The organism is Citrobacter sp. SX206 (assembly GCF_024181025.1).
In the GTDB taxonomy this organism is placed as follows: Bacteria; Pseudomonadota; Gammaproteobacteria; order Enterobacterales; family Enterobacteriaceae; genus Citrobacter; species Citrobacter youngae.
Genome location: NZ_CP049738.1, coordinates 3,394,775 through 3,451,779 on the forward strand (window position 1 = coordinate 3,394,775; position 57,005 = coordinate 3,451,779).

56 protein-coding genes, 1 other RNA gene and 1 other annotated feature (2 of these 58 running past the window's edge) are annotated in these 57,005 nt (G+C 53.5%); of the genes, 32 read left to right on the forward strand and 25 right to left on the reverse strand.

Annotated elements, in window-relative coordinates; genetic code table 11:
- Positions 1-380: the start of a putative ABC transporter permease subunit YbbP gene (gene ybbP, locus G8S19_RS16540; RefSeq protein WP_101741762.1), read on the reverse strand. It extends 2,035 nt beyond the left edge of the window; 380 of the gene's 2,415 nt are visible here — the first part of the coding sequence; its start codon is at positions 378-380; its stop codon lies beyond the left edge, outside the window.
- Positions 377-1,063, reverse strand: a complete 687-nt coding sequence (ybbA, locus tag G8S19_RS16545) for a putative ABC transporter ATP-binding protein YbbA (RefSeq protein WP_253685560.1) — start codon at positions 1,061-1,063, stop codon at positions 377-379. The genes ybbP and ybbA overlap by 4 nt, the downstream gene beginning before the upstream one ends.
- On the opposite strand from ybbA, the gene tesA reads away from it, so the two are divergent.
- From tesA to G8S19_RS16560, 3 genes are read left to right on the forward strand one after another with little or no spacing between them, the layout of a single operon-like run.
- On the forward strand, positions 1,031-1,657 hold the full coding sequence (gene tesA, locus G8S19_RS16550) for a multifunctional acyl-CoA thioesterase I/protease I/lysophospholipase L1 (RefSeq protein WP_101741825.1): 627 nt from the start codon (positions 1,031-1,033) through the stop codon (positions 1,655-1,657). The two genes, ybbA and tesA, sit on opposite strands and share 33 nt — an antisense overlap.
- Positions 1,658-1,685: 28 nt before the next feature.
- Complete coding sequence (locus tag G8S19_RS16555; protein ID WP_172743038.1) at positions 1,686-2,456, forward strand: SDR family oxidoreductase; 771 nt, start codon at positions 1,686-1,688, stop codon at positions 2,454-2,456.
- Positions 2,457-2,514: 58 nt separating this feature from the next.
- Entirely contained in the window at positions 2,515-3,369 is an 855-nt protein-coding gene (locus tag G8S19_RS16560) for a co-chaperone YbbN (protein WP_048226259.1), read from the forward strand.
- A gap of 45 nt (positions 3,370-3,414) precedes the next feature.
- Here G8S19_RS16560 and fetB read toward each other — a convergent pair whose 3' ends face one another.
- Both fetB and fetA read right to left on the reverse strand, forming a co-directional pair.
- Entirely contained in the window at positions 3,415-4,194 is a 780-nt protein-coding gene (fetB, locus tag G8S19_RS16565; RefSeq protein ID WP_200046242.1) for an iron export ABC transporter permease subunit FetB, read from the reverse strand.
- Positions 4,181-4,858 carry an iron ABC transporter ATP-binding protein FetA gene (gene fetA / locus G8S19_RS16570; protein WP_124021345.1) on the reverse strand — a complete coding sequence of 226 codons (678 nt, stop codon included), beginning with the start codon at positions 4,856-4,858 and terminating at the stop codon, positions 4,181-4,183. The genes fetB and fetA overlap by 14 nt, the downstream gene beginning before the upstream one ends.
- Positions 4,859-5,188: 330 nt before the next feature.
- Between fetA and G8S19_RS16575 the strand changes: the two genes are divergently transcribed.
- The 4 genes from G8S19_RS16575 to G8S19_RS16590 are packed head-to-tail and all read left to right on the forward strand — an operon-like array spanning position 5,189 to position 9,411.
- Positions 5,189-6,106, forward strand: coding sequence for an SPFH domain-containing protein (locus tag G8S19_RS16575; RefSeq protein WP_003021835.1), 918 nt, complete (start codon positions 5,189-5,191; stop codon positions 6,104-6,106).
- Positions 6,103-6,561 carry an NfeD family protein gene (locus tag G8S19_RS16580; RefSeq protein WP_101741765.1) on the forward strand — a complete coding sequence of 153 codons (459 nt, stop codon included), beginning with the start codon at positions 6,103-6,105 and terminating at the stop codon, positions 6,559-6,561. The genes G8S19_RS16575 and G8S19_RS16580 overlap by 4 nt, the downstream gene beginning before the upstream one ends.
- A gap of 19 nt (positions 6,562-6,580) precedes the next feature.
- Positions 6,581-8,725 (forward strand): hypothetical protein, encoded by a 2,145-nt coding sequence (locus G8S19_RS16585; RefSeq protein WP_124021346.1) that lies wholly within the window; start codon positions 6,581-6,583, stop codon positions 8,723-8,725.
- Positions 8,695-9,411, forward strand: a complete 717-nt coding sequence (locus tag G8S19_RS16590; RefSeq protein ID WP_058842539.1) for a DUF3142 domain-containing protein — start codon at positions 8,695-8,697, stop codon at positions 9,409-9,411. Before G8S19_RS16585 ends, G8S19_RS16590 begins: the two co-directional genes overlap by 31 nt.
- Here G8S19_RS16590 and cueR read toward each other — a convergent pair.
- Positions 9,408-9,818, reverse strand: a complete 411-nt coding sequence (cueR, locus tag G8S19_RS16595) for a Cu(I)-responsive transcriptional regulator (RefSeq protein ID WP_003021822.1) — start codon at positions 9,816-9,818, stop codon at positions 9,408-9,410. The genes G8S19_RS16590 and cueR overlap by 4 nt on opposite strands.
- A 290-nt stretch (positions 9,819-10,108) precedes the next feature.
- Here cueR and G8S19_RS16600 point away from each other — a divergent pair, with 290 nt between their 5' ends.
- From G8S19_RS16600 to ybaK, 10 genes are all read left to right on the forward strand, one after another.
- Complete coding sequence (locus tag G8S19_RS16600; RefSeq protein WP_124021347.1) at positions 10,109-12,253, forward strand: TonB-dependent siderophore receptor; 2,145 nt, start codon at positions 10,109-10,111, stop codon at positions 12,251-12,253.
- A gap of 2 nt (positions 12,254-12,255) precedes the next feature.
- Positions 12,256-13,080: a hemin ABC transporter substrate-binding protein gene (locus G8S19_RS16605; protein WP_124021348.1), complete on the forward strand. Its 825-nt coding sequence runs from the start codon at positions 12,256-12,258 to the stop codon at positions 13,078-13,080.
- An 18-nt stretch (positions 13,081-13,098) separates the two neighbouring features.
- Positions 13,099-14,436, forward strand: coding sequence for a heme anaerobic degradation radical SAM methyltransferase ChuW/HutW (hutW, locus tag G8S19_RS16610; RefSeq protein ID WP_124021349.1), 1,338 nt, complete (start codon positions 13,099-13,101; stop codon positions 14,434-14,436).
- A gap of 12 nt (positions 14,437-14,448) precedes the next feature.
- Positions 14,449-14,943 (forward strand): heme utilization cystosolic carrier protein HutX, encoded by a 495-nt coding sequence (gene hutX / locus G8S19_RS16615; protein ID WP_003847520.1) that lies wholly within the window; start codon positions 14,449-14,451, stop codon positions 14,941-14,943.
- Positions 14,943-15,566, forward strand: coding sequence for an anaerobilin reductase (chuY, locus tag G8S19_RS16620; protein ID WP_048212395.1), 624 nt, complete (start codon positions 14,943-14,945; stop codon positions 15,564-15,566). Before hutX ends, chuY begins: the two co-directional genes overlap by 1 nt.
- A gap of 51 nt (positions 15,567-15,617) precedes the next feature.
- Positions 15,618-16,610: an iron ABC transporter permease gene (locus G8S19_RS16625; RefSeq protein ID WP_087053066.1), complete on the forward strand. Its 993-nt coding sequence runs from the start codon at positions 15,618-15,620 to the stop codon at positions 16,608-16,610.
- A complete protein-coding gene (locus G8S19_RS16630) occupies positions 16,607-17,377 on the forward strand; it encodes a heme ABC transporter ATP-binding protein (RefSeq protein ID WP_124021351.1) in 771 nt (256 codons plus the stop codon). The genes G8S19_RS16625 and G8S19_RS16630 overlap by 4 nt, the downstream gene beginning before the upstream one ends.
- Before the next feature lie 147 nt (positions 17,378-17,524).
- Positions 17,525-20,026, forward strand: coding sequence for a copper-exporting P-type ATPase CopA (copA, locus tag G8S19_RS16635; RefSeq protein WP_124021521.1), 2,502 nt, complete (start codon positions 17,525-17,527; stop codon positions 20,024-20,026).
- A 100-nt stretch (positions 20,027-20,126) separates the two neighbouring features.
- Entirely contained in the window at positions 20,127-20,921 is a 795-nt protein-coding gene (locus tag G8S19_RS16640) for a TraB/GumN family protein (protein WP_048212399.1), read from the forward strand.
- Between the two features lie 201 nt (positions 20,922-21,122).
- Positions 21,123-21,602 (forward strand): Cys-tRNA(Pro)/Cys-tRNA(Cys) deacylase YbaK, encoded by a 480-nt coding sequence (ybaK, locus tag G8S19_RS16645; protein ID WP_003021794.1) that lies wholly within the window; start codon positions 21,123-21,125, stop codon positions 21,600-21,602.
- Between the two features lie 181 nt (positions 21,603-21,783).
- Here ybaK and ushA read toward each other — a convergent pair whose 3' ends face one another.
- On the reverse strand, positions 21,784-23,436 hold the full coding sequence (gene ushA / locus G8S19_RS16650) for a bifunctional UDP-sugar hydrolase/5'-nucleotidase UshA (RefSeq protein WP_124021520.1): 1,653 nt from the start codon (positions 23,434-23,436) through the stop codon (positions 21,784-21,786).
- A 174-nt stretch (positions 23,437-23,610) separates the two neighbouring features.
- On the opposite strand from ushA, the gene fsr reads away from it, so the two are divergent.
- Complete coding sequence (fsr, locus tag G8S19_RS16655; RefSeq protein WP_003021788.1) at positions 23,611-24,831, forward strand: fosmidomycin MFS transporter; 1,221 nt, start codon at positions 23,611-23,613, stop codon at positions 24,829-24,831.
- 226 nt (positions 24,832-25,057) lie between these two features.
- Entirely contained in the window at positions 25,058-26,737 is a 1,680-nt protein-coding gene (gene ybaL / locus G8S19_RS16660) for a YbaL family putative K(+) efflux transporter (RefSeq protein ID WP_003835904.1), read from the forward strand.
- Between the two features lie 92 nt (positions 26,738-26,829).
- On the opposite strand, the gene gsk is transcribed toward ybaL, so the two are convergent.
- On the reverse strand, positions 26,830-28,134 hold the full coding sequence (gene gsk, locus G8S19_RS16665; protein ID WP_048212401.1) for an inosine/guanosine kinase: 1,305 nt from the start codon (positions 28,132-28,134) through the stop codon (positions 26,830-26,832).
- Positions 28,135-28,286: 152 nt separating this feature from the next.
- Here gsk and aes point away from each other — a divergent pair, with 152 nt between their 5' ends.
- Positions 28,287-29,246, forward strand: a complete 960-nt coding sequence (gene aes, locus G8S19_RS16670) for an acetyl esterase (RefSeq protein WP_048212402.1) — start codon at positions 28,287-28,289, stop codon at positions 29,244-29,246.
- On the opposite strand, the gene hemH is transcribed toward aes, so the two are convergent.
- The 8 genes from hemH to G8S19_RS16710 all read right to left on the reverse strand — a co-directional run bounded on the left by hemH (position 29,243) and on the right by G8S19_RS16710 (position 37,405).
- Positions 29,243-30,205 (reverse strand): ferrochelatase, encoded by a 963-nt coding sequence (hemH, locus tag G8S19_RS16675; RefSeq protein ID WP_124021519.1) that lies wholly within the window; start codon positions 30,203-30,205, stop codon positions 29,243-29,245. The genes aes and hemH overlap by 4 nt on opposite strands.
- 180 nt (positions 30,206-30,385) lie before the next feature.
- The gene (adk, locus tag G8S19_RS16680) at positions 30,386-31,030 is read right to left on the reverse strand and encodes an adenylate kinase (RefSeq protein WP_003021773.1); all 645 of its coding nucleotides are present in this window, start codon (positions 31,028-31,030) and stop codon (positions 30,386-30,388) included.
- 231 nt (positions 31,031-31,261) lie between these two features.
- A complete protein-coding gene (gene htpG, locus G8S19_RS16685; protein ID WP_124021518.1) occupies positions 31,262-33,136 on the reverse strand; it encodes a molecular chaperone HtpG in 1,875 nt (624 codons plus the stop codon).
- A gap of 110 nt (positions 33,137-33,246) precedes the next feature.
- Positions 33,247-33,852: a recombination mediator RecR gene (gene recR, locus G8S19_RS16690; protein ID WP_003021767.1), complete on the reverse strand. Its 606-nt coding sequence runs from the start codon at positions 33,850-33,852 to the stop codon at positions 33,247-33,249.
- A complete protein-coding gene (locus tag G8S19_RS16695) occupies positions 33,852-34,181 on the reverse strand; it encodes a YbaB/EbfC family nucleoid-associated protein (protein ID WP_003021764.1) in 330 nt (109 codons plus the stop codon). Before G8S19_RS16695 ends, recR begins: the two co-directional genes overlap by 1 nt.
- 57 nt (positions 34,182-34,238) lie before the next feature.
- Positions 34,239-36,164, reverse strand: a complete 1,926-nt coding sequence (gene dnaX, locus G8S19_RS16700) for a DNA polymerase III subunit gamma/tau (RefSeq protein ID WP_253685562.1) — start codon at positions 36,162-36,164, stop codon at positions 34,239-34,241.
- Positions 34,842-34,906 (reverse strand) — a sequence feature (DnaX frameshifting element). Its footprint overlaps the gene before it by 65 nt.
- Positions 36,165-36,282: 118 nt before the next feature.
- Complete coding sequence (gene apt, locus G8S19_RS16705) at positions 36,283-36,834, reverse strand: adenine phosphoribosyltransferase (protein WP_005125198.1); 552 nt, start codon at positions 36,832-36,834, stop codon at positions 36,283-36,285.
- A 193-nt stretch (positions 36,835-37,027) separates the two neighbouring features.
- Complete coding sequence (locus G8S19_RS16710; RefSeq protein WP_253685564.1) at positions 37,028-37,405, reverse strand: DUF454 family protein; 378 nt, start codon at positions 37,403-37,405, stop codon at positions 37,028-37,030.
- A gap of 69 nt (positions 37,406-37,474) precedes the next feature.
- On the opposite strand from G8S19_RS16710, the gene priC reads away from it, so the two are divergent.
- Both priC and rsmS read left to right on the forward strand, forming a co-directional pair.
- A complete protein-coding gene (priC, locus tag G8S19_RS16715) occupies positions 37,475-38,002 on the forward strand; it encodes a primosomal replication protein N'' (protein ID WP_253685566.1) in 528 nt (175 codons plus the stop codon).
- A 14-nt stretch (positions 38,003-38,016) separates the two neighbouring features.
- Positions 38,017-38,178, forward strand: coding sequence for a pleiotropic regulatory protein RsmS (gene rsmS, locus G8S19_RS16720; protein ID WP_124021516.1), 162 nt, complete (start codon positions 38,017-38,019; stop codon positions 38,176-38,178).
- A 75-nt stretch (positions 38,179-38,253) separates the two neighbouring features.
- Here the strand turns inward: rsmS and mscK are convergent, their stop codons facing one another.
- Both mscK and acrR read right to left on the reverse strand, forming a co-directional pair.
- Positions 38,254-41,619, reverse strand: coding sequence for a mechanosensitive channel MscK (gene mscK, locus G8S19_RS16725; RefSeq protein ID WP_101741782.1), 3,366 nt, complete (start codon positions 41,617-41,619; stop codon positions 38,254-38,256).
- Between the two features lie 127 nt (positions 41,620-41,746).
- Entirely contained in the window at positions 41,747-42,397 is a 651-nt protein-coding gene (gene acrR, locus G8S19_RS16730; RefSeq protein ID WP_048212409.1) for a multidrug efflux transporter transcriptional repressor AcrR, read from the reverse strand.
- Between the two features lie 141 nt (positions 42,398-42,538).
- Between acrR and acrA the strand changes: the two genes are divergently transcribed.
- The 6 genes from acrA to G8S19_RS16760 all read left to right on the forward strand — a co-directional run bounded on the left by acrA (position 42,539) and on the right by G8S19_RS16760 (position 49,340).
- Complete coding sequence (gene acrA, locus G8S19_RS16735; RefSeq protein ID WP_048212410.1) at positions 42,539-43,732, forward strand: multidrug efflux RND transporter periplasmic adaptor subunit AcrA; 1,194 nt, start codon at positions 42,539-42,541, stop codon at positions 43,730-43,732.
- Between the two features lie 22 nt (positions 43,733-43,754).
- Positions 43,755-46,904, forward strand: a complete 3,150-nt coding sequence (acrB, locus tag G8S19_RS16740) for an efflux RND transporter permease AcrB (RefSeq protein WP_048212411.1) — start codon at positions 43,755-43,757, stop codon at positions 46,902-46,904.
- 488 nt (positions 46,905-47,392) lie between these two features.
- Complete coding sequence (gene tomB, locus G8S19_RS16745) at positions 47,393-47,767, forward strand: Hha toxicity modulator TomB (RefSeq protein ID WP_003021733.1); 375 nt, start codon at positions 47,393-47,395, stop codon at positions 47,765-47,767.
- A 27-nt stretch (positions 47,768-47,794) separates the two neighbouring features.
- On the forward strand, positions 47,795-48,013 hold the full coding sequence (locus G8S19_RS16750) for an HHA domain-containing protein (RefSeq protein ID WP_002892050.1): 219 nt from the start codon (positions 47,795-47,797) through the stop codon (positions 48,011-48,013).
- A gap of 188 nt (positions 48,014-48,201) precedes the next feature.
- Positions 48,202-48,753, forward strand: a complete 552-nt coding sequence (gene maa, locus G8S19_RS16755; RefSeq protein WP_061067437.1) for a maltose O-acetyltransferase — start codon at positions 48,202-48,204, stop codon at positions 48,751-48,753.
- A gap of 116 nt (positions 48,754-48,869) precedes the next feature.
- Entirely contained in the window at positions 48,870-49,340 is a 471-nt protein-coding gene (locus G8S19_RS16760) for a YlaC family protein (protein ID WP_040232692.1), read from the forward strand.
- A 77-nt stretch (positions 49,341-49,417) separates the two neighbouring features.
- Here the strand turns inward: G8S19_RS16760 and ykgO are convergent, their stop codons facing one another.
- Together ykgO and G8S19_RS16770 are read right to left on the reverse strand one after the other, a co-directional pair.
- Positions 49,418-49,558 carry a type B 50S ribosomal protein L36 gene (ykgO, locus tag G8S19_RS16765; protein ID WP_005125190.1) on the reverse strand — a complete coding sequence of 47 codons (141 nt, stop codon included), beginning with the start codon at positions 49,556-49,558 and terminating at the stop codon, positions 49,418-49,420.
- 1 nt (position 49,559) lies between these two features.
- Complete coding sequence (locus tag G8S19_RS16770) at positions 49,560-49,820, reverse strand: type B 50S ribosomal protein L31 (RefSeq protein ID WP_005125189.1); 261 nt, start codon at positions 49,818-49,820, stop codon at positions 49,560-49,562.
- A 188-nt stretch (positions 49,821-50,008) separates the two neighbouring features.
- Between G8S19_RS16770 and G8S19_RS16775 the strand changes: the two genes are divergently transcribed.
- Entirely contained in the window at positions 50,009-51,562 is a 1,554-nt protein-coding gene (locus G8S19_RS16775) for an EAL domain-containing protein (RefSeq protein ID WP_253685568.1), read from the forward strand.
- Positions 51,563-51,616: 54 nt separating this feature from the next.
- Here G8S19_RS16775 and G8S19_RS16780 read toward each other — a convergent pair whose 3' ends face one another.
- On the reverse strand, positions 51,617-51,970 hold the full coding sequence (locus tag G8S19_RS16780; protein WP_061067436.1) for a DUF1428 domain-containing protein: 354 nt from the start codon (positions 51,968-51,970) through the stop codon (positions 51,617-51,619).
- Positions 51,971-52,052: 82 nt separating this feature from the next.
- Positions 52,053-52,664 (reverse strand): YitT family protein, encoded by a 612-nt coding sequence (locus G8S19_RS16785; RefSeq protein ID WP_121584303.1) that lies wholly within the window; start codon positions 52,662-52,664, stop codon positions 52,053-52,055.
- 86 nt (positions 52,665-52,750) lie between these two features.
- Between G8S19_RS16785 and G8S19_RS16790 the strand changes: the two genes are divergently transcribed.
- Positions 52,751-54,178 (forward strand): PLP-dependent aminotransferase family protein, encoded by a 1,428-nt coding sequence (locus G8S19_RS16790; RefSeq protein ID WP_061067434.1) that lies wholly within the window; start codon positions 52,751-52,753, stop codon positions 54,176-54,178.
- 59 nt (positions 54,179-54,237) lie between these two features.
- Here the strand turns inward: G8S19_RS16790 and G8S19_RS16795 are convergent, their stop codons facing one another.
- From G8S19_RS16795 to ffs, 3 genes are all read right to left on the reverse strand, one after another.
- Positions 54,238-54,456: a hypothetical protein gene (locus tag G8S19_RS16795; protein ID WP_005125184.1), complete on the reverse strand. Its 219-nt coding sequence runs from the start codon at positions 54,454-54,456 to the stop codon at positions 54,238-54,240.
- Positions 54,453-54,704, reverse strand: a complete 252-nt coding sequence (locus tag G8S19_RS16800; protein WP_048212417.1) for a hypothetical protein — start codon at positions 54,702-54,704, stop codon at positions 54,453-54,455. Before G8S19_RS16800 ends, G8S19_RS16795 begins: the two co-directional genes overlap by 4 nt.
- Positions 54,705-54,902: 198 nt before the next feature.
- Positions 54,903-54,999, reverse strand: an RNA gene (ffs, locus tag G8S19_RS16805) — signal recognition particle sRNA small type.
- Positions 55,000-55,083: 84 nt separating this feature from the next.
- On the opposite strand from ffs, the gene G8S19_RS16810 reads away from it, so the two are divergent.
- A complete protein-coding gene (locus tag G8S19_RS16810; protein WP_086523608.1) occupies positions 55,084-55,473 on the forward strand; it encodes an MGMT family protein in 390 nt (129 codons plus the stop codon).
- 31 nt (positions 55,474-55,504) lie between these two features.
- Here the strand turns inward: G8S19_RS16810 and G8S19_RS16815 are convergent, their stop codons facing one another.
- Positions 55,505-56,074, reverse strand: a complete 570-nt coding sequence (locus tag G8S19_RS16815; protein ID WP_253685570.1) for a YbaY family lipoprotein — start codon at positions 56,072-56,074, stop codon at positions 55,505-55,507.
- Positions 56,075-56,286: 212 nt separating this feature from the next.
- Between G8S19_RS16815 and tesB the strand changes: the two genes are divergently transcribed.
- On the forward strand, positions 56,287-57,005 hold the 5' portion of the coding sequence (tesB, locus tag G8S19_RS16820; RefSeq protein WP_061067433.1) for an acyl-CoA thioesterase II. 142 nt of this gene lie beyond the right edge of the window; 719 of the gene's 861 nt are visible here — the first part of the coding sequence; it begins with the start codon at positions 56,287-56,289; its stop codon lies off the right edge, out of view.

Sequence of the window (57,005 nt, forward strand, 5' to 3'; positions counted from 1 at the left end):
AGCACTGAGCCCGGCTGCGGTTTCAGCCCCGGCGGATTGGTTTGCAACGTGCCGTACATCGGATACACATCATCCACCGCTTTGACGTTCGCCAGCTGCGGCGTATCCCGGGCAAAGGTCATGGTGGCAAAGGTGATCTGTTCACCCACCTGCAGACCACGCTGTCGCGCCTCGTCAATCCACGCTTTCGGCACAGCGCGCGAACTTTGCAGCGACCGGTCCCCCGCCATAAACTCACGACTTTGCTGGCTAAGTCCTTTTTCCATGCGATCGCTGATATTGCCCAGCGCCAGCACGCAGGCCACCGCCAGGCTCAGCGCCAGCCAGACTATCAGTAATGAAGGCGAGCGCCATTCGCGCCAGAACCAGCGTGCAATCATGCCTCCTCCTGCAACTGTCCGTTCACCAGGCGTAAACGCCTATCGCAACGCGCCGCCAGCTGCGGGTCATGGGTCACCAGAATCAGGGTGGTGCCATGTTCCCGGTTCAGAGAAAACAGCAGGTCGGCGATTTTGTCTCCGGTCTGCCTGTCCAGATTGCCCGTTGGTTCATCGGCAAACAGCACATCAGGGCGTCCGTTAAACGCCCGTGCCAGCGCTACGCGCTGCTGCTCCCCGCCGGAAAGCTGGGCCGGAAGATGATCAAGGCGTTTTCCCAACCCCAGTTGCTCCAGCAGCGTTTTTGCCCCATCACGACTTTTTCCGCTATTTTCGCCGCGTAGCAGCGCGGGCAGTTCGACGTTTTCCAGCGCGTTGAGGGTTGGAATTAACATGAATGACTGGAAGACAAAACCCACGTGCCGCGCCCGAAGCTGCGCCCGGGCTTCTTCATCCATGGCGTGCAGCGCCTGCCCCACCAGGCTGACTTCACCGCCGGAGCCATCGTCCAGCCCGGCGAGGATCGCCAGCAGCGTGGATTTCCCCGATCCCGACTCGCCAATCAACGCAATGGTCTCGGCGCGTTTGACAACCAGTTCAACTCCGGTAAGGATGGATAGCTCATGATCACCCTGACCGACGGATTTCTTAAGATGATGAACTTCAACAATGTTTTCCGCTGGCATTGGCCTTTCCTGTTCCTGGTTCTGTTAACTTTCCGCGCCGCCGCAGCGGACACGTTATTAATTCTGGGTGACAGCCTGAGCGCCGGATACCGTATGTCCGCCAGCGCCGCGTGGCCTGCACTGCTTAATGATAAATGGCACAGCAAAACACCGGTGGTAAATGCCAGTATTAGCGGTGATACCTCGCAGCAGGGTCTGGCCCGCCTACCCGCATTACTCAAGCAGCACCAGCCGCGCTGGGTGCTGGTCGAACTTGGCGGCAACGATGGCCTGCGCGGGTTTGCACCAGCCCAAACTGAACAAACCCTGCGTACCATTTTGCAGGACGTGAAAGCGGCGAATGCCGAACCGCTACTGATGCAAATTCATCTGCCAGCTAACTACGGTCGCCGTTATAATGAAACCTTTAGCGCGATTTATCCCAAGCTTGCCAAAGAGTTTGATATTCCTCTGCTGCCCTTTTTTATGGAAGAGGTCTATCTGAAACCCCAATGGATGCAGGATGATGGTATCCATCCTAATCGTGACGCCCAGCCGTTTATTGCCGACTGGATGGCGAAACAATTGACCCCTTTAGTAAATCACGACTCGTAATTCAACGGAGATCCTGACAGGTAAAGTTATGCAAAAATCGGTCTTAATAACAGGATGTTCCAGCGGAATCGGTCTGGAAAGTGCGCTTGAGCTTAAACGCCAGGGTTTTCGAATTCTGGCTGGCTGCCGCAAACCTGACGATGTCGCGCGCATGAACAGTATGGGATTCACCGGCGTATTGCTGGATCTGGATTCACCCGAAAGCGTGGATCGCGCCGCCAACGAGGTGATCGCCCTGACCGATAATCGTTTGTATGGGATCTTTAACAACGCCGGATACGGCGTCTATGGCCCGCTGTCCACCATTAGCCGCGAGCAAATGGAGCAGCAATTTTCCGCCAACTTCTTTGGCGCACATCAGCTTACCATGCGCCTGTTGCCCGCTATGCTCCCTCACGGCGAAGGACGTATCGTGATGACCTCATCGGTGATGGGATTGATCTCAACGCCGGGACGCGGCGCCTATGCCGCCAGCAAATATGCACTGGAAGCCTGGTCCGACGCGCTGCGTATGGAACTGCGCCACAGCGGCATTAAGGTCAGCCTGATTGAACCCGGCCCTATTCGCACCCGTTTTACCGAAAACGTCAACCAGACCCAGAGCGATGCTCCCGTGGAAAACCCCGGCATTGCCGCGCGTTTTACGCTGGGACCAGAAGCGGTCGTCGCTAAAGTGCGTCATGCGTTTGAGAGCGACAAACCGAAGCTCCGTTATCCGGTTACGCTGGTGACCTGGGCAGTGATGCTACTTAAACGCCTGTTGCCAGGCCGCATAATGGACAAAATTTTACAGGGTTGAGTTGAAGCACGCGCGTCAGCCCCCATGTAACAAGAAATCGACAAAAGAGAGTAACTCCATGTCCACACAGAATATTGTTAACATTAACGAATCTAACCTGCAGCAGACCCTTGAACAGTCGATGACCACGCCGGTCCTGTTCTATTTCTGGTCTGAGCGCAGCCAGCACTGCCTGCAATTGACGCCGGTACTGGAGAGCCTTGCCGCCCAGTACAACGGCCAGTTTATTCTCGCCAAGCTCGACTGCGACGCCGAGCAGATGATCGCTTCTCAGTTTGGCCTGCGCGCCATCCCTACGGTTTATCTGTTCCAGAACGGTCAGCCAGTGGACGGATTCCAGGGCCCGCAGCCGGAAGAGGTTATCCGCGCGCTGCTGGAGAAAGTGTTGCCGAGCGAAGAAGAGCTGAAAGCGCGTCAGGCTATCGAGTTTATTGAGGCTGGTAATCACGCGGATGCACTGCCGCTGCTGAAAGAAGCCTGGCAGATCTCCAACCAGAGCAGCGAAATTGGCCTGCTGCTGGCGGAAACGCAAATCGCCCTGAACCGCTCTGACGAAGCCGAAGCGGTGCTGAAAACCATTCCGTTGCAGGATCAGGACACCCGTTATCAGGGGCTGATCGCACAGATCGAACTGCTGAAGCAGGCGGCGGATACACCGGAAATCCAGCAACTGCAGCAGCAGGTCGCCAGCAATCCGCAGGATGCGGCGCTGGCAACTCAACTGGCCATCCAGTTACATCAGGTCGGACGTAACGAGGAATCACTGGAACTGCTGTTCAGCCACCTGAAGAAAGATCTCACTGCTGCCGACGGTCAGGCACGTAAGACCTTCCAGGAGATCCTTGCCGCACTCGGAACCGGCGATGCGCTGGCCTCAAAATACCGCCGCCAGCTGTACGCGCTGTTGTACTAATCTGCCGCATTTGCCGGATAGCGCTAGCCGCCATCCGGCATCACATCACGTCTTCTTCAAATGCGTTACGACTAATTGGTGGCGCGAATTGTAGAATTTCCGATAAGTCAGGTAGCAGGCAATAATGGTCGACAGGCTGGCGGTAGAAAGCAGCATAAACGTCACCATAATCTGATACTTAATCGCTTTTACTGGATCAATACCCGCGAAGATCAATCCGGACATCATCCCCGGTAAACTCACCAGCCCTACCGTTTTAGCAGAGTCGATCGTTGGGATCAGCGAGGCGCGAATGCTGTCGCGAATCAGCGCCGCGGAGGCCACTTTCGGCGTCGCGCCGAGGCTGAGTTTTTCCTGAATTTGCTGCTGTTCGCTGTTAAACCGCTGCCCCAGATTGTTGTAACACAGCCCCACCGCCACCATCGCATTGCCAGCAATCATGCCGGAGATCGGGATGACCTGCATCGGCGTGAACTCGATAGAACCAGACAAAACCAGCACCGCCAGCGTTAATCCCGCCCCCACCGTGATAGCGATAAACGACGAGAGGAAAGCTCTATCAATATATTTACTGCGCTTTTGTGCGTTATAAGCCGCGTTAAAGCAAATAAACAGCACCATCAGTAAGGTCAGAATGCTGTGGTTAACGCCAAAAATATATTTCAGCACATAGCCGACGATAATAAGCTGAACCACCGCCCGGCAAACGCTCCAGAGAATATCTTTCTCCAGCGCCAGTTTTTCTTTGTGGCTAATCAGGATTGCCACCACCACCAGCATCATCGCTAATGCCAGGGACTCATTGGTAATATTATGCTCGTTCATTGCGTGCTTCCTGCATTTCTCCGGCGTGCGGTTGAAGGGTTATGACATTATCCGCATGCGTAATTTCATCTTTGTCGTGCGTCACCCACAGCACCGCAATATTCTTATCACGAACATAGTGGTGAATTAATTCGTTCACATTACGTTTATTAGCCTCATCCAGCGCGCTGGTGATTTCATCAAGCAGCAGGATTTTGGGCAGAAACTGCAAATTACGAATTAGCGAGACGCGCTGCTTTTCGCCACCGGACAACTCATTGATGCTTTTTTTGAGGATCGTCTCGGGGAGATCAAAATGGGCCAGATCGCTCAGAAACGCATCCGGCTCCGGACGTTTATTACGGATTTGCCAGGGGAAAATGAGGTTGTCGTAAACGGTGTCACCAAACAAAGCGGGCGTTTGCGCGCAATAAGAGACCTGCTGGCGATACGTTTCCGGCTTGAGGGTAGTTATATCCTTGCCCTTAAACAGAATCTCACCGGCAGTCGGACTCATTAATGACGCCACAATCTTGAGTAACGTACTTTTCCCGCAGCCAGACTGGCCGGTAATCAGCTTAAATTCTCCGGCGCGGAGATCAAAACAGATGTTATTGAGAACCTGCGTCTCCCCTGCCTGCCATGCGACATTTTTTAACTGAAGCAGAATGCTGCTTTCTTCCATTACATATCCCTTTTTTACCTCTTTCATGCAGACAGTCTATACCCAAAATAATTCGAGTTGCATGAAGGCGGCAAGTGAGCGACAAATTCGTCAGGAACGAATTTGACCAGCTTAAGGCTGGCCTCCGGTGAGGGACATGGATGTCCCTCATTAATCTCCAGGAGCATAGCTAACTATGTGACTGGGGTGAGCTAACGTAGCTAACGCACATGCAACTTGAAGTATGAAGGGTATATGCCTGTAATTTATTATAAGGGCCCCCCCCTTGATTAATCGGGTATAATTTGATTAATGAGGCAGTAAAGGACAGCACAACAGGAGGTTTCATCAATGCTCATTTTTATTCCTATTCTTATTTTTGTCGCGCTGGTCATCGTCGGCGCTGGCGTCAAAATCGTCCCGCAGGGATATCAGTGGACGGTAGAGCGTTTTGGCCGTTACACCAAAACCCTGCAACCAGGTTTAAGCCTTGTTGTGCCGTTCATGGACCGCATTGGTCGTAAGATCAACATGATGGAACAGGTGCTTGATATCCCTTCTCAGGAAGTCATCTCCAAAGATAACGCCAACGTCGCCATTGATGCCGTGTGCTTTATTCAGGTGATCGACGCGCCGAAAGCGGCCTATGAAGTTAGCAACCTGGAACTGGCGATTATCAACCTGACCATGACCAACATTCGTACCGTTCTCGGTTCGATGGAACTCGATGAAATGCTCTCCCAGCGCGACAACATCAACACGCGCCTGCTGCATATTGTTGATGAAGCCACGAATCCCTGGGGCATCAAAATCACCCGTATTGAGATCCGCGACGTGCGTCCTCCGGCCGAACTTATCGACGCGATGAACGCGCAGATGAAAGCCGAACGTACCAAGCGCGCCTACATTCTTGAGGCCGAAGGGATCCGTCAGGCAGAAATCGTCAAGGCCGAAGGTGAGAAGCAGTCGAAGATCCTTAAAGCGGAAGGTGAACGCCAGTCCGCGTTTTTACAGGCTGAAGCGCGTGAACGTTCCGCAGAAGCCGAAGCTCGCGCAACGCAGATGGTTTCTGAGGCTATTGCCGCCGGGGATATTCAGGCCGTGAACTACTTCGTGGCGCAGAAATACACCGAAGCGCTGCAACACATCGGTTCGTCAAATAACAGCAAAGTGGTGATGATGCCGCTGGATGCCAGCAGCCTGATGGGCTCCATTGCCGGGATTGCCGAACTGGTTAAGGACAGCGCCAGCGAGCGGAAAAAATCATGATAGCGATGATTCTGGTGCACCCCCACATCTTCTGGCTCAGCCTCGGCGGTTTGCTACTCGCCGCCGAGATGCTGGGCGGTAACGGCTATCTGTTGTGGAGCGGCGTAGCGGCGGTAATTACCGGTCTGGTCGTCTGGCTCGTTCCGCTAGACTGGGCGTGGCAGGGGGCGATGTTCGCCGCCCTCACCCTGCTGGCGGCCTGGCTGTGGTGGAAATGGCTGGCAAGGCGCGTTCAGGAGCAAAAACCCGCCGACAGCCATCTTAACCAACGCGGGCAGCAGCTGGTTGGCCGTCGATTTATTCTGGAAACTGGCCTGGTCAATGGCCGTGGACATATGCGCGTCGGCGATAGCTCATGGCCCGTCAGCGCCCGCGACGATTTGAGCGCCGGAACGCAGGTTGAAGTCATAGCCGTTGAAGGGATAACCCTGATTATTAAAGCGGTATCACACTAAAAAGACAGGAAATAAGACTATGGTCAGGAAGACACCCCTTGCCTTTGCCCTTTGCACATTACTGACCGCCGCCCCGCAGGCATTCGCCTCTTTCGATATGGAAGACTGCAAATGGAGCGACGACAGCTGCCTGCTGAAAGGCACGCCGACCTTTAATCCGGAAAACGACAGCCGCGATAACCTGCTGCGGCTGCTGAGCCAGGAAAAATCATTTGCTCTGCCGGTGCAATCAATGCCAGCGGATATCACCCGCTCCCGGGATTTCTATTTTGCCTATCATCCGCAGTGGGATGACGTTGCCCCGCCGCCAGCCGCTACTCCAGTATCCGGCGAAAACAGCCCACTCTCCCGACAGATGGCCGAACTGAACATTAGCGCAGACGAAATAAACGTCAACGACGCTGAGCTTGAGAACCGTCATGTTTCGAATAACACCGGGAGCGTCAGCGCGTTTTTTGCCGCACTGCTGGGGGACTCGACGTTAACGGCGGAACAGCGCCAGGCCTTAGCCCAGGCGCGTACGGGGCTGCTATCCGGGGCAACCCGCGAGCAAATTGAGTCTTCACTTGCCACCCTCCCGGCTGATTCACCCGCTCAGTCCTATAAAAATTATCTGGCCGCGGCCGCCAGTTTCTATGCCGGTGATTATGCCAGCGCCGAACGGGATTTTACTCAGCTTGCCAAAAGTGAGCGTCCGTGGCTGGCAGAGACCGCGCAATACATGCTGATGCGTGCGGCGTTGAACAAGAGCAGCCAGAACAGCGTGGGCGAATACGGCGATTTTGATATTGCAAAAATTAACCGCGAGGACGCGACTCAGGCTCAGACGCAGGCGCAAGCCTATCTGCAACGTTACCCGCAAGGCCTGTATGCCGACTCCGCGCGCGGTATGCTGCGTCGCATCAACTGGTATTTACAGGCGTGGCCGCAGCTGGCCGGGTTGTATGAGCAGACGCTCCAGCAGTCGGCTGACGCTCGGCAACTGCGTGAAATTGTCATCGAATACGATAATGTCTACGGTATGGCGTTCTACGAACAGTCCGTGGTAGAAGCCTTCCCCGATGCGCCGCATGTCAGCTATATCGAACTGCTGCGCGCGCTGCGTCTGGATAACAACAGTAAACCCACGCTGACCCAGGCGCAGCTCGATGCCAGCAAACCGGTGTTTGAGCAGAGCCAAAAATTGCCGCTATGGCGAGATCTGCAACTGAATCTGTGGCTGGCGACGGAGAACTACGCGGCGATTATTCAGGCCGTTACGCCAGCGCAGAAACTTGCCGCTCACGATACCCTCGCCTTCAGTGAGCAGGTGCTGTACGGCGAAGCGCTGATGGGCCAGAAGAACTGGCGCGCGGCGCGTGATTTCTGGCAGCAGTTGCTAAAACTCAGCCAGGACAACGAACAGCAGCAGTATGTACAGGCTAAGCTCGCCGCAACGCTGGTTTATAGCGGCGACGTGGCGGCGGTTTTTGCCCCAGAAAGCGCAGTAACCAACCTGCGTTTTCGCTCGCAGATACTGAAAACACAGGCCTCGCCTGAACTTTTGCGCCAGCAGGCCGTCCATGGACCTAACAATGAAGAGCGTACCATCGCCCTGCATACGCTGCTGGTACGCGATCTTACCGAAAACCGCTTTGGCGACTGGTTGAATGACAGAAAACTGGCCAGCGCCATTACTCCACCGGTTATTAGCGACGCGTTTGATGACGTTAATCTGAGTATTTTCGACTGGAATGGCGACGCTGCCGAGCGCGGTTACACCTGTCGCAGCCTCAATGAAACGGTAACGGTATTGAGCAAAAAAGCGGATGATGCCCACGCGCTGAACTGCTTAGGCGAATTCTTCCGCACCACGCAAACCCACGTCGATTTGTGGAAAAACAGTGCTGGCAACGACGTACTTGAATCAGCAATATCGCGCAAGGAGCCGTTCGGCCAGTTCGACAGGCAAAGCTACTATCAGCAGGTGATCACTTCGCCGAAAGCTGAGGTTGAAGACAAGAGCTTCGCGCTGTATCGCGCCATCATGTGCTATGCGCCGTCAGGCTCTAACGAGTGCGGCGGTGAGGACGTGGATAAACTGCAGCGTAAAGGCTGGTTCACCCAACTGAAAACGCAATATCCGGGAAGTCCGTGGGCGCAAAAACTCAAATACTACTGGTAACCGCGCTGCTGACAGGCCAGGCACAGGCGGCGGATATCGTCGCCGCCCGTGAGCATCCGGCCTTCTGGCTGTGGTCAGGCGTGAAGGCCAGTGATGAGCTGAAAGACGCACAAACGGTCTATCTGCATCAGGGTGAGGTGCTGGTTCGTTCGGGTAACGTGGTTTTCCAGCGTCTCGGGCTGCCGGTCAGCCGCCTGTCTTTTCCCTCGATCTGGCTGACCGTGCGCTTTACCACGCTCGACGTACCGGAGGCGATCCCGGCTCGCATCATAAGATTGATGCAACGCTGGCAGACCGCCGGGAATCACGTGGTCGGCCTGCAGGTTGATTTTGACGCGGCGACCCATCAGCTTGCCGATTACGCGCGCTTTCTGCAGCAATTACGCCAACAGCTACCGGCCGAGTTCGCACTTGGCGTGACTGGACTTCTGGATTGGGCAAAAACGGGCGACGTCGCCACGCTGAATGCGCTGGCGGTCGATGAACTGGTGGTCCAGAGCTATCAGGGCCGTCATACGGTAACGAATTATCAGGCGTATCTGCCTGCACTCAGTCGTCTGCGCATTCCGTTTAAGCTGGGGCTGGTGCAAAACGGTAGCCGGGACCCGCAGGCGGAAGCGCAGCTTGAGAAATCCCCGTGGTACCGCGGCACGGTGGTATTTATGCTTAATCCCCCTCGCCGTTAAGCCTTTGCTTTATGGTGGCAGCAGCCGGAGAGGTTATCGATTATCGGGCATTCGGCGCTGTCATCGCCAGGGCAACTCTCCGCCAGTGCCAGCAAATGCAAACGCATGGCCTGCAGCTCGCTGATATGCCGCTCAATGTCCGCGACCTTTTCTAAGGTACGCTTTTTCACATCTGCGCTATGACGCGCCGGATCGTTAAACAGATTCACCAGTTCGCCGCACTCTTCGAGATTAAAACCCACCTGGCGTGCCTGGCGCAGCAGCGTCAGTTCATTCAGATGCTGTTGGTTGTATGTGCGATAACCATTTTCGCTACGCAGCGGCGGCGTCACTAAGCCTTTTTCTTCATAAAAACGTATCGCTTTGCTGGTCAAACCGGTTCTTTTCGCAACATCGCTAATATTCACATTTCCCCCGCGGATCTTGTTGGTACTGAGCCCCATTATAGCCCAGATTGTCGTAATGATTTACCCGAGAACCCTGCACATTTCCCACCATCACCGCGATGCACAAATCCTTTTAATTCACATTGTTATATCCGATTCAGATCACATTTATGCATTTAATGACTGCACGAAATTGACTCAAATCAAAAGATATATTGGTTCTACATCTTTCATCTTGAACAAAGGGAAACAATTTTATATATAAACGCGAATGATAATGATGATCATTTACATTCAATAAAGGTTCTCTTATGTTGCCACGGAATAACCAAAGGCCATTTATTCTTTCAGCCCTGACATTATGCATGTCCGGCGCCACTTTTGCAGCTACCTCTCCAGCACACGCTTCTACGTCCGACGAAGACACGGTTATCGTCACGGCTAATCGCACAGAAAGTAGTCTTTGGGATAGCCCGGCAACCATCCAGGTTATCGATCGCCAGACGCTGCAAAATTCCACCAGCGTTTCTATTGCTGATGATTTACAAGATATTCCCGGCGTCGAAGTCACCGATAACGCCCTCGCAGGGCGGAAACAAATTCGTATCCGTGGCGAAGCCTCTTCGCGGGTGCTGATTTTGATCGACGGCCAGGTCGTCAGTTACCAACGTGCCGGACAAAACTACGGAGCCGGTTTGCTGATTGACGAATCCGCGCTGGAACGGATTGAAGTGGTCAAAGGTCCCTATTCTGTCCTCTACGGTTCGCAGGCGATTGGCGGCGTCGTGAACTTTATTACCAAAAAAGGCGGCGATAAGCCCCTCGGCGGCAGCGTTAAGGCTGTTTATAACTCCGCAACGGCAGGATGGGAAGAATCAGCAGCGGCCTGGGGCAGCATCGGAAACTTTGACTACCGCATCAATGGTAGCTATTCCGACCAGGGCGACCGCGACACACCTGACGGAAGATTGCCCGACACCAACTTCCGTAATAACGGCCAGGGCGTGTGGCTTGGTTACAACTTCGATCGCCACAAAATCGGACTCTCCCTCGATCGTTACAAACTGTCCACTCAAACCTGGTTTGACGATCCGGAAGGCCAGTTCGACGACTTTAGCGTCAAAATTCCTAAGCTGGAACGCGAGAAAATCGGTCTTTTCTACGACTACGCGGCCGATGGGGATTACCTGAAGAACATCCATGTTGACGCATACACCCAGACAATAGAGCGCAAATTTGAAAACCGGGTCAAAACGACCCAGGTTATCCCCAGCCCGATGATTAAAGCGCTGACGGTCAGCAATCAGACCAATACCAACGACAAACAGTATACCCAGGGGGTAACGCTACAGAGCAACTTCTCCCTGCCTGCTAACAACGAGCTGGTGATTGGCGCTCAGTACCAGCATGACAAAATAAAACAGGACACGGACGGCAGCACGCGCCAGACCGCGGCTACCGGCTTCTTCGATACACAAACACGCACCCTGTCATACAACGAAGCGGAGCAAAGTAACACCTCGTTATTCGCGCAAAACGACTGGCGCTTTGCCGATGACTGGACGTGGACCGTGGGCGCACGCCAGTACTGGCTGTCTTCGAAGCTCAATCGTAACGATACGCAAACTATCCAAAGCAGCGGTACGACCTGGCAATCTACCGGGGGAAATTCCGTTCACGATGATGAACTGGTGACCTCAACCAGCCTACGCTATTCCGGTTTTAAAGATCTTGAACTCCGGGCTGCATATGCCCAGGGCTATGTCTTCCCTACGCTGACTCAGTTGTTCACACAGACGTCCGCAGGTGGCAGCGTGACCTACGGCAACCCAAATCTGAAGGCGGAACACTCGAATAACTATGAGCTGGGCGCGCGGTATAAAGGGAATATGTGGCTGATAGACGGTGCCATTTATTACTCCGAAGCTAAAGACTATATCGCCAGTCTGGCTTGTTCAGGTCAACCCGTATGCAGCGGTAATACCACCTCTTCACGGGGCGGCTATTACTACTACGACAACATCGATCGGGCCAAAACCTGGGGCATGGAACTCACCGCAGAATACAACGGCTGGGCGGTTTCACCTTACCTGAGCGGTAATTTCATTCGCCGTCAGTACGAAGGCAATACCCTTAAAACCTGGGATACCGGCGAACCCACTCTGACCGGACGCGTCGGCCTGAAACATACCTGGTTGATGAACGTCGCTAACCTGACGTCCGATGTCTTTATCCGCGCAGCGTCCAGCGCCAAAGATAATACCGGCACCACGGAAATCAACTACCCAGGCTGGGCCACGCTTAACCTTGCATTCAACACCGAGTTCGGTCCGCAGGATCAGTATCAGGTCAACCTCGCGCTCAACAACCTGACCGACAAGCGTTACAGAACCGCGCATGAATCTATTCCAGACGCTGGTTTCAATGCCGCCGTTGGCTTTGCGTGGAATTTCTGACGATGAAAAAACTCTTGATTGGCTTACTGAGCCTCGCCTGCGTTTTTAGTGCCCAGTCCGCCGACCGCCTGGTGGTGGCGGGCGGATCGCTTAGCGAACTGATTTACGCCATGGGTGTCGGCAACCGGGTGGTCGGCGTCGATGAAACCACCTCGTATCCGCCCGAAACTGCCGCACTCCCGCATATCGGCTACTGGAAGCAGTTAAACAGCGAGGGCATTTTATCGCTGCATCCGGACAGCTTTATCACCTGGCAGGATGCAGGCCCTCAAATCGTGTTGGATCAACTTAGGGCGCAAAAAGTTAACGTCGTGACGTTGCCGCGCGTCCCGGCCACCGTTGAGCAAATGTACGCCAACATCCGGGAACTGGCTCAAACCCTGCGCATTCCTGAACAAGGTGAGACGTTGGTCAATCGCATTCGTCAACGTCTGGATCGCGTTCAGCACAGCGTGGCAGCGAAAAACGCGCCGGTCAAAGCCATGTTCATTCTCTCCGCTGGCGGCAGCGCGCCACAGGTCGCCGGCAAGGGTAGCGTTGCCGATGCCATTATGACCCTTGCGGGCGCACAAAATGTCGCCACTCACGCACAGTACAAAAGCTACAGCGCGGAATCGCTGATCGCCGCCAACCCAGAGGTGATCGTGGTGACGTCGCAAATGGTGGATGGCGGTCTGGCTCGTCTGAGCGCAATCGCCGGTATTACCCACACTGCAGCCTGGAAAAACCAGCGCATTGTGGCGGTAGACCAGGCGCTGATTCTGGGTATGGGGCCGCGCGTCGCCGATGCGGTTGAAGCCCTGCACCAGCAATTCTGGCCTCACTAACTGGATTTATAAAGAACAATGAAAACTGAACACTCGCTGGATCTCACCGCGCATTTTGCGCTCGAGGGAAGTCAGCCCTTTAAGGATCGCCGCGCCACGATGCCCTGGCGTGGGGCGATCCCGGTTGCCAAAGAGCTATTGTCACAAACCTGGCAGGATGTCATCAGCCAACCCACCCCGCCGCGTAAACGGCTGGTGTACTTGCATATCCCTTTTTGTGCAACACATTGTACTTTCTGCGGTTTTTATCAAAACCGCTTTGAAGAGGATCACTGCGCCCGCTATACCAACGCGCTGCTGCGCGAAATAGAGATGGAAGCCGATAGCCCATTGCATCAGTCGGCCCCGATTCACGCCGTCTATTTTGGCGGCGGTACACCGTCTGCGCTGTCGGCACGGGATCTGGCCAGAATCATCACCGCACTGCGTGACAAGCTACCTCTGGCGCCGGACTGCGAAATCACCATTGAGGGGCGGGTACTCAATTTTGACGATGCGCGAATCGATGCCTGCCTTGACGCTGGTGCCAATCGGTTTTCGATCGGCATTCAGTCATTTAACAGCCGGATCCGCAAGAAAATGGCGCGCACTTCGGACGGCCCGACCGCGACGGCCTTTATGCAGGGGCTGGTAAAACGGGATCGAGCCGCCGTGGTGTGCGATCTGCTGTTTGGTCTGCCAGGACAGGACGCCAAACTGTGGGGCGATGATCTGGCGATTGCTCGCGACATCGGCCTCGACGGCGTAGATCTTTATGCGCTGAACCTGCTCCCCAATACGCCGCTTGGCAAAGCGGTTGAAACCGGGCGTACAACGGTTCCCTCCCCTGCCGAACGTCGCGATCTTTATCTTCAGGGTTGCGATTTTATGGACAACGCGGGCTGGCGCTGCATCAGCAACAGCCACTGGGCGCGAACCACGCGGGAACGCAATCTGTACAACCTGCTGATTAAACAGGGAGCAGACTGTCTGGCATTCGGCTCTGGCGCAGGAGGATCGGTCAATGGCTATTCCTGGATGGTCGAGCGCAATCTGACCACATGGCATGAATCCATCGCCGCCGGAAAAAAACCGCTCATGATGATGATGCGAACCGCCGAGCGTGGTTTCCAGTGGCGACACACCCTCCAGGCCGGCATTGAAACGGCCCGCGTCCCGCTGGATGAACTCACGCCTCACGCACAAAAACTGGCCCCGCTACTGACCCAGTGGCATCACGCAGGACTGACGCGAGATGCCAGTACCCGTTTGCGCCTGACCAATGAAGGGCGTTTTTGGGCGAGCAATATTTTGCAGTCTCTTGATGAACTGATTCAAACACTTAACGCGCCGCGCATTGCGGTAGAGCAACCATAAAAGGAGTGAAGTATGAGCCATGTCTCTTTACAGGATTTTTTGAAAACTGAGCCGGACGGTACGCTGGAAGCTATCGCAGCCCAGTACAACACCACGCTGCTGGAGGTGGTGAAAAACCTCCCCTCCCCGACGCTGGTTTCCGGCAGTCAATTTGATACCGTCTGGGAAACCGTCAGCGAATGGGGCAAAGTCACCACCCTGGTCCATACTGCTGATGTCATACTGGAATTCACGGGTGAATTACCTTCAGGATTCCACCGCCACGGTTACTTCAACCTGCGCGGCAAAAAAGGCATGACCGGTCATATCAAGGCAGAAAACTGCACGCATATTGCCCTGATTGAACGCAAATTTATGGGCATGGACACCGCGTCCATTCTCTTCTTTAACCAGGCGGGTAGCGCTATGTTCAAAATTTTCCTCGGTCGGGATGAGCATCGTCAGCTACTGGCCGACCAGGTCAGCGCCTTTCACGCGCTGTCTTCATCCTTAAAGGAACATGCCTGATGGCTCCATGGCTCATTTTTGGTGCAGGTGGTAGCGGCGTCGGCGCGAAAACACTGGCACTCGCACTGGCGGAACAACGTCCGGTGATTGCCGTCGTTCGCAACGCGCAGGTCGCTGCCGGGTTGCAGGAAAAAGGTGTGCAGGTCTTCATTGGCGACGCCTGCGACAGCCAGGTCACCGCCTGTGCCTGTCGCGCAGCGGGTCAACATGCCACGGTGATCTCCTCCATGGGCGGTGCCGAGGATTATCTGGCGCACAGAACCGTCATTGATGAAGCAGAAAAAGCGGAGATCAAACGCATGATTCTGGTGACTTCGCTTGGCTGTGGCGACAGTTGGCCCTTTTTGTCCCCACGCGCCAGGGCCGCATTTGGTCAGGCGGTACGCGAAAAATCGTTGGCTGAAAGCTGGCTACAAACCAGTCAACTGGACTACGCCATTCTCCGCCCCGGCGGTTTACTGAACGGTGCAGCCACAGGTCAGGCGCAACGGATACAGGCCGAGGAGTGCCATGGTTTTGTGATGCGCGCAGATGTTGCCAGGCACATTCACGAACTGGCTACAGCTCCGTCACTCAATAACCAGATTTACAGTTTGGTTGAGCCAGGACTGAAACCCGCGTAAACCCCTCGCGGCGCGGGAACTTCGCGCCGCAAAGACGTTATGGAGCGTTGCGTGCTTAAGGACTCGCTTTCTTCCGTCAGCATTCTGACGGGTCTTTCTCTGTTGTTGGTCGCTCTGATGCTCTTCGGAGCCAGCCAGGGGGCGCTGAACATTAGCTTCAGCGCGCTGTTCAACGACGAATACCGTGACATCTGGTTGAACATCCGCCTGCCCCGCGTGTTGCTGGCCGTTCTGGTAGGCGCAGCGCTGGCAACGGCAGGGGTCATTATGCAGGGGCTTTTTCGCAATCCGATGGCCGATCCTGGCCTGCTTGGCGTCAGTAGCGGCTCCGCGCTGATGGTCGGTATCGCGATAGTTATCCCCTTTTCGTTTCCCGTGGTGTTGGTGCTGTATGAGCAGATGATTTTTGCCGTCGCGGGCAGCATGGTGGTCTGCACGATTATTTTCCTGATAAGCCAGCGGCATAACCACGGCGGAATGATGCAACTGCTGTTAGCTGGTATCGCTATCAATGCTCTGTGCGGTTCGGCTATTGGCGTGCTGAGCTATGTGGGCGATGAGCAGCAGCTACGTCAACTTACACTGTGGATGATGGGCAATCTCGGCCAGGCCCAGTGGCCAACGCTGCTGGTTGCCAGTACCTTTGTTCTTCCAGCCATTGCTGTCACCGTCTGTATGGCGGGCACGCTTAATTTGCTGCAATTGGGTGATGAAGAGGCGCATTACCTCGGCGTGAACGTCAAACGTAAGCGCCAGCAGTTACTGTTGCTCAGCTCGCTACTGGTTGGCGCTGCCGTTTCCGTCAGCGGCGTAATTGGCTTTATAGGCCTGGTGATCCCGCATCTGATCAGAATGACTACCGGCGCCGATCATCGCTGGTTGATTCCCTGCTCTACGCTGGCGGGCGCCTGTCTACTCCTGATTGCCGATACGCTGGCCCGCACTCTGGTGCAGCCTGCCGAAATGCCCGTTGGCCTGTTAACCAGCCTGATCGGAGGACCGTATTTTCTGTGGTTAATCCTGCGTAGCCGGAGGGTGTCATGATCGTCGCAGAAAATCTGATCTACAACATTCAGGGGAGACGACTGACCGACGATGTTTCCCTGACGCTACCCCAAGGAGAGATCGTCGCGATCCTTGGCCCGAATGGCGCCGGGAAATCGACGCTGCTACGCCAGCTCACAGGTTATCTGCAACCTCACAGTGGGCGCTGTAGCTTATTCGGCAAGCCGCTGGACGAGTGGTCAATCACCGAGCTGGCAAAAATCCGTGCCGTGATGCGCCAGAACAGTCATATGGCCTTCCCGTTTAGCGTTCAGGAGGTCATTCGCATGGGCAGGCATCCGTATCGCACGCGCAATACGGGCGATGAAACGGAGCACATCATGACGTTGTGCGACTGCCAGGCGCTGGCCGCGCGCGATTACCGGCATCTGTCGGGAGGAGAACAACAGCGGGTACAGCTGGCGCGTCTGCTGGTTCAGCTTTGGGAGCCCGAGCCTCGGTCCAAATGGTTGTTTCTCGATGAACCCACCTCCGCCCTGGATATTCACCACCAGCAGCACCTTTTTCGTCTGCTGCGTCGCCTGGTGCGTGAACGGCAGTTTAGCGTCTGCTGCGTCCTGCACGATCTCAACCTCGCAGCGCGTTATGCCGACCGCGTGGTATTGATGGAACGCGGCAGGATTGTTGATAACGGGTATCCGCAGGATGTCCTGAAGCAACGGGCGCTGAACGCGCTGTACGGTGCCGATCTCACGGTCATAAATGAACCGGAGCATCGAACGCCGCTTATCGTCCTCAATCAATAACAGACCGGGAACGCTCTGACGTGACGTTCCCGTTTTTCCCCCTTCGCCTCCTTTTTTCATCTTTTCTAAAAACACCCTTGACCTTCCCCTTGCTGGAAGGTTTAACCTTTATCACAGTCAGTTAAACCTGCAATGAAGGAGTTGGTTATGTCTCAAACAATCGATCTAACCCTGGACGGTTTGTCCTGTGGTCACTGCGTAAAACGCGTTAAAGAAAGTCTGGAACAACGTCCGGATGTTGAGCAAGCGGATGTCACCGTGACAGAGGCCCATGTTACCGGGAGTGCCAGCGCAGAAGCGCTGATTGAAACCATCAAACAAGCCGGTTACGGGGCGGAGTTAAGCCACCCAAAGGCTAAACCGCTGACGGAGTCATCAATCCCGTCGGAAGCACTGGCAGCGGTCCCTTCCGAGCTTCCGGCAGCTACGGCTGATGATGACAGCCAACAGTTGCTGTTAAACGGCATGAGCTGCGCCAGTTGTGTGACCCGTGTACAAAATGCATTGCAAAGCGTACCGGGCGTCACCCAGGCACGGGTAAACCTGGCGGAACGCACTGCGCTGGTAATGGGCAGTGCCTCCGCCGCAGATTTAGTGCAGGCGGTTGAAAAAGCGGGTTACGGCGCGGAAGCGATCGAAGACGACGCTAAGCGTCGCGAACGCCAGCAGGAAACCGCCGTGGCAACCATGAAGCGTTTTCGCTGGCAGGCAGCCGTCGCGCTGCTGCTGGGTATCCCGGTCATGGTATGGGGAATGATTGGCGATAACATGATGGTGAGTGCCGACAACCGTAGCCTGTGGCTGGTAATTGGTCTGGCAACACTCGCCGTGATGGTCTTCGCAGGCGGTCACTTCTACCGCAGCGCGTGGAAAAGCCTGATGAACGGCACCGCAACCATGGATACGCTGGTCGCGCTGGGCACGGGAGTAGCATGGCTCTATTCCATGAGCGTCAACCTTTGGCCGCAGTGGTTCCCGATGGAAGCGCGACACCTCTATTATGAAGCCAGCGCCATGATTATCGGTCTGATTAACCTCGGACATATGCTGGAAGCGCGGGCTCGCCAGCGCTCGTCCAAAGCGCTGGAAAAACTGCTCGATCTGACGCCGCCGACCGCACGCGTCGTTACTGACGAAGGTGAAAAGAACGTGCCGCTGGCAGACGTTCAGGCGGGAATGTTGTTGCGCCTGACCACCGGCGACCGCGTGCCAGTCGATGGCGAAATCACCCAGGGCGAAGCCTGGCTGGATGAAGCGATGCTGACCGGTGAGCCGATTCCGCAGCAAAAAGGCGAAGGCGATAGCGTCCACGCCGGTACGGTCGTCCAGGACGGCAGCGTCCTGTTCCGCGCCAGCGCCGTTGGCAGCCACACCACGCTGTCGCGCATTATTCGCATGGTGCGTCAGGCGCAAAGCAGCAAACCGGAAATTGGCAAACTGGCCGACCGTATCTCCTCGGTGTTCGTTCCGGTGGTGGTGCTGATCGCGCTGGTGAGTGCCGCTATCTGGTATTTCTTTGGCCCGGCGCCGCAGATTGTCTATACGCTGGTCATCGCCACCACCGTCCTGATTATTGCCTGCCCGTGTGCGTTGGGTCTGGCAACGCCGATGTCGATTATTTCCGGCGTGGGGCGTGCCGCTGAGTTTGGGGTACTGGTACGCGATGCCGATGCGCTGCAACGCGCCAGCACGCTTGATACCGTCGTCTTTGACAAGACCGGGACGCTGACCGAAGGCAAACCGCAGGTTGTCGCCATCAAAACGTTTGGCAACACCGATGAAGCGCGGGTAATTCGTCTGGCCGCAGCCCTTGAACAGGGTTCCAGCCACCCGCTGGCCAGGGCTATTCTGGACAAAGCCGGCGATGTCTCGCTGCCGCAGGTCAACGGTTTCCGTACGCTGCGCGGGTTAGGCGTCAGCGGCGAGACCGAAGGTCATACTCTGCTGCTGGGAAATCAGGCACTGCTCAATGAACAGCAGGTAGATACCACTGAAATGGAAGCTGAAATCACCGCTCAGGCTTCCCAGGGTTCAACTCCGGTGCTGTTGGCGATTGATGGTAAAGCGGCGGCGCTGTTAGCGGTGCGTGATCCACTGCGTAGCGACAGCGTGGCAGCGCTCCAGCGCCTGCATCGCGCCGGGTATAGTCTGGTGATGCTGACCGGCGACAACCCAACAACCGCCAACGCCATTGCCAAAGAGGCGGGTATTGATGAGGTGATTGCAGGCGTTCTGCCGGACGGTAAGGCCGAGGCGATCAAGCGTCTGCAGAGCCAGGGGCGCCAGGTCGCCATGGTCGGTGACGGTATCAACGATGCGCCTGCGCTGGCTCAGGCCGATGTAGGGATCGCCATGGGTGGCGGCAGCGATGTGGCGATTGAAACAGCCGCGATTACGCTGATGCGTCATAGCCTGATGGGCGTTGCGGATGCGCTGTCTATCTCCCGGGCAACGCTGCGCAATATGAAGCAGAACCTGCTCGGCGCGTTTATCTACAACAGCATCGGCATCCCGGTTGCCGCTGGGATCCTGTGGCCGTTCACCGGCACGCTGCTCAACCCGGTCGTCGCCGGGGCAGCGATGGCGCTTTCTTCCATCACCGTGGTGAGCAACGCGAACCGACTGCTGCGCTTCAAACCTAAAGAGTAACCCTTTGCCGGATGGCGCTATCAACTGCGCCATCCGGCAATTCACACATTGCGACTTTTCCGACCACGCGCTAGCATGGTTCTCCACTTAGGGAGGTCGTATGGATTTGTTATACCGGGTAAAAGCATTATGGTCTGCACTGCGCGGTAACCATTATACCTGGCCGGCCATCGATATCTCTTTGCCTGGCAACCGCCATTTTCATCTGATTGGCAGTATTCATATGGGTAGCCGGGGTATGGCCCCTCTGCCTGCCAGATTACTGAAAAAACTCAGCCACGCTGACGCACTGATTGTCGAAGCCGATGTCTCCGGTGACGATACTCCGTTTGCCAATCTCCCGGCCTTTGCCACGCTGGAAGAACGCATCAGCGAAGAGCAATTGCGCAATCTGCAAAAAGTTTCTGCAGATCTTGGTATTTCCCCTTCCCTGTTTTCGACTCAACCCCTGTGGCAAATAGCCATGATCTTACAAGCCACGCAGGCGCAACAGCTGGGATTACGGGCGGAATATGGCATTGACTACCAACTGCTCAAAGCGGCTAAACAGGCGCAAAAAACCATTATTGAACTGGAAGGCGCCTCCAGCCAAATCGACCTGTTATGTCAATTGCCTGATAACGGTTTGGCTTTGCTTGACGATACCCTGACGCACTGGCACACCAACGCCAGGTTGCTGCAACAAATGATGGGCTGGTGGCTTGAATCACCACCACAAAATAGCGCACTCACGTTACCCAACACATTCAGCCAGTCATTATATGACGTATTAATGCACCAGCGTAATGAGGCCTGGCGGGACAAACTCAAGGCAATGCCTGCAGGCCACTATGTGGTCGCAGTGGGCGCACTGCATCTGTATGGAGAGGGAAATTTACCGGAGATGATGCGATAAAAAAATGGCCAATATTTCTATTGGCCCGTCAAAGAGGAATTTCATCATTATTATTATGCCGACGCTTAAAGCATCGGTGTAGGTCGATTGTCGCTCAAAGTCATCATCCTGCCAATACTATTGCGCAAGATGGTACTATTTTTTCCACCGCCATCAGGCGTATGCTTATGGCGTATTTTGTCTGGGCCAGGAAAAATTGCTATGACACCCGCCGTTAAACTACTCGAAAAAAACAAAATTTCTTTTCAGATCCACACCTACGATCACGATCCGTCCGAGACCAACTTTGGCGACGAAGTGGTCCGTAAATTAGGACTGAATGCGGATCAGGTCTACAAAACGCTGCTGGTTGCCGTGAATGGCGATATGAAACATCTGGCGGTTGCCGTCACACCGGTAGCCGGTCAACTGGATCTCAAAAAGGTTGCCAAAGCTTTGGGCGCCAAAAAGGTCGATATGGCCGACCCCATGGTCGCGCAACGCACTACCGGCTATCTGGTAGGCGGTATCAGCCCGTTGGGGCAGAAAAAAAGATTGCCGACGCTCATCGACGCGCCAGCCCAAACGTTTGACACCATTTATGTTTCCGGCGGCAAACGCGGACTGGACATCGAACTGGCAGCGAGCGATCTGGCGAAAATTCTGGATGCGAAATTCGCCGATATCGCCCGCCGGGATTAAGCGGTTATAGAATGACTGCCTGATGGCGCGCAGCTTTAAGGCCTACAAATCGAATACTCAACAGGGCGTTATTGGTGAAGGCAGTTTGGACTCGGCCAGCGCGCAGGAACCGGAGCGTACATGAAGTACGTGAGGATTCCGAGTACTGCCCGTGTTCAAAATGGCGAACAAAATAGCCCTGTTACTGCCAGCTCACCTCACCCTTCGGCTCATACGCACTGGCATCCAGCGGTGAGTTCTTCTGCACGTACTCCTTCAGCACTTCCGCATCAATAAATCCGGTATTCACATAGCCTGGTTTGTTATCAATACGCGGATAGCCATCACCGCCGGTGGCGTTGAAGCTCAGCGTTGCCATACGATAGGTTTTGGCTGGGTCAACGGGCTCGCCTTTGATTTTCAAATCGTTAAGCTTGCCGTCTTTCGCCACAAAGCTGACGTTGGCAAACTGCGGATAGGCCCCGGAGTCCGGCTTCATTTGCGCCACTGCGGTCAGATAGTCAATCACCTCTTTCCCGCTCATATCGGCATACACCACGATGTTGCCAAACGGCTGTACCTTCAGCACGCTCTTATAGGTGATATCGCCGCCTTCGATGGAGTCACGGATACCGCCGCCGCTCATCACGCCAAAATCAGCGCTGGTTCGCGCCATTTGCGCAGCCAGCAGCAGATGTCCCATGTTGGTCTGCACGAAACGGACTTTGCTTCGATCGCCTTCGAGGCGCGCATTGACGCTACCGATTTTCACGTCGAGCTGCGCTTTACCTTTATTCTGGAACGGCGTCAGCAGCGAAAGCATTTGCTGATTTTCAACAATCTCCGGGGTGTAGAGTACGCGCTCACTTTTACCGTTGTCCCAGGTCACTTTTTTCTTCAGGTTGACTGGAATGAGCTGGTAGTTAACCATTTTCATTTCGCCGTTACGGAACTCAAAGTCCGCCCGGCCCACGTATTTCCCCCACTCGTGTGCCTGTACAATCCAGATCCCATTTTGCTTATCTGGCGCACACGGCGTACCCGGTACGTAATCAACCTGCTTCTTGTTTTCCGCAGCCATACACACCGGATCCTGTGAGTGACCACCCACAATCATCGCCAGCGCCCCGGTGGGCAGGCTACGCGCCATTTCGACATCGCCAGGGGCGTTCGAGCCATGATTGCCGTTGTCATAATGCCCCATATGGGTGGTCGCGATAATGATGTCTGGCTTTTCATTCATATTGAGTTCCTGGATAACCAGCTTTGCTTCTTCCGCAGGTTTGCGAAACTCAATATCGGTGAAGAACTCTGGGTTGCCAATTTTCGCCGTATCGTCAGTGGTTAAACCGAGTACGGCAATTTTTAAATCCTGGCGCTTAAAGATGGCCCACGGCTTAAATAAACGCTCGCCGGTGCTTTTCTGATAGATATTGGCCGAGAGAAACGGGAATTTGGACCATTTTTCCTGCTGGCGCAAGACGGTCAGCGGATTATCAAACTCGTGGTTACCGACCGCCATCGCGTCATAGCCAATCAGGTTCATGCCGCGAAAATCAGGTTCCGCATCCTGCAGATCGGACTCCGGTACGCCGGTATTAATATCACCGCCGGAAAGCAGCAGTACGCTGCCCCCTTCCTCAGCCACCTCTTTACGAATACCGTCCACCAGCGTTTTTTGCGCCGCCAGTCCGTATTCTCCGTATTCGCTGCGCCAGAAGTGACCGTGATGATCGTTGGTATGCAGAATGGTAATTTTGTAGGTTTTATCTTTTTCGTACGCTTGCGCTGGCTGACCTGCCAGCGTAAATGCGGCTAATAACGCCAGCGCCACGCCCCGTTTTAAAAACTTCATATTTCTCTCCCTGAGCCAAAATCAACGACTGAAATTACAATGATATGAAATAATAGTCGAAAATGTTTTCAGAAATGAGACTTCCTTCAAACACCTTCCGCAGGTATGTTAGTCAGGTAATAATAACAAAATAGATTACCCTCATAATCGCAACCCAAACAGAAGTGACTTTCTATGGCAATAAGTGAACCAACCCAGCCTGTGGCTGGCGCGTCAGCGTCGGTTGCTAAAGCACGCACCTCATTTGGCATTTTAGGAGCGATCAGCCTCTCCCATTTGCTAAACGATATGATTCAGTCGCTGATCCTGGCGATTTATCCGCTATTGCAGTCAGAGTTCTCGCTGACGTTTATGCAGATAGGGATGATTACCCTGACCTTCCAGCTAGCATCCTCGCTGCTGCAACCGGTGGTGGGTTACTGGACGGATAAATACCCGATGCCGTGGTCGCTGCCCATTGGGATGTGCTTCACGCTGAGCGGGCTTGTTTTGCTGGCCATGGCCGGCAGCTTCCATATGGTGCTGCTCGCCGCGGCGCTGGTTGGTACCGGCTCTTCGGTATTTCACCCGGAATCGTCCCGCGTGGCGCGTATGGCCTCCGGTGGTCGCCACGGCCTTGCCCAGTCGATTTTCCAGGTTGGCGGCAACTTCGGTAGCTCTCTGGGGCCATTGCTGGCGGCTGTCATCATCGCGCCATATGGTAAAGGTAATGTGGCCTGGTTTGTGCTGGCTGCGCTATTAGCGATTGTCGTCCTGGCACAAATCAGCCGTTGGTATGCCGCGCAGCATCGGATGAGTAAAGGAAAGCCGAAGGTCGCTATCGTTAATCCGTTGCCGCGTAATAAAGTGGTTCTGGCGGTAAGCATTCTGCTGGTGCTGATTTTCTCCAAATACTTCTATATGGCGAGCATTAGCAGCTATTACACCTTTTATCTGATGCAAAAATTCGGATTATCGGTACAAAATGCCCAGTTTCATCTGTTTGCCTTCCTGTTTGCCGTCGCGGCCGGGACGGTGATTGGCGGACCATTAGGCGATAAAATTGGCAGAAAATATGTTATTTGGGGGTCTATCCTCGGCGTTGCGCCATTTACCCTCGTTTTACCCTACGCAACGCTGGAATGGACCGGGATTTTAACCGTGATCATTGGTTTTATCCTCGCATCGGCGTTTTCTGCCATTCTGGTTTACGCACAGGAGCTACTTCCTGGGCGTATCGGCATGGTTTCTGGGCTATTTTTCGGTTTTGCCTTCGGCATGGGTGGCCTGGGAGCCGCGGTGTTAGGGCTGATTGCCGACCATACCAGTATCGATTTGGTCTACAAAATATGTGCTTTCCTGCCACTTCTGGGGATACTGACCATATTCTTACCTGATAACCGACATAAAGCCTGATTTTCTGACGGCCAAAGGTAAACTTTGGTCGTCATCACTTACAGCGGCCATCAGCGTTTGCCTCAAACATCCCCCCGTAGTTTTCCGATCCGTGCTTTTTTTTCCTTTAAAATCCTGTTTTCATCAAAATTCAATAATTATTCATCAACATAAACATCAAAATTGTCATAAACTATTACTCGGAATTTGGGTTTTCAGGATCAACACAGCAACCAAAGGAGACGGAATGCATCACGCCACCCCGCTTATCACCACCATTGTCGGCGGCCTTGTGCTCGCTTTTATATTAGGCATGATTGCCAATAAACTACGTATTTCTCCTCTGGTGGGATATCTGTTAGCGGGCGTTCTGGCCGGTCCATTTACACCTGGTTTTGTTGCTGATACCAAGCTCGCGCCTGAACTGGCCGAGCTTGGCGTGATCCTGTTGATGTTCGGCGTCGGGCTGCACTTTTCCCTGAAGGATTTGATGGCGGTAAAGTCTATCGCCATTCCCGGCGCGATTGCCCAGATAGCGGTGGCAACGCTGCTGGGTATGGCGCTTTCAGCCGTATTAGGCTGGTCGCTGATGGTCGGTATCGTCTTTGGTCTGTGTCTTTCAACCGCCAGTACCGTAGTGCTACTGCGTGCACTTGAAGAACGGCAGCTCATTGACAGTCAGCGCGGGCAAATCGCCATTGGCTGGCTGATTGTCGAAGATTTGATGATGGTGCTGACGCTGGTTCTCCTGCCAGCCGTCGCCGGAATGCTGGAAAAAGAAGATGTCGGCTTTGCCTCGCTCGCCGTCGATATGGGGATTACCATCGGTAAGGTGGTGGCGTTTATCGCGATTATGATGCTGGTGGGGCGTCGCCTGGTACCGTGGATTATGGCCCGCAGCGCCGCAACCGGGTCACGCGAGCTATTTACCCTGTCAGTTCTCGCCCTTGCCTTAGGTATCGCCTTTGGCGCAGTGGAACTGTTCGATGTCTCCTTTGCGCTGGGCGCATTCTTCGCTGGTATGGTGTTGAATGAATCGGAACTGAGCCACCGTGCGGCGCATGACACCCTGCCGCTGCGCGATGCGTTCGCTGTACTGTTCTTCGTTTCCGTCGGGATGCTGTTCGATCCGTTAGTCCTGATCCAACAGCCGCTGGCAGTGCTGGGTACGCTGGCGATTATCATCTTTGGTAAATCCCTTGCCGCCTATTTCCTGGTGCGCATGTTTGGTCACTCCCAACGCACGGCGCTCACCATTGCCACCAGCCTGGCACAGATTGGTGAGTTTGCCTTTATCCTGGCGGGTCTGGGAATGGCGTTAAACCTGCTGCCGCAGGCCGGACAGAATCTGGTGCTGGCAGGGGCAATCCTGTCCATCATGCTCAACCCGGTGCTGTTCGCGGTGTTAGAAAAATATCTCGCCAAAACCGAAACGCTGGAAGAGCAGACGCTGGAAGAGGCTATCGAAGAAGAGAAGCAAATTCCGGTGGATATCTGCAATCACGCCCTGCTGGTCGGTTTTGGTCGCGTCGGCAGCCTGCTGGGTGAGAAATTGATGGCTGCGGGGATCCCGCTGGTGGTTATCGAAACCTCACGTACCCGGGTGGATGAACTGCGCGAGCGTGGGATCCGCGCGGTGCTGGGAAATGCCGCCAACGAGGAAATTATGAATCTGGCGCATCTGGATTGCGCGCGCTGGCTGTTGCTGACCATTCCGAATGGCTATGAAGCGGGTGAAATTGTCGCTTCCGCGCGTGAGAAGTGCCCGTCGATTGAGATTATCGCCCGCGCGCATTATGACGATGAGGTGGAATATATTACCGAGCGCGGTGCCAATCAGGTGGTCATGGGCGAGCGTGAAATCGCCCGCACCATGCTGGAGCTGATTGAAACGCCGCCTGCCGGTGAAGTTGCTACCGCCAGTTAATGTTACGTGCCGGATGGCGGCGTAAAACGCCTTATCCGGCCTACATATTGCTACGCGTAGGCCCGATAAGCGTAGCGCCATCGGGCAAGAACTCAGCGATCCCAGTACGACTCTTCGAGACTGTCTTCACGTTCCGGCAAACCCCGCGTCAGACGCGGGGAATGCTGGTTCAGCACCTGATAACTCACGCGGTTAGCATATTTACACACCTGCGCTAATGACGAATAGGTCAGCCAGGTGAACTTGTGTTTGCTGGAGTTAGGCACATTGCTGCGGTGGTAGCTGTTAGCGGTAATATCATGCAGCAATGCCGCCAGTGCGCCGTCGCCAGCACCGTTGGTATTCATGATCTTTTCTGGCCCGCCCATATACGGTGCGATGTGCGAATACACACGCAGCGGATGAGTACAGTCTTTATGGCGCATGGCGCGACTAAACTCGTACTGGTTGAATTCGGCAATCGCCCCTGGCAGCAGTGGATGCTGAGTTTTGCGTTTCGCCTCTTCTTCAGTAAAGCCGGCCATATACAGACCTGCCGGACCCGCAGTACACAGCACCAGATCCACCCAGTCCAGCGCCTTGTCAGACGCCAGCAGCGGATCGTTCTCGCCGGTCAGCGCTTCGGCTTCTTCTTCGTTCATCGCCAGAATAGAGACATTCTCTTTCAGGAATGTCTGCCACCACTGCGGGTTATCCGCAATAACGAATTTGGTCCCCAGCGTCAGTACCACCGGCACGTTGTGCTTTTTGGCAAATTCAATCGCCTTCATGGTCGCTTCCGGCATCGGTTCGCCTGGCTTACAGCGCACCAGATAGGAGGTCAGCACCAGCGCGGAAGCCCCGGCAATGACTGATTCAGGGATGCTATCCGCGCGCAGTTGGTTCATGTGACCAGGGCTGATGGCAAATGTGCGTTCGCCGGATTCACCAATCAGCGTAAAGCAGCGGCCAATAGGACCATCTACACCCTGTAGATAGTTCAAATCGGTGCGGCTGGAGGTGTTGCATAAATAGCGATACGCGTAGCTACCAATTTCGATATTACTGCACATCACCCCCAACAGTACCGAACGGTCATCTGCCAGCACGGAGTAGTTATGCATAGTGTTACCGATGGTGCCACCTGCAAACTGATGGGTGATCAGGTTTTCGCGTACCAGCTCCTGGTAGAGCGCTTCCGCAACATCATCTTCAATCACCAGAGAGTGCCCGGCGCTTAATCCATAACGTTTTACAAAATCATCATCCACTTTGGCTTCAATATCTACCAGCGTCTGGTCGATACCGACAACCCAGGCTGCGCTGGTTTCATTTTCTGGCTGAATTTGTTGCAGCAACGGATCGCGCGCGCTGACGGGGAAATAGTGTTTGGATTTACGTTTACCGGGAAATTTCATGGTCGATTTTACGGGTGGTTAACTGAGCGATGCATGGTAGCACATTCCCTGCTGCGCATGCGATGCGGCGCTGAGTTTCAATATCGGACGGTGAGATCGCAGTTTATCCGGGATTAATTTCTACAATAACTCACCTTCACAAGGAGTGTTTTATGAAGCCGGAAAACAAAATCCCCGTACTCGACAAAATTTCGGATGAAATGAAAAGCGTGGTGAATTTTCATCGCGACGATTTGCCACCGTGGCCCGCTGCCGATGACTTTGTGGCCCAGCGCCAACACTACATTCATGAGCGGCAGCTGTGGAATGCCGATGCCCCGCAGATGCATACCCGAGAATGCGTGATTTCTACCGCGTGCGGCCCCGTTGCCACACGCATCTACGCTCCGCAGCCCCAAAGCCAGGCGACGCTGTATTACCTGCACGGCGGCGGTTTTATTCTCGGTAATCTGGATACCCATGACCGTATTATGCGTTTACTGGCGCACTACACCCAGTGCACAGTTATTGGCATCGACTATTCGCTGTCGCCGGAAGCGCGCTACCCACAAGCCATCGAAGAGATCGTCGCCGTTTGCCAGTACTATCATCAACATGCTGGCGACTATTCCCTCAATATCAATACGATAGGTTTTGCCGGCGATTCCGCCGGAGCGATGCTGGCGCTCGCCAGTGCGTTGTGGCTGCGAGATAAAAACATTGCCTGCGGCAAAGTCGCTGGCGTGCTGTTGTGGTATGGCCTTTACGGCCTGCAGGATTCACTGAGTCGACGGCTGATGGGCGGAGCGTGGGATGGTTTAACCCGCGAGGATCTGCAGATGTACGAAAACGCGTACCTACGTAGCGCTGACGATCGTGAGTCACCGTACTATTGCCTGTTTAATAACGATCTGACGCGCGACCTACCGCCGTGTTTTATCGCCGGTGCGGAGTTCGATCCGCTGATCGACGATAGCCGCTTATTATTCCAGACGTTACAGGCGCATCAGCAGCCCTGCCAGTACAAAATGTATCCCGGTACGCTGCACGCCTTCCTGCACTATTCGCGGATGATGAAAACCGCCGATGAAGCTCTGCAGGACGGCGCGCATTTCTTTAAGCAACAGCTTTAGCGGTAGGCTTCGGTCAGTTTCACCATCATTTCAATATGCTCCGGCGCGGCATTCAGCGCCGGAATATATTCATATTGCTTACCACCCGCTTCAAGGAAAATCTCCCGGTTTTGTACCGCTATCTCTTCCAGCGTTTCGAGGCAATCAGCCGCGAAGCCCGGACACATAACCTGGATATGTCGGGTTCCTTTCTCCGCCAGCATTTTTAGCGTTTCGTCGGTATACGGTGTCAGCCATGGTTCGCGGCCAAAGCGAGACTGGAAGGTCATCATGACTTTTTCCGGCGGCAGGCCAAGCGCTGAAACCAGCTCACGCGTCGTATCGCGACAGCGCTGCGGGTAGTCATCGCCTTCATCGGCGTAGCGCTGCGGAATGCCGTGATAGGAGAGCAGCAGTAAATCAGGTTCGCCATGTTGAGCGAATGAATCCCGGGCACTTTTGGCCAGCGCATCAATGTAGCTGCTGTCATCGGCGTAATCACGAATAAACGAGACGCCGGGAATACCGCGTTTACGCGCTAAGATGCGCGCCAGCTCGTCCCAGACTGCCGCCACTGTCGAACAGGAGTATTGCGGATACAGCGGTAACACCACCATGTGTTCTACTCCGCTTGCCAGCAGTTCATCGACCGCGCTTTCGAGCGACGGCAAACCGTAGCTCATCCCCAGTGCAACAGGCGTATCAGGCAGACGTTGTGCCAGCGCCTGCTGTTGCGCCTTGCTGTAGACCATCAGCGGGGAACCGTCTTCCATCCAGATTGACTGGTACAGCTTTGCCACACGCGGTGCTCGCAGCGGCAAAATCACACCACGCAGCAGCGGCCACCACAGTGCAGGGGACGTATCGACTACGCGTGGATCGCTTAAAAACTGGCGCAGGTAGCGCTTAACGGCTTCGGGGGTTGGGGCATCGGGAGTGCCGAGGTTTGCCAGCAGGATACCGGTTTTCGTCTGACGCATTACCGCCTCTTATCGATTCAAATTGTTGATAATTGTAGCGGAAAAGCGATAAAGAAGAACTAATTGCTGTGAGAGGTAAGACGAGAATTTGCCTGATGGCGCTGCGTTTATCAGGCCTACAAAAAATCGTAGGCCGGATAAGGTGTATCCACCGCCATCTGGCATTAACCGCGTTAAAAATTAACCGAGGATTTTTTCCAGCGCTGCGCGAACGTCAGCCACGGCCTGAGTGCCGTCAACTTTCGCGTATTTGGTGTTACCCGCCTGCGCTTCTTTAGAGTAGTAGCCGATCAGCGGTGCGGTCATCTGATGGTATTCCACCAGGCGCTTGCGTACGGTCTCTTCCTGATCGTCTTTACGGGTGGTCAGCTCTTCGCCGGTCACGTCGTCTTTGCCTTCAACCTTAGGCGGGTTGAATTTGATGTGGTAAACGCGGCCAGAAGCAGCGTGTACGCGACGACCTACAATACGGTCAACGATCAGCTCGTCTGGAACGTCGAATTCCAGAACGTAGTCCACGTTGATACCCGCTTCTTTCATGGCATCTGCCTGCGGAATAGTACGCGGGAAGCCATCGAGCAGGAAACCATTACGGCAGTCTTCCTGAGCAATACGCTCTTTTACCAGCGCGATCACCAGCTCATCAGTCACCAGCTTACCGGCGTCCATGATGTCTTTCGCTTGTTTGCCCAGCTCGGAGCCAGATTTCACGGCGGCACGCAGCATATCACCGGTGGAGATTTGCGGAATACCATACTTCTCCATGATGAACTGAGCCTGAGTTCCTTTACCCGCGCCCGGAGCGCCAAGCAGAATGATACGCATTACGAAAATCCCCTTAAAGGTTGTCGATATTTTTTAAAAAGCGCTAAACGATACCACCATCACGCAATTGGCTCAAGGAAGCCACCCGCGCTGAAACGGTTAATGATGGAAAATTGAGTTCAGAAGGCGAAAAAAAGCCGGATGGCGGTGTAAACACCGTATCCGGCCTACTATTACGAGATACTGTAGGCCGGATAAGCGCTAGCGCCATCCGGCATTACATTACGGGTATCAGGACACCAGCAACTGGTTCATGCGACGGATGAACTGGTTCGGATCTTCCAGCGTGCCGCGCTCAGCGAACAGCGCCTGATCCAGCAGCAGTTCAACCCATTCTTTGAACTGTGCTTCGTCCTGAGTATCCGCCGTGCGTTTTACCAGCACGTGGTCCGGGTTCAGTTCAAAGATATATTTCACTTCCGGTACGGCCTGGCCCGCAGCGGCAAACAGTTTCGCCATCTGGGTGCTCATTTCATCCGCATCGGTGGTAACGATGGCTGGCGTGTCGGTCAGACGGTGAGTCAGACGCACTTCTTTCACGCGGTCACCCAACAGAGTTTTCACGCGCTCAACGAACGGCGTCAGCGCTTTTTCCGCTTCTTTTGCCGATTCGTCAACTTCATCTGCCAGTTTGTCGATGGACTCGTCGGCTTTGGCCACAGACTGGAACGGTTTGCCATCGAACTCGGTCAGGTAGTTCATCATCCACTCATCGATGCGGTCAGAAAGCAGCAACACTTCGATGCCTTTCTTACGCAGCAGTTCCAGGTGCGGGCTGCTCTTCGCCGCCGCATAACTGTCTGCGGTGATGTAGTAGATTTTCTCCTGCCCTTCTTTCATACGCGACACGTAATCTTCCAGCGACACGGTTTGCGCGGAGGAGTCAGTGTGCGTAGACGCGAAGCGCATCAGTTTAGCGATCGTTTCCTGGTTGGCGTGGTCTTCCGCCGGGCCTTCTTTCAGCACCAGGCCGAACTGCTTCCAGAAGGTCTGGTATTTTTCCGCGTCGTCTTTCGCCAGTTTTTCCAGCATCTGCAGTACGCGTTTGGTCAGCGCGCTACGCAGGTTACGGGTGACGGTGCTGTCCTGCAGGATCTCACGGGAGACGTTCAGCGGCAGATCGTTGGAATCTATCAGACCGCGCACAAAGCGCAGGTAGTTCGGCATGAACTGCTCGGCGTCATCCATGATGAATACACGCTGGACGTAAAGTTTCAGACCATGCTTGTGATCGCGGTTCCACATATCCCACGGCGCCTGCGACGGGATATACAGCAGGCTGGTGTACTCCTGCTTACCTTCCACACGGTTGTGGCTCCAGGTCAGCGGGTCAGTGAAGTCGTGGGCGATGTGCTTGTAGAATTCGTTGTACTCGTCGTCTTTGATTTCTGACTTGTTACGCGTCCACAGCGCCTGCGCCTTGTTGATCTTTTCCCAGGAAACCACGGTCTCGCCGTCTTTCTCTTCGGATTTTTCGATCTCTACCGGCAGCGCGATATGGTCGGAATATTTGCTGATGATGGAACGTACGCGCCAGTCATCGAGGAACTCGTCTTCGCCTTCGCGCAGATGCAGAGTAATTTCGGTACCACGGTCTTCTTTGGTGATATTAGCAACGGTGTACTCACCCTCGCCCGCAGACTCCCAGAACACGCCGTTTTCCGGTTTATCACCCGCAGCACGGGTACGCACGGTGACTTTGTCCGCCACGATGAAGGCTGAGTAGAAGCCAACCCCGAACTGGCCGATCAACTGGCTGTCTTTTGCCTGATCGGAGCCCATGGATTCGAGGAAAGATTTGGTGCCGGATTTCGCAATGGTCCCCAGATGATCGATAACGTCATCACGGTTCATCCCCACGCCGTTATCGGCAATGGTCAACGTACGCTTATCTTTATCGAAGGAAACACGCACACGCAGCTCACCGTCACCTTCATACAGGTCCGGGTTAGACAGTGCGCGGAAACGCAGCTTGTCTGCCGCATCCGAGGCGTTAGAGATAAGCTCACGCAGGAAGATTTCTTTATTGGAATACAGAGAATGGATCATCAGGTGCAGAAGCTGTTTTACTTCTGACTGAAAACCACGAGTTTCTTGTCCTTTCATGTAGATCTACCTCAACAATGCCATTTTCAATGGTAAAAACACGTTGAGGGTGAAATGGGGACAGGCGGGAAGGATTTCAAGCGGAAGCCGCCGTCGCGGCCTCCGTTTGTTCAGAATTTAATCTTGTGTCGTCCTGCCAGAGAGTGCGACAGCGTGGTGCCATCGACCATTTCCAGCTCGCCGCCTACCGGAACGCCATGGGCGATACGGCTGGCTTCAACGCCATATTGCATGCAAAGCTCAGCAATATAGTTGGCGGTCGCCTCTCCTTCGACCGTGGGATTGGTCGCGAGGATCAGTTCGTTAATTTGCTCAGACGCCAGTCGCTGTTCAAGACGATCCAGCCCGATATCATCAGGCCCGATACCGTCCAGCGGCGACAGGTGTCCCATCAGCACGAAGTAACGTCCGGAAAATTGCCCGGTTTGCTCAATGGCGTAGATGTCCGCCGGACTCTCCACCACGCAAATCTGACCGTTTTCCTGGCGACGCGGGTTCGAGCAGATGTTGCAGACGTCTTGCTCTGTGAAGGTGCGGCAATCGGCACAGTGGCCGATTTCCGACATCGCCTTCGTTAACGCCTGCGCCAGACGCATCCCGCCGCTGCGATCGCGCTGAAGCAGCGTGAACGCCATGCGCTGCGCAGACTTCGGGCCAACGCCCGGCAGACAGCGCAGTGCTTCCATAAGCTGAGTTAACAGCGGGCTGGTTTGCATCAGAACGGCATCTTAAAGCCAGGCGGCAGCTGCATTCCGGAGGAAACAGAAGCCATCTTCTCTTTCTGCGTCTCTTCAATACGACGCGCCGCGTCGTTGAATGCCGCAGCAACCAGGTCTTCCAGCATCTCTTTGTCGTCTTCCAGCAGGCTTGGATCGATCTCCACGCGACGGCAGTTATGCGCGCCGTTGATGGTCACTTTTACCAGACCCGCGCCAGATTCGCCGGTCACTTCCAGCTTGGCGACTTCTTCCTGCATCTGCTGCATTTTTTCTTGCATCTGCTGGGCCTGTTTCATCAGGTTACCCAGACCGCCTTTACCAAACATAGGCTTCTCTCTCAATCACGTTAAGGGATGACGACCGTCAAACCATTGGGCTGACGATCAAATGGGGCGAATACTTTCTTCGTCCAGCTCCGCATCGAAAAAACGACGCAGCGTCTGGATGTTATTATCCGCAATAATCGACTCACGCGCCTGCGCGAGCTTCTCTTCATAAATGGCCTGACGCCACTCCAGCGGCGTGCGCACCGCGGGATTATCATCTTCAACGATGGTCAATTCAACCGTTGACCCTGTTAAGGTACTCAATGCTTCGGCCAGTTTTTGCTGCGCGCCGCTGGAATTAAGGTGTCGCTGCGTGGAACGCAGGTGCAGGCAAACCACGTTGCCATTCTCTTCTTTCCAGGCATTAAGCGCCACCTGCTCCACCAGTTTAGGCAGCGAGAGCTGGCTCACCTGGGCGGCCCACGGGTCGCGTTCAATGGCTTCAGCCGCAAGCTTTGCCGCCAGTTCCGGCGTTTTTTCATGCTCAAGCGCTTTTTTCAGCGCTTTCGGCGTGGCGATGACTTCTTTGACTTCTGCAACAGGATTGGTCGCTTTCCAGCGATACGCTTCTTTCTTCGCCGGTGCTTTTTCCAGCGCAGAGACTGCCGGACGCGCCTGAACACGTTCCGACACCGAAGCCAGTCTTTCCAGCGCAGCATTATTCACCGGCCGCGCGCGGGAAGCGGCTGCCGGTTCACTCTTTTTTGCTTTGGTTGCTCCCTGAGCGCGTTGCAACTGGCTGCGTGCCGCCAGCACCTGGCTGGTGGCGTCGGAGAGCGGCACATTTTGTTGCGCTGGCGCAGGCTGCTGCTGTGGCACCTGCGTCGGGGTCATCACCGCTGTGGGTGCGACCGGGGCAAACGACTGGCGCGGGACTTCAGGTTCCGGAAGCGGCATGCGCGGATGAAAAGCCAGCGCACGCAGCAGTGTCATTTCGACGCCCATTCGCCTGTCCGGCGCATACGGCAGTTCTTTGCGCCCGATTAGCAGGGTCTGGTAGTAAAGCTGCACATCGGTTGGCGGGACGATTCGCGCCAGTTCACGCATACGCTGTTCAATGGCGGCCATATCGCTGCCGAGCGCGGCAGGTGAAAGCTGAACCATGGCTATACGATGCAGCAAAGCCGACATCTCAACCAGCAGCGCTTCCCACTCAATACCGCGCGCGGCGGCGTCGTTCACCAATGTCATCACGCGTTCGCCGTCGGCGGCCACAACTGCTTCAACAAGCGAGAGCGCCTGGTCGTCGTCCAGCGTGCCGAGCATGGTGCTGACCGCGCCGGTCGAGACCTGACCATCGCCGCTGGCGATCGCCTGATCGGTCAAACTCAGCGCATCGCGCAGGCTGCCGTCCGCGGCGCGGGCCAGCAGTTGCAGCGCGCGTGGTTCATGAGCGATATGCTCTTCTTTGAGAACATGCTCAAGCTGATGGCGAATCTGTTCGACATCCAGCGCTTTAAGGTGGAATTGCAGACAGCGCGACAGAATGGTCACCGGCAGCTTCTGCGGATCGGTGGTCGCCAGCAGGAACTTGACGTGCGCGGGCGGCTCTTCGAGCGTTTTCAGCAGGGCGTTAAAACTGTGCCGCGACAGCATGTGCACTTCGTCGATCAAATAGACCTTAAAACGGCCGCGCGCAGGCGCGTACTGGACGTTATCCAGCAGATCGCGAGTATCTTCGACTTTGGTGCGTGAGGCGGCATCGATTTCAATCAAATCGACAAAACGCCCCTGCTCAATTTCCCGACAGTTATCGCACACGCCGCACGGCGTAGCGGTGATGCCGGTTTCACAGTTTAATCCCTTCGCCAGCAAACGGGCGATAGAGGTTTTTCCGACGCCACGGGTGCCGGAAAACAAATAAGCATGATGAATACGCCCTAACGACAAGCCGTTCGCCAGTGCCGTCAGCACATGTTCCTGGCCGACGACGTCAGCAAAGGTTTGTGGGCGCCATTTTCGGGCTAAGACCTGATAACTCATTGGCAGGCTCTGAAAGGCTGGAGGGTGGATTCACAGGAGGGTAATGCTAACACAACCTCGCAGCAACGGCGAGGTTGTGTGTCTCGGTATTACTTCAACCGGGATAAGATAGCCCGACTTAGTGGCCCGGGAATGGAACCAGGCTATAACAGGTCAGCCCCTGTTTTTCCAGGCGCTGTTCGCCGCCCAGATCAAACAGGTTAATGATAAAGGCAGCATCGGTTACTTCGCCACCCAGACGGCGGATCAGCTTCACGGTCGCTTCAATCGTGCCGCCGGTTGCCAGCAGGTCGTCCACAACCAGGACTTTATCGCCCGGTTTGATGGCATCAACGTGAATTTCAAGCTGATCGGTGCCGTATTCCAGCTCATAGCTCTCAGCAATCACTTCACGCGGAAGCTTACGCGGTTTACGTACCGGAACAAAGCCGACGCCCAGACCCAACGCTACCGGCGCGCCAAACAGGAAGCCACGCGCTTCGGTGCCAACCACTTTAGTGATACCCGCATCTTTATAGCGTTCAACCAGCAATTCAATGCTAAGGGCGTAGGCTTTCGGATCTTCCAGTAAACTGGTGACATCACGGAAAAGAATGCCCGGTTTTGGGTAATCGTGGATGCTTTTGATGCTATTTTTGAGAAACTCAAGCTGCTGTGCAGTCGCGGTCATAAGTTTGTGCCTGATTGATACAGTATTACTTCACGGCGCACTATACACTTCATCCTCGACGTATCTTGAATGATTTTGTGTCTATATTAGGGCCAGGGTTACACTTGGTTAACCTTTGACCATCTGCGCCTGTGCTCGAAAACGGTCGAATTTACTGGCTGCGAGAGACAATTGCAACAGCGATTATTGCGCTTTACTGCTTTTGTTGTTTTTCATCAATCACCGGGATCCGCCACATAAAAACCAGTAAACAGGCGAGAATAACCAGCAGCAGGCCGCGTACCCACATCATATTGACCAGCCAGAGGGAAATAGCAAACGTCACCAGGATCAACAAAATCGCGCGCGGCTTCGCCCCAGGCGGCATTGCGCGGTATTTTTGCCAGTGACGCAGATACCCGCCGAACCACGAACGATACAGCAGCCAGTCGTGAAAGCGCGGCGATGAGCGGGCAAAACACCAGGCGGCCAGCAGGATAAATGGTGTCGTGGGCAGCAACGGCAATACAACGCCCAGCGTGCCTAACACTACCGCTATCCAGCCAATGATGATTAGAATAATGCGTTGCATAATATCAGTACTTAACACAGAGAATCGCTACTTTAGCATAACAGTTCTCATTTTCATCGGAGTGTTGTCGTGAAAACCGTCATGCTGCTACAGAGGCTTGAAAACCAGCTTAACCGCCTGCGGCAGCAGTGTGCTCCGTTGGCGCATCACGCCACGCTGAGCGCCCGCTTTGACAGGCATCTGTTTCACACTCTCAGCACGTTGCTGCAGGCCTGTCTGGATGAAGCTGAAGATAATCTCGCCGCCTTGCGCCGTGCAGTCGAACAGCAACAACTACCACAAATTAGCTGGCTGGCGGAACACCTTGCCTCACAGTTAGAGGCGATTTCGCGTGAAACCGCCAGTTGGTCGCTCCGCGAGTGGGACAGCGCATCTCCAGCCCTGGCGCGCTGGCAGCGCAAGCGGGTTCAACACCAGGAGTTTGAACGCCGACTGGTGGAAATGACGCGTGAACGCAAAGAGCGTCTGGCTCAGGCTACGGGTTTTGAAGAACAGCAAAAACTGCATCGTGAAGTAGAAGCATTCGAGGCGCGACTGGCTCGCTGCCGCCATGCTCTGGCAAGAATAGAAAACGTGCTGGCGCGTTTAACCCGTTAATCCCCGGAGAATTTATGTCATTAGAGAACGCCCCGGACGAGGTCAAACTGGCCGTCGATTTGATTGTTTTACTTGAGGAAAACCAGGTTGCACCTGAAACCGTACTGAAGGCGCTGGAGATTGTTAAACGGGATTACGAAAAGAAACAGCTCTCTTCTTCAAAAAACGCGCGATAGCTGAAATGCCTGATAGCGTTGCACTTATCAGGCCTACGAATGAATCGAAGCTCGCAGGCCTGATGATTTTTTCTACTAACCTACCGAAGGCGTCGGATCGTCACCTTTAATGATGTCACGCTTAACCTCGGTTACGCTGTCGCCCTTCGCGTTGTGCAGGTGCACTTCGAGCTGGTTAAAGGCAATATCAATGTCGTTTTCACGGCACAAACGATCGACCGCACGGTTAAGTTCATCAACCGTATGGCTACGATCGCGTAGTTCGCGCACGTATAAACGCAGCTCATGATCCAGCGTGCTGGCGCCGAAGGCGGTAAAGAACACCGCAGGCTCCGGATCGTGCATTACTTTCGGGTGTTCCATCGCCGCCTGCAGCAGCACTTTCTTCACTTTGTCCAGATCCGAACCATAGGCCACGCCAATGCGGATCACCAGACGCGTGGTCGTATCGGAGAGCGACCAGTTGATCAAACGCTCCGTCACGAATGCTTTGTTCGGGATGATCACCTCTTTGCGATCGAAGTCGGTAATGGTGGTAGCACGAATTCGGATCTTGCTGACCGTACCGGAGAACGTACCAATGGTAACCGTATCGCCAATACGCACCGGGCGTTCAAACAGAATAATCAGGCCGGAAACAAAGTTACCGAAAATTTCCTGCAAGCCAAAACCCAAACCAACCGACAGAGCGGCGGCCAGCCATTGCAGTTTATCCCACGAGACACCGAGCGATCCGAAGACCGTCATTGCGCCGATGGCGATGATCGCGTAGTTGAGGATCGTGGTGATCGCGTACGATGCCCCCTGACGCATCTTCAGTCGCGAGAGCACCAGCACTTCCAGCAGGCCGGGTAAGTTACGGATCAGCGCCCACGCGACCATTGAGGCAATAATCGCAAACAGCAGGCTGCCCATGGTGACGTCTTTCACCACTGCCGCACCCGCTTCGGTGCCGTTGTAATGCCAGAGCGTAATGCTGTCGAGATAGCTGAATACGGTGATCAAATCAGACCAAATGGCCCAGAACAGGACACCAAACAGGGCAACCATCACCAGCATAGTTATACGCAGCGTTTGCTGGTTTACCTGCTCCAGCGCGATGGTCGGTTCTTCCTGCGGTTCGGCACCTTCCGCTCCTTCTTTCACCAGGTTCTGACGACGCGCCAGCGCGCGACGCCAGGCGATACGGCGTGCCGCGACGCTCAACCCACGCAGCACGGTCTGGTACAGCAGGTTCCAGAGAATGACCAGATAAACCGTTTCAATCCAGCGTCCCGCCAGGCGCAGCGTGGTGTAGAAATAGCCGGTTGCCGTCAGCACCATTAATGCTATCGGGATAATCGACAGCACGGTAATCGTCACCAGACGCAGACCATGCGACTCTTTATCGCGCCAGCTTTCGCGGCACATTGGCCATACCAGGAAGGCGATCAGAAGCAGGTTGAGGAAAATGACCACCTGACCCAGCACATCGTCCATCAGGTTGAGCGGCGACAGCTCAGCAATAACCGACCAGAAGTTTAACGGTAACAGCGCGAGGCTGATGCGCACAATCTGGCGACGCCAGTGGCTGGTCTGTTTCGCAGGCATACCAAAATGACGAATCGCCACGCCATCTTTTTCCAGCACCTTCCAGCACAGACCAAACACCAGCCAGAAGACGGTCATCTTCTTGCTGAACGCCCACAGCAGGTCGCTGATATTCAACTGCATAGTCAACAGAATCAGACCTACCGCGAGGATAATCAGGCACGCCGGCAAGGCTCTGATGAGATCGATCAGAATCGCTTTTGGCGTGTTGAGCTGACTGTCATTACGCAGGTTACCCACCGCGGCGGCTAATTTCGCCTGGTACTCTTTCAACCATTTAAGACGCCAGCGGATGAGCCCGGCAATGAGCAGCAGCGGCAATCCCGCCAGAAACGCAATAAACACTGCGGGCCACGCTTTTTCCCAGTTCACCGTGATTTTCATCGACTTAAACTGGTCTTTAAGTGTTTGCGGGAAAGCTTTGATCCAGTCCCAGTCCATCGGACGGTTACTGTTAACCCAGAAAATCTGCTGCGTGAGGATCCCTTTCAGGTTTTTCGACACGCTCATTAACTGCTGCTGGTTAATTTGCAGATTAATCGCCATCATCAGCTGGTTGCCCAGTTGCTTATTGAGCTGATCCAACAGTTCACGACGCATATCCACAACCTGCAGTAAGGCATCATGGACTTCGCCGTTAACTTCGTTGCCGTGCCCTTCTTCCAGTTTGGCGACAAACGCATCATTCTGGAACAGCGCGTCGCGCTGCTGGTTGACTTCGAACTGCTCCAGACGCAAGTCGGCGATCCGGTTGGTCATATCGGCAAGTTCATCCGCCGACGGCAGTGTTTGTTGTTGCTGATACAGAATACGCGACAGCAGCAGACTGCCTTTCAGAACGGCGATCTGTTCTTTAATGTTGCGTTCGGATTGCAGCGCGCGGTCAAGCCAGTTTTTGACTTTGATATTTTGCTGCATCAGGCTGTTGCCGTTTTCGGTAGCGGCAATCAGACGCTGGCTGAGCTGATGGTTAACATCAAGCTCCTGCTTCACTAACGGATTGGACTGAATACGCTCGGCTTCATCCGGCGTGACTGCTTCCTGCGCCGTTTTTTCGGTTAACGTCAGTCGCTTGCTGTTCACCGCTTCCTGCAGGAGCTGGAGCTGATGCTCAAGGCGGTTACTGTTCGCCGTCACGTAATCTCGTTGTTTTTGCAAGGTATCCTGCAAAATCGTATTACCTTCGAGGCTCTTTCGCTGTTGGTCGATCTGCGCATTCAGCAGCGCCTGCTGCGCCTGTAACAGTACCTGCTGGCTGGGGCGTAAAGCACCTTCGCCTACATTAGTGCCATCAAGTCGGTTGCGGATTTGCTGCATCTGCTGCGACGCAGTGTACATCGCATTTTGTACGCGCTCTGGCTGGGTCTGGAGCGACACCAGTTGGCTGTTGTAGGCAGCAAGATCGTTTTGCGAGCTTTGCAGGTCATCAAGCACCTGCGCGACGCGTGACTCAAGCTGTCGTAAGGAAAGCGTGCTCAGCGTTTTTCGCGTTTCGTCGTCATTGTCGACATCGCTGAGCGAATTTAGCGCATCCGTCGCCTGACGCATTTTCTCCGGCGCCTGGGCCACTTTCTGGCGAAGCTGTACGGTCTCATCTTTCACGCGATCGATTTTATCCAGCGTGGCGATGGTATCGATGAGATCCTGTTGGACCAGCTTATCCTGCGCGGAGAGATCTTTTTGTTTACTCAGCGTGTCTAACTGGCTCTGGATATCCGCTTTCGTCGGCAGTTCACCACTCTGTTGCGCCCGCGCAAATGCAGATGACTGGCAGGATAGCAATAGAATGAAGAAAAGAATGCTAATAGCAATTACATGCTGTGAACGTTTATAGAGCTGCAACATAGTCATGAGAATGAATGTTTCTGAACCGGGAAAGTGACCGGAAATAGTCAAGCGGCAAGAATATCACGGCTGTGACCAGCAGAATAGCAGGAGGCAAAATGACCAGGAGAATTCCTGGTAAAGAAATGGTAAGTTAGCGAGTCTCCCCTGTCTGCAGGCGTAAGGTTGGACAAAGCAGGCACATCTCCAGCAACACCGCCACGTAGTGGCGAGCCTCATTTTTCAGATCAAATGATTCGGGGGCAAATAACCAGTTCTCCATGATTCCGGAAATATAGCTACGCATTAACACCGCAACACGACGTGTGTTCAGGTTTTCCGGCAGCATGTTGACATCCATACAGTGGCGTAACGTTTTTTCTATACGGTCATAGTTTTCCAGGCACAGGCTACGTTCGACTAACTGAACTGATGCTATTTCCCCGACAAATTCGCATTTGTGGAATATAATCTCCATCAATAAACGTCGGCGTTCTTCTGTTACGGTAGTTTCAAGAACGTAAATTAAAATTTCTCTTAATACTGATAGTGGATCGTCGGGGAATTTTGCCTGATACTCAGTTTCTAACTCATCAATGTTAGGTTTTGCTAGCTCCCAGATTTCACTGAATAAATCCGACTTATTTTTGAAATGCCAATAGATAGCACCGCGCGTTACACCAGCGGCTTTTGCGATCTCCGCAAGCGAGGTGGATGATACCCCTTGCTGCGAAAACAAACGCAGAGCAACATCCAGAATGTGCTGCCGTGTTTCCTGTGCTTGTTGTTTGGTTTTTCGTGCCATATGTCAGTGAATTTACAGGCGTTAGATTTACATACATTTGTGAATGTATGTACCATAGCACGACGATAATATAAACGCAGCAATGGGTTTATGGGCTTTAAGCCATTGATCAATTTGAAATCGGACACTCGAGGTTTACATATGAACAAAAACAGAGGGTTAACGCCTCTGGCAGTCGTTCTGATGCTCTCAGGCAGCTTAGCGCTAACAGGATGTGACGACAAACAGGCCCAACAAGGGGGCCAGCAGATGCCAGAAGTTGGAGTTGTGACGCTCAAAACTGAACCTCTACAGATCACAACTGAACTCCCAGGTCGCACCAGTGCGTTTCGCATTGCGGAAGTTCGCCCTCAGGTCAGCGGTATTATCCTGAAGCGTAACTTTACCGAAGGCGGCGACATTGAAGCAGGTGTGTCTCTCTATCAGATTGATCCTGCTACTTACCAGGCCGCGTACGAAAGTGCGAAAGGCGATCTGGCCAAAGCACAAGCAGCGGCAAATATCGCTCAGCTGACGGTTAAACGTTATCAGAAACTGTTAGGTACGAAGTACATCAGTCAACAGGACTACGATAGCGCGCAGGCAGATGCACAACAGGCGAACGCTGCTGTTGTCGCTGCGAAAGCCGCAGTAGAAACCGCACGTATCAACCTGGCCTATACCAAAGTCACGTCGCCAATCAGCGGCCGCATTGGTAAGTCATCTGTTACTGAAGGCGCACTGGTGCAAAACGGTCAGGCGACCGCACTGGCGACCGTTCAGCAGTTGGATCCCATCTATGTCGATGTGACGCAGTCAAGTAACGATTTCCTGCGCCTGAAACAAGAGTTGGCCAATGGCACGCTGAAGCAAGAGAACGGTAAAGCAAAAGTCGAACTGGTTACCAGCGACGGTATTAAATTCCCGCAGTCCGGTACGCTGGAGTTTTCGGATGTGACGGTTGATCAAACCACTGGGTCAATTACGTTACGCGCAATCTTCCCGAACCCGGATCACACCCTACTGCCGGGCATGTTCGTCCGTGCGCGTCTGGAAGAAGGGACAAACCCAACGGCGTTACTGGTTCCACAGCAAGGCGTTACCCGCACACCGCGTGGCGATGCCAGTGCATTAGTTATCGGTGCTGATGACAAAGTTGAAACGCGTCAAATTGTGGCAGCACAAGCAATTGGCGACAAATGGTTAGTCACTGAAGGACTTAAGCCAGGCGACCGTGTGATTGTAAGTGGGCTGCAGAAAGTTCGTCCTGGCGCTCAGGTTAAAGCGCAGGAAGTCACCGCGGATAATAACCAGCCAGCCGCAAGCGGTAGCCAGCCTGAACAGTCCAAGTCTTAACTTAAACAGGAGCCGTTAAGACATGCCTAATTTCTTTATCGATCGCCCCATATTTGCGTGGGTGATCGCCATTATCATCATGTTGGCAGGGGGGCTCGCGATCCTCAAATTGCCGGTAGCGCAATATCCTACTATTGCACCTCCGGCAGTGACGATCTCCGCGACCTACCCTGGCGCTGATGCCAAAACAGTACAGGATACTGTTACGCAGGTTATCGAACAGAATATGAACGGTATCGATAACCTGATGTACATGTCCTCAAACAGTGACTCAACCGGTACGGTTCAGATCACCCTGACTTTCCAGTCAGGTACTGATGCTGACATTGCGCAGGTTCAGGTGCAGAACAAACTGCAGCTGGCAATGCCGCTGCTGCCGCAGGAAGTACAACAACAGGGCGTGAGCGTCGAGAAATCGTCCAGTAGCTTCCTGATGGTTGTCGGCGTCATCAACACCAACGGCACCATGACGCAGGAGGATATTTCCGACTACGTGGGCGCCAACATGAAGGATGCGATCAGCCGTACTTCAGGTGTGGGCGACGTGCAGCTGTTCGGTTCCCAGTACGCGATGCGTATCTGGATGGATCCGAATAAACTGAACAACTTCCAACTGACGCCGGTTGATGTGATCAGCGCCATTAAAGCGCAGAACGCCCAGGTTGCAGCCGGTCAGTTAGGGGGTACGCCGCCGGTGAAAGGCCAGCAGCTTAACGCGTCGATCATCGCGCAAACCCGTCTGACCTCCGCAGATGAGTTCGGCAAAATTCTGCTGAAAGTGAACCAGGATGGCTCTCAGGTACGTCTGCGTGACGTCGCGAAAGTCGAACTGGGTGGCGAGAACTACGACATCATTGCGAAGTTCAACGGCAAACCTGCGTCTGGTCTGGGTATCAAGCTGGCGACAGGCGCTAACGCCCTCGACACCGCGAACGCTATCCGCGAAGAGCTGAAGAAGATGGAACCCTTCTTCCCGTCAGGCCTGAAGATCGTTTACCCGTATGACACTACGCCATTCGTGAAAATCTCTATTCACGAAGTAGTGAAAACGCTGGCGGAAGCAATCATCCTCGTATTCCTGGTCATGTATCTGTTCCTACAGAACTTCCGCGCGACGTTGATTCCGACTATCGCCGTGCCGGTGGTGCTATTGGGTACGTTTGCCGTCCTTGCGATTTTCGGCTTCTCGATAAACACGTTGACGATGTTCGGGATGGTGCTCGCCATCGGCCTGTTGGTGGATGACGCCATCGTTGTGGTCGAGAACGTTGAACGTGTCATGGCCGAAGAAGGGCTACCCCCGAAAGAAGCAACGCGTAAATCAATGGGCCAGATTCAGGGCGCATTGGTGGGTATCGCGATGGTACTGTCAGCGGTATTTATCCCAATGGCCTTCTTCGGGGGTTCTACCGGTGCGATTTACCGCCAGTTCTCCATCACCATTGTTTCCGCAATGGCGTTGTCTGTACTGGTGGCGTTGATTCTGACCCCTGCCCTGTGTGCAACAATGCTTAAACCGATTGCTAAAGGCGATCACGGTGAAGGCAAAACGGGCTTCTTCGGTTGGTTCAACCGCATGTTCGATAAGAGCACGCACCACTATACCGACAGCGTAGGCGGTATTCTGCGCAGCACCGGTCGTTATCTGGCGCTGTATCTGATCATCGTCGTGGGCATGGCCTATCTGTTCGTTCGTCTGCCAAGTTCGTTCTTGCCGGATGAAGACCAGGGGGTATTCCTGTCAATGGCTCAGCTGCCAGCAGGTGCAACGCAAGAGCGTACCCAGAAGGTGCTGGACGAAATGACGGATTACTATCTGACTAAAGAAAAAGCGAACGTTGAATCGGTGTTTGCCGTTAACGGTTTCGGTTTTGCGGGTCGTGGTCAGAACACCGGTATCGCGTTCGTCTCGTTGAAAGACTGGAGTGAACGTCCGGGCGAAGAGAACAAAGTTGAGGCCATTACTCAACGTGCGATGGGTGCATTCTCGCAGATTAAAGACGCCATGGTATTCGCCTTTAACCTGCCAGCAATCGTAGAACTTGGCACCGCGACGGGTTTCGACTTCCAGTTGATTGACCAGGCTGGTCTGGGCCATGAAAAATTGACTCAGGCGCGTAACCAACTGTTTGGTGAAGTCGCGAAACATCCAGATCTGTTGGTAGGCGTACGTCCTAACGGTCTGGAAGATACTCCGCAATTCAAGATCGATATCGATCAGGAAAAAGCGCAGGCTCTGGGTGTTTCCATTAGTGACATTAATACAACGCTGGGCGCTGCATGGGGCGGAAGCTACGTGAACGACTTCATCGACCGTGGTCGTGTGAAGAAAGTTTACGTCATGTCTGAAGCCAAATACCGTATGTTGCCGGAAGATATTGGAAACTGGTATGTCCGCGGTAGCGATGGACAAATGGTGCCGTTCTCTGCGTTCTCTTCCTCGCGTTGGGAATATGGTTCTCCGCGTCTGGAACGCTATAACGGTCTGCCTTCCATGGAAATCCTGGGCCAGGCCGCACCGGGTAAAAGTACCGGTGAAGCAATGGCAATGATGGAGCAACTGGCCAGCAAACTGCCATCCGGTATCGGCTATGACTGGACGGGCATGTCCTACCAGGAACGGCTGTCCGGTAACCAGGCACCTGCCCTGTATGCGATTTCACTGATCGTCGTCTTCCTGTGTCTGGCGGCATTGTACGAGAGCTGGTCAATTCCGTTCTCCGTTATGCTGGTCGTTCCACTGGGGGTTATCGGTGCGCTGCTGGCGGCAACATTCCGTGGTTTGACCAACGACGTTTACTTCCAGGTGGGCCTGCTCACAACCATTGGGTTGTCGGCGAAGAACGCGATATTGATCGTCGAATTCGCCAAAGACTTGATGGATAAAGAAGGTAAAGGCCTGGTAGAAGCGACGCTGGACGCAGTTCGTATGCGTTTACGTCCGATTCTGATGACATCGTTAGCCTTTATCCTCGGCGTAATGCCACTGGTTATCAGCTCCGGTGCGGGGAGTGGCGCGCAGAACGCCGTCGGTACTGGCGTAATGGGCGGGATGGTCACAGCAACCGTATTGGCTATCTTCTTTGTTCCGGTGTTCTTTGTGGTGGTCCGCCGCCGCTTTAGCCGCAAGAACGAAGATGTTGAACATAGCCACTCAGTTGAGCATCATTGATACACTCCTAAAGATAAGGCCGCGCAAGCGGCCTTTTTTCTGGAAAAAAATCATAAAAAGCGCTTATTGCGATTTCGTTTATTTTCTCTTGTTTAAATAAGCGATATAATCCTTGTGAGTCTAAAGGCTATTCTTAAAAAGCGTCATGAACCCTTATTTACTTAAATAAATATTAAGACTATTCCTAGTTTTCGTTCACAGAGTCGGTTGTCGCCTTTCGTTGCTAAACCTAAACAAGATAACGTGATGATTGGCCGAGAATAAAGAAGTTGTTCCATTTCGAATACCGGCATTTATCTGTTAAAATGTAAAAATGGGACTGCGTCATAATTTTGCATAATTGTAATTTTTCGTGATATGACGATGAAATCTTTTTTAGAGTAGATTATAGTTAAATCATCAGGAGTCACGGGCAAGTTCCAGGTCGTTTGTTGTATCCATCCCGAAAGGTGTTCGGTTAGTCTAAACCACTAAGAAGGGGATGCGTTATGGATGAATACTCACCGAAAAGACATGATATCGCGCAGCTTAAATTTCTCTGCGAAACCCTGTATCATGACTGTCTTGCAAACCTTGAACAAAGCAATCATGGTTGGGTAAATGACCCTACCTCTGCAACCAGCTTGCAGCTCAATGAACTGATAGAGCATATTGCAACCTTCGCACTTAATTATAAAATTAAGTACAATGAGGACAATAAGCTGATCGCGCAGATTGATGAATACCTGGATGACACTTTTATGTTGTTCAGTAGTTATGGTATTAATACGCAGGATCTACAGAAATGGCGGAAGTCAGGTAATCGACTGTTTCGCTGTTTTGTCAATGCCACCAGGGCTAATCCTGTCAGTTTGTCTTGTTAAAAATTATTACAATCATAGGTAAGAGTTATGTCCGATAAACCATTAACTAAAACAGATTATTTGATGCGCCTGCGACGCTGTCAAACAATTGACACGCTTGAACGTGTTATTGAGAAAAATAAATATGAATTGTCTGACAATGAACTGGCTGTATTTTACTCAGCCGCCGATCATCGTCTTGCTGAATTGACAATGAATAAGCTCTACGACAAGATCCCAACATCTGTTTGGAAATTTATTCGTTAATTGCTCATGAGGTTAAGTCAGGTATCGCGAAACATTTGTTTGTCTGGCTGACCATTTCCCGCACCAACTATCATTATTTAATTCAAATCACGTGATTGCGATCACAGTGAGAAAACGGGAACGTTCCCCTTCCCTGCATTGCGTTTTACTGTACTGTGACTGCCTATCAGCAAACGGGAAAGTTCGTAATGAGTGAAGATAAGAAAAAAATGATCGCCGGCGAATTGTATCGCCCGGCAGATGAAACGTTGCGCAACGACCGTCTCCGCGCACGCCTACTCATCCACCGATACAATGCCACCGCACCCGATGCGCAGAGTGAACGTCAGGCTATCCTGCGCGATCTGTTGGGGCAAAGCGAAGGCGCTTACATTGAGCCCTCTTTTCGTTGCGACTACGGGTATAACATTTATCTCGGCAACGCGTTTTACGCCAACTTCGACTGCGTCATGCTTGATGTCTGCCCAATCCACATCGGTGATAACTGTATGTTGGCACCGGGAGTCCATATCTATACGGCAACTCATCCACTGGACGCTAACGAACGCAATAGCGGGGTTGAACTAGGGAAACCTGTAACCATCGGGAATAATGTCTGGATCGGTGGTCGCGCAGTCATAAATCCGGGGGTAACACTGGGCGACAATGTGGTTGTGGCGTCAGGCGCAGTGGTGACGAAAAGCGTTCCGGCAAACACCGTCGTCGGAGGCAATCCGGCACGGATCATCAAAACACTGTGATCTGATATGTAACTGTTATGCTAAATTGTGGTTAATCTGTTACTTTTCTCAGACAGTATCCCCTTTTAAAATGGGCTGATCCCTCCTGACTATTGCAGACTTCACGAAGGCAAGAGATGACAGAAATACAACGCCTGCTTACCGAAACCATCGACGACTTAAATATTCGCGAAAAGCGCGACAACAAACCGCGCTTTAGCATCAGCTTTATTCGTAAACATCCAGGGCTATTTATCGGCATGTATGTTGCGTTTTTTGCCACACTGGCGGTTATGCTGCAATCAGAAACGCTGGTCGATTCGGTATGGCTGTTGGTTGTACTGTTCGCCTTACTCAACGCCTTTTTCTTTTTTGACGTTGCGCCACGTTACCGCTTTGAAGACATTGACGTACTGGATTTCAGAGTCTGCTATAACGGTGAATGGTACAACACACGCTTTGTGCCACCCTCGCTGATCGACACTATTCTGCACTCTCCCCAAGTCGACAGTGAGCATAAGGCTCAACTGCAAAAAATGATAACGCGGAAAGGCGAACTGTCATTTTATGATGTCTTCACACTAACCCGCGCGCAGGCTAGTCAGTAATCACGCCCAGTCACAAACAAAAAAAGTGCGTCCCACGAGGGGAACGCACTTCAGTCCCTGTAATGCTGGCGAAGTGACTAACGTCTTTTTTTACGGCCCTGTACCGCTTTAAACCGCGGATTCGTTTTGCAGATGACGTACAAACGCCCTTTGCGTTTGACTATCTGGCAGTCAGGGTGCCGCTGCTTTGCGCTGCGAAGTGAATTGAGTACCTGCATCTTAACCTCGCTTAGTGCCAATGAAGTGGCCGAAACGTTTCTGGAAACGAGCCGCGCTGCCTTCATTATCGAAGGTTTTCTGTTTACCGGTATAGTACGGATGTGACTTAGACGAGATATCAAGCGTTACGTACGGGTACATTTGGCCCTCGAACTCAATCTCTCGTTCGGTTTTAATCGTCGAACCGACCTTAAAGTATTCATTGGCACTGGTATCGTGAAACACCACTGGGCGATAAAAAGGGTGGATATCCGGTTTCATGGCAACCTCAATTTGTTACGTTATAACATACCCAACAAAATACACCACTCTTGTACGAATCACAACCCGATTTACGTTGTGGGTTACTAAACGGGATGATAAGTGGCCGTAAATATATGATGCCAATCGAATAGCTTTTTCGGCTTTCAGATATACTTTCCCTATGCTGTGTAAATAAGGATATCACCGTGACAACACGACATCTGATTGGCCTGGTGACGGGAATACTGGTTCTGTCCATCCTCGTACCGGTGTGTTTAAGCCTGTGGCTGGCACATCGTCAGGTCGAAACGAAATTTATCGATGAACTTGATTCATTTTCTACCCGCGTCGCTTTGCGTACAGAACGCGTCGGCGAGCAGGCCAAAAAAGCGCTACGCAAAATAGAAGCCTTCCAGGGTGTGCCCTGCTCAGAGGAACATTTGCTGGAAATGCGCCGGTTGTCATACAGCTACCGTTATATTCAGGAAGTGATGTACCTCAAAGGCAATGTTCCACAATGTTCCTCCCTTGAGAAAAGGAGCCTGGCTGCTGCGTTTCCGCCACCAATGAAAATGACACCTGATGGCTATCGCGCCTGGTTAACTTCGCAAAACGACCTCGGAATACAACGTTTTATGGCGGCGCTCGGCAGCGAACATTATGTCGTGATGATCGATCCGGGATCGTTCATTGATGTCATTCCATTTGGTTCATGGCCTATCGAAGTCGCCATTGTGGGTACAGTAAGCAACGTCGTGGTGGCCAGTAGTGCCGATCTCCCTTCAGACGTGTTACATCATCTGCAAAAAGACCGTTCTATCAGCCATTTTCAAAAAGAGGGCAGTATTTATAATTCTCGCCCTTTCCCCGAACTGGGCATCACTATCGTAAGCTGGGCGTCGACATTACCTTTGCAAAAATCCTGGCACCGACAGGCGCTGATCTGGCTCCCGGCAGGGCTCATTATTGGCCTGCTCGCCGCCCTCTTTATCCTGCGTATTTTGCGCCGCTTGCAGTCCCCCCATCACCAATTGCAAGATGCCATTCAGAACCGGGCTATCAAGGTCCATTACCAGCCCATTATTTCGCTCAAAACAGGAAAGGTCGTGGGTGCGGAAGCACTGGCCCGCTGGCGACAAGCTGACGGTAGCTATCTCTCACCCGATATTTTTATCCCGCTGGCCGAAGAAACCGGCCTGACAGAACCACTCACACGTTTGATTATTGAAAACGTCTTCGAGGATCTAGGTAAATGGCTGCATCAACATCCTCAACAGCATATATCACTCAACCTTGAGTCGGCCGATTTGAAGTCCGAAACGCTTCCGGCGCTGCTAAGCCGCATGATTAACCACTGGCAACTAAAGCCCGCACAAATTGCCCTGGAGCTGACTGAACGCGAATTTGCCGACCCGAAAAACAGCGCGCCGTTTATTGCTAAATACCGTCAGGCGGGTCACTCAATCTATATTGATGACTTTGGTACCGGTTATTCCAGTCTGAGCTATTTGCAGGATCTGGATGTAGACATCCTGAAGATAGACAAATCGTTCGTCGATGCGCTGGAATACAATAACGTCACGCCACATATTATCGAGATAGCCAAAACGCTGAAGCTGGAAATGGTGGCAGAAGGCATCGAGACCGAGAACCAGGAAAGCTGGCTACGTCAACATGGCGTGCAGTATGGTCAGGGCTGGTTGTACAGCAAAGCACTGCCAAAGGCGGAATTTATTCTGTGGGCGGAAAAACGACTTTAGCATGGCACTGGCGTGTATTGAGATGGCTGGCGGCACGCCGCACAGCCAGTCATGTCACTCTTCCATAATGGGCGAGAATCCGCCGTAGATCATTCGCTTGCCATCAAATGGCATAGATTCACCAAACTCCTTCATACGGGGATCGGACATCATCTTCTGGTTCGCCGCATCGCGGACTTCTTTGGAAGGGTATTCAATCCAGCTGAATACCACTTCTTCATGATCCTGCGCTTTCACCGCCATACGAAAATCGGTCAACTTACCGTCGGGAACATCATCAGCCCAACACTCCACAACGCGCAGTGCACCGAATTCCTTGAAAAGCGGCGCAGCCTTTGCCGCCATCGCGATATATGCCTCCTTGTTTTCGGCAGGAACGGCAACAACAAAACCATCAACATACTTCATCAGATAAACCTCCGAAGTGTACTGCGCGGCAAGCCGATTCCAGCCGCGTCAGTCGAGGTTAAGTTTAGTCGTCAGCAGGCAATCACGCCGTAGGCTCATTCCGAACACAAATACGTGACTGCGGCAGATGACGAAACCACGGCAGGCAAATCTGAATTAACGGTCCAATAGCTAACGCATACAGTACCGTTCCAACACCCACGGTTCCGCCAAGAAGCCAACCGCTGAGCAAAACCGACACCTCGATTGCGGTCCGGATAGTCCGTACAGACCAACCAGTACGCGCATGAATGCCGGTCATCAAGCCGTCACGTGGGCCCGCACCAAAACCGGCGCCAATGTACAGACTGGTGGCTAACGCGTTCAGGATCACCGCCGCAACCAGCAGTCCACTGCGCGTCAGTAGCGATTCGAATCCTGGGATCACCACCAGCGCGGCATCTGCCGCCAAACCAATCATAATGACATTGCTGAGAGTGCCAAATCCGGGGCGCTGGCGTAGCGGTATCCATGCCAGCAGTACCAATACACCCACGGCGATGATCACCAGGCCGATATTCATCGATAATAGATTTGCCACGCCCAGATGAAATACGTTCCACGGATCAGCCCCTAAATCTGCACGGACAAACATCGCCGTCGAAACGCCGTACAGCGCCAGTCCAACATACAGCTGAAGTAAACGACGCAGCATAATTTTCTCCTCGCCTCTCAGATAGCTTTCATCTTCACCGCAATTGGCACTATGATTAATGTCCAGTTTTCAAAAAGTGGACTGCTATGTCATCTCGCCGTTACGGAAGTCAATCTTTGCAGCGCCTGCTAGGGCACTGGCAGGAAAGCCCCTCGCGAACGCCTATCTGGCGACAACTGGCGGAAGCGTTACGTCTGCTGATCCTGGATGGTCGACTGGCACTGGATAGTCGCTTGCCCGGCGAACGCGAGCTCGCTGCCGTTCTGGAAGTGAGCCGAACCACCGTCGCCAGCGCCATGGCGCAACTGCGTGAAGAGGGATATCTGGAAAGCCGTCATGGGAGCGGCTCACGGGTGATCCTGCCGGAACACATTCGTCATGTGCCTACGCGAACCAGTACCGGCACAGCGTTGGATTTGTCCACAGCGGCCCTCAGCGCCGGGCCAGAAATTCATCAGGCTTACCAACAAGCGTTATTTGCGATGCCGCAGCATTTGCTGAGCTCCGGGTATCTGCCGCAGGGACTGGCGGTTTTGCGTGAATCCATCGCCCGGCATTATTGCGAACGTGGATTACCCACACAGTCGGATGAAATAATGGTCGTGAACGGCGCGGTCAGCGGCCTGGCGTTGATCCTGCGTTTACTCACCGGTCCCGGCGATCGCGTAGTGGTCGATCACCCCACGTATCCGCTGGCGATTGCAGCAATACAAGGGGCATCATGTCGCCCCGTCGGCGTTTCGCTGCCTGAGCACGGTTGGGATACAGCGGGTCTGGTTGCCACCCTCGCGCAAACAGCCCCGAGAATGGCCTATCTGATGCCGGACTTTCACAACCCGACCGGACGCTGTATGGACGCCGAAACTCGCCAGGTTGTGGCGGATATTGCGGAAAGAACCTGCACCACGCTGGTGGTCGATGAGACCATGGTGAACCTGTGGTATGACGCCCCGCCTCCGCCTCCACTTGCTGCATTCAATCGCGATGCGCCGGTGATCCTGCTGGGATCGGCAGGGAAAAGCTTCTGGGGAGGTCTGCGTCTGGGATGGATTCGGGCCTCGTCACGTACTATTGCCGCGCTGGTACAGACTCGCGACACATTTGATTTAGGATCACCAGTGCTTGAACAGCTTGCCACGGGTTGGTTGCTGGACAATGCGGCCGATTTTCTTCCCGACAGACGGCAATTGCTCACCACCCGGCGCGATCTGTGCCATGACCTGATGAAGACACATTTCCCGGAGTGGCAGTTTACTCAACCACAGGGGGGACTCTCTTTCTGGGTTGAATTACCCGATACGCTGGCAACGCTCTTTGCCACCCGTGCCGAAAGTGCAGGTATTCAGTTGGGTACCGGGACGCGCTTCGGCCTGGATGGCGCATTCGATCGCTTTTTGCGTATGCCCTTTGCTCTGCCCGATGACACAATGCGCTCGGCTTTCCGGACGTTGCAACCCATTTGGGATAATCTGCGTTTACAGGCAAGTCACGGGAAAATGCGCAAAATAATCTAAGCGACGAGTCAAAAGGCTCGTCCTGGAATACCGTGATGGACGAGGATGTCTGGGCATTATTACCGCTGAGGAGGAACCGGGAACCCCTTCAGGGAAATCACAAAATTCTCGCCGTCTTTCTTAATTTTCGCCCCGGCATCGCACCAGTCAGAAGCAATACGGAAAAACTCATCGCTACCGACATTCCAGCTCAGACGAACATGTTTCACATAACCGGAACGTAGCAATTCACAGGCTTCGCCATAATTACAGGCGGTTGAGAGCGGTTGTTGTTTCATTTTTTCTTCTTCAGTAATCTGCGCAATGCTTTGATTTCTTTAGGAGTCAGTGCTTCAACCACGGATTCTTCCGTATGCTGGCTATCAATATCATCAGCGGAGACTCCCGCCTCTTCAATGGCGGAAAACGCGATAAGTAGCAATTTTTCCGTCGAGATACTTAGGTTCTCATTATTCACTTCAGCGTAGTGACGCAGCTTTTCTTTTAGCGCCTCATCAATTTTGACATTCAATACAGCGGTCGACATCGTAGAAAATCCTTGTGGTCAGCCAAAACACACCGGATGTAAGACCATGTCGTTACAGCGCGATGGCAGCGGCAAAAGCATCAAATAACATCCCCGAAACACATTGACAGCATTTGATGACAATAAAATGACAATACGATGACAAAAAAAAGAAGATGAGAAGAATTGAGATTGCCGGACGGCAGAATTGGGTGGGGGCCCTGCCAGCTACATCCCGGCACACACGTCATCTGCCCTGGCTGCTTCCTTCCGGACCTGACCTGGTGAACAGAGTAGCGTTGCGGGAGAACCAACAGAGCCCCCATTGAGAGCGTTGTCAACCAACGCGCAGGCGCATTATCACTGCTGCACCCGGTAATTGCAACCCATCCAGCACCGGATGCTGTTTTCTTGTGCAATGAAGCTTCACTACCTCGTCATTCGGGATTATGCTGGAGGATTAGCGCAGGAAAAAACGATGGATATACAAGACTCTTTCCCTCAACGCGTCTGGCAAATCGTTGCCTCAATCCCCGAAGGATTCGTCACCACCTATGGCGATGTCGCCAGGCTTGCTGGCTCACCGCGTGCTGCTCGCCAGGTAGGCGGCGTGCTTAAGCGTCTCCCCGAAGGCAGCACTTTGCCCTGGCATCGGGTGGTTAATCGTCATGGTGCCATTTCGCTTACAGGTCCAGACCTACAACGACAGCGTCAGGCGTTGCTGGCGGAAGGTATTGTGGTTTCAGGGAGTGGACAAATCGATTTACAGCGCTATCGCTGGGTGTACTAACCCCCTCCGGATGGAGAGGGTTAGAATGCCCTTAGTACTGTGTCGGGGCAGGAACGGCGGAAGACGGATTCACCTGTGTGGGTGACGTTGACGGTACCGTTGTCGCGGCACCACCACTCGCCTGTACTGGAACAGCCGTCTGCTGGACCGGGACCAGGGTCAGGTCGGCGTTAGTCCCCCCCTGATTGATCACCGTCTGGACGGTATCAGTAATAAAGACCAGTTTATCATTCACCGTAATCGCCGCACTCAGCAGAATACGGGCGTTCGGCTGAATATCTGCCGGGTTAAACGGGAGTACGAAGCTGAATGGTGCTTGTTTACCCCCGGTACGTACAACTTTTTGCGACAGCACTTTTGACGGTGCATCGGCAAGCGATGCATCTGACAGTGTTACGGTCAGCACGGCATCCGGCGGTAAGGCAACTTTCTGGCGGATCCATACCGTACCAGACACATTCGGCTGTTGAATTTTTGACTGTGTGTCAGCAATTGACGTATTAGGGCTTGGCGCAGGTGTCTGAATATCCGCGCTTTTATCAGCACAGGCCGCCAGAGCGACCGCAACCGCTAAACCACTTACCATGTGCACGAGTTTCATTAAATTCTCCTTATCATCTATGCACCAGCGAGAACCTTCCTCGCCAGAAGAGTGGTTAACAAAAACATAACGTGACTAAGTGTGGCACAAGACAGCTGGTTTTGCCTGTAATCGGCCAGTAATTCAGACAATTGCACCCATCGGACCACTTTCAAAATTGCGTTATACTCTGCCTACCTCGCTGCGAGAACGCTATTACCTGGAGAGCACGTATGAGTCTGGCACTGAAAAATTTGCTGACATTGTTAAATCTGGAAAAAATTGAAGAAGGACTCTTTCGGGGCCAAAGTGAAGACTTAGGGTTACGTCAGGTTTTTGGGGGGCAGGTTGTCGGTCAGGCGCTGTATGCCGCAAAAGAAACCGTACCGGAAGAGCGCCTGGTGCACTCCTTTCACAGCTACTTTTTACGTCCGGGCGATAGCCAAAAGCCCATCATCTATGATGTCGAAGTGCTGCGTGATGGTAACAGCTTCAGCGCCCGCCGCGTTGCCGCGATCCAGAATGGGAAACCCATTTTTTATATGACTGCCTCTTTCCAGGCACCAGAAGATGGGTTTGAGCATCAAAAAGAGATGCCGGCAGCGCCTGGCCCTGAAGAGCTTAAATCAGAAACTGAGATCGCCCGTTCGGTCGCTCACCTGCTGCCGCCGCTGTTGAAAGAAAAATTTATCAACGACCGCCCGCTGGAAGTACGTCCGGTTGAATTTCATAACCCGTTAAAAGGTCACGTTGCCAACCCGACTCGCCAGGTGTGGATCCGCGCTAACGGCACGCTGCAGGACGATCTACGCGTCCATCAGTATCTGCTGGGTTATGCTTCAGACCTGAACTTCCTGCCCGTTGCTTTACAACCGTATGGCATTGGTTTTCTGGAAAAAGGGATTCAGATCGCCACCATTGACCACTCCATGTGGTTCCATCGTCCGTTTAA

Excerpts from the sequence above, each read along its gene's own strand:
- gsk (WP_048212401.1), bottom strand. The coding sequence starts at position 28,134 with ATGAAATTTCCCGGTAAACGTAAATCCAAACACTATTTCCCCGTCAGC.
- ybaL (WP_003835904.1), top strand. The coding sequence starts at position 25,058 with ATGCATCACGCCACCCCGCTTATCACCACCATTGTCGGCGGCCTTGTG.
- G8S19_RS16710 (WP_253685564.1), bottom strand. The coding sequence starts at position 37,405 with ATGCAACGCATTATTCTAATCATCATTGGCTGGATAGCGGTAGTGTTA.
- G8S19_RS16810 (WP_086523608.1), top strand. The coding sequence starts at position 55,084 with ATGCTGTTTTCTTGTGCAATGAAGCTTCACTACCTCGTCATTCGGGAT.
- acrA (WP_048212410.1), top strand. The coding sequence starts at position 42,539 with ATGAACAAAAACAGAGGGTTAACGCCTCTGGCAGTCGTTCTGATGCTC.
- G8S19_RS16560 (WP_048226259.1), top strand. The coding sequence starts at position 2,515 with ATGTCCACACAGAATATTGTTAACATTAACGAATCTAACCTGCAGCAG.
- G8S19_RS16795 (WP_005125184.1), bottom strand. The coding sequence starts at position 54,456 with ATGAAACAACAACCGCTCTCAACCGCCTGTAATTATGGCGAAGCCTGT.
- hutX (WP_003847520.1), top strand. The coding sequence starts at position 14,449 with ATGAGCCATGTCTCTTTACAGGATTTTTTGAAAACTGAGCCGGACGGT.
- G8S19_RS16555 (WP_172743038.1), top strand. The coding sequence starts at position 1,686 with ATGCAAAAATCGGTCTTAATAACAGGATGTTCCAGCGGAATCGGTCTG.
- G8S19_RS16605 (WP_124021348.1), top strand. The coding sequence starts at position 12,256 with ATGAAAAAACTCTTGATTGGCTTACTGAGCCTCGCCTGCGTTTTTAGT.
- ybaK (WP_003021794.1), top strand. The coding sequence starts at position 21,123 with ATGACACCCGCCGTTAAACTACTCGAAAAAAACAAAATTTCTTTTCAG.
- chuY (WP_048212395.1), top strand. The coding sequence starts at position 14,943 with ATGGCTCCATGGCTCATTTTTGGTGCAGGTGGTAGCGGCGTCGGCGCG.
- dnaX (WP_253685562.1), bottom strand. The coding sequence starts at position 36,164 with ATGAGTTATCAGGTCTTAGCCCGAAAATGGCGCCCACAAACCTTTGCT.
- htpG (WP_124021518.1), bottom strand. The coding sequence starts at position 33,136 with ATGAAAGGACAAGAAACTCGTGGTTTTCAGTCAGAAGTAAAACAGCTT.
- fsr (WP_003021788.1), top strand. The coding sequence starts at position 23,611 with ATGGCAATAAGTGAACCAACCCAGCCTGTGGCTGGCGCGTCAGCGTCG.
- G8S19_RS16790 (WP_061067434.1), top strand. The coding sequence starts at position 52,751 with ATGTCATCTCGCCGTTACGGAAGTCAATCTTTGCAGCGCCTGCTAGGG.
- copA (WP_124021521.1), top strand. The coding sequence starts at position 17,525 with ATGTCTCAAACAATCGATCTAACCCTGGACGGTTTGTCCTGTGGTCAC.
- G8S19_RS16575 (WP_003021835.1), top strand. The coding sequence starts at position 5,189 with ATGCTCATTTTTATTCCTATTCTTATTTTTGTCGCGCTGGTCATCGTC.
- apt (WP_005125198.1), bottom strand. The coding sequence starts at position 36,834 with ATGACCGCGACTGCACAGCAGCTTGAGTTTCTCAAAAATAGCATCAAA.
- G8S19_RS16815 (WP_253685570.1), bottom strand. The coding sequence starts at position 56,074 with ATGAAACTCGTGCACATGGTAAGTGGTTTAGCGGTTGCGGTCGCTCTG.
- acrR (WP_048212409.1), bottom strand. The coding sequence starts at position 42,397 with ATGGCACGAAAAACCAAACAACAAGCACAGGAAACACGGCAGCACATT.
- recR (WP_003021767.1), bottom strand. The coding sequence starts at position 33,852 with ATGCAAACCAGCCCGCTGTTAACTCAGCTTATGGAAGCACTGCGCTGT.
- G8S19_RS16695 (WP_003021764.1), bottom strand. The coding sequence starts at position 34,181 with ATGTTTGGTAAAGGCGGTCTGGGTAACCTGATGAAACAGGCCCAGCAG.
- ykgO (WP_005125190.1), bottom strand. The coding sequence starts at position 49,558 with ATGCAGGTACTCAATTCACTTCGCAGCGCAAAGCAGCGGCACCCTGAC.
- tesA (WP_101741825.1), top strand. The coding sequence starts at position 1,031 with ATGATGAACTTCAACAATGTTTTCCGCTGGCATTGGCCTTTCCTGTTC.
- rsmS (WP_124021516.1), top strand. The coding sequence starts at position 38,017 with ATGTCATTAGAGAACGCCCCGGACGAGGTCAAACTGGCCGTCGATTTG.
- mscK (WP_101741782.1), bottom strand. The coding sequence starts at position 41,619 with ATGACTATGTTGCAGCTCTATAAACGTTCACAGCATGTAATTGCTATT.
- hemH (WP_124021519.1), bottom strand. The coding sequence starts at position 30,205 with ATGCGTCAGACGAAAACCGGTATCCTGCTGGCAAACCTCGGCACTCCC.
- G8S19_RS16785 (WP_121584303.1), bottom strand. The coding sequence starts at position 52,664 with ATGCTGCGTCGTTTACTTCAGCTGTATGTTGGACTGGCGCTGTACGGC.
- aes (WP_048212402.1), top strand. The coding sequence starts at position 28,287 with ATGAAGCCGGAAAACAAAATCCCCGTACTCGACAAAATTTCGGATGAA.
- G8S19_RS16780 (WP_061067436.1), bottom strand. The coding sequence starts at position 51,970 with ATGAAGTATGTTGATGGTTTTGTTGTTGCCGTTCCTGCCGAAAACAAG.
- G8S19_RS16600 (WP_124021347.1), top strand. The coding sequence starts at position 10,109 with ATGTTGCCACGGAATAACCAAAGGCCATTTATTCTTTCAGCCCTGACA.
- acrB (WP_048212411.1), top strand. The coding sequence starts at position 43,755 with ATGCCTAATTTCTTTATCGATCGCCCCATATTTGCGTGGGTGATCGCC.
- fetB (WP_200046242.1), bottom strand. The coding sequence starts at position 4,194 with ATGAACGAGCATAATATTACCAATGAGTCCCTGGCATTAGCGATGATG.
- G8S19_RS16630 (WP_124021351.1), top strand. The coding sequence starts at position 16,607 with ATGATCGTCGCAGAAAATCTGATCTACAACATTCAGGGGAGACGACTG.
- tomB (WP_003021733.1), top strand. The coding sequence starts at position 47,393 with ATGGATGAATACTCACCGAAAAGACATGATATCGCGCAGCTTAAATTT.
- adk (WP_003021773.1), bottom strand. The coding sequence starts at position 31,030 with ATGCGTATCATTCTGCTTGGCGCTCCGGGCGCGGGTAAAGGAACTCAG.
- maa (WP_061067437.1), top strand. The coding sequence starts at position 48,202 with ATGAGTGAAGATAAGAAAAAAATGATCGCCGGCGAATTGTATCGCCCG.
- G8S19_RS16760 (WP_040232692.1), top strand. The coding sequence starts at position 48,870 with ATGACAGAAATACAACGCCTGCTTACCGAAACCATCGACGACTTAAAT.
- ushA (WP_124021520.1), bottom strand. The coding sequence starts at position 23,436 with ATGAAGTTTTTAAAACGGGGCGTGGCGCTGGCGTTATTAGCCGCATTT.
- G8S19_RS16640 (WP_048212399.1), top strand. The coding sequence starts at position 20,127 with ATGGATTTGTTATACCGGGTAAAAGCATTATGGTCTGCACTGCGCGGT.
- G8S19_RS16770 (WP_005125189.1), bottom strand. The coding sequence starts at position 49,820 with ATGAAACCGGATATCCACCCTTTTTATCGCCCAGTGGTGTTTCACGAT.
- hutW (WP_124021349.1), top strand. The coding sequence starts at position 13,099 with ATGAAAACTGAACACTCGCTGGATCTCACCGCGCATTTTGCGCTCGAG.
- fetA (WP_124021345.1), bottom strand. The coding sequence starts at position 4,858 with ATGGAAGAAAGCAGCATTCTGCTTCAGTTAAAAAATGTCGCATGGCAG.
- G8S19_RS16800 (WP_048212417.1), bottom strand. The coding sequence starts at position 54,704 with ATGTCGACCGCTGTATTGAATGTCAAAATTGATGAGGCGCTAAAAGAA.
- G8S19_RS16750 (WP_002892050.1), top strand. The coding sequence starts at position 47,795 with ATGTCCGATAAACCATTAACTAAAACAGATTATTTGATGCGCCTGCGA.
- ybbA (WP_253685560.1), bottom strand. The coding sequence starts at position 1,063 with ATGCCAGCGGAAAACATTGTTGAAGTTCATCATCTTAAGAAATCCGTC.
- G8S19_RS16585 (WP_124021346.1), top strand. The coding sequence starts at position 6,581 with ATGGTCAGGAAGACACCCCTTGCCTTTGCCCTTTGCACATTACTGACC.
- G8S19_RS16580 (WP_101741765.1), top strand. The coding sequence starts at position 6,103 with ATGATAGCGATGATTCTGGTGCACCCCCACATCTTCTGGCTCAGCCTC.